This is a genomic window from Chryseobacterium rhizosphaerae (assembly GCF_003385455.1).
Lineage (GTDB): Bacteria > Bacteroidota > Bacteroidia > Flavobacteriales > Weeksellaceae > Chryseobacterium > Chryseobacterium rhizosphaerae.
Map to the genome: position 1 here is coordinate 230,687 of NZ_QNUF01000003.1, position 57,671 is coordinate 288,357.

At 35.2% G+C, this 57,671-nt stretch carries 55 protein-coding genes (1 of these 55 cut by a window edge); 13 read left to right on the top strand and 42 right to left on the bottom strand.

Annotated features, from left to right (window positions below; translation table 11 throughout):
• From feoB to DRF57_RS04055, 4 genes are all read right to left on the bottom strand, one after another.
• Window positions 1–1,057, bottom strand: partial view of a ferrous iron transport protein B gene (gene feoB, locus DRF57_RS04040; protein ID WP_047489850.1) — the 5' portion only. The gene continues 977 nt to the left of window position 1, outside the view; only the first 1,057 of its 2,034 coding nucleotides appear in the window; its start codon is at window positions 1,055–1,057; the stop codon falls past the left edge of the window.
• Window positions 1,057–1,311 (bottom strand): FeoA family protein, encoded by a 255-nt coding sequence (locus DRF57_RS04045; RefSeq protein ID WP_047489853.1) that lies wholly within the window; start codon window positions 1,309–1,311, stop codon window positions 1,057–1,059. Before DRF57_RS04045 ends, feoB begins: the two co-directional genes overlap by 1 nt.
• A gap of 208 nt (window positions 1,312–1,519) precedes the next feature.
• Window positions 1,520–1,708, bottom strand: coding sequence for a hypothetical protein (locus DRF57_RS04050; protein ID WP_115917009.1), 189 nt, complete (start codon window positions 1,706–1,708; stop codon window positions 1,520–1,522).
• Between the two features lie 250 nt (window positions 1,709–1,958).
• Window positions 1,959–2,882: a GLPGLI family protein gene (locus tag DRF57_RS04055; protein ID WP_047489858.1), complete on the bottom strand. Its 924-nt coding sequence runs from the start codon at window positions 2,880–2,882 to the stop codon at window positions 1,959–1,961.
• Window positions 2,883–3,065: 183 nt separating this feature from the next.
• On the opposite strand from DRF57_RS04055, the gene DRF57_RS04060 reads away from it, so the two are divergent.
• On the top strand, window positions 3,066–3,563 hold the full coding sequence (locus tag DRF57_RS04060; RefSeq protein ID WP_047489861.1) for a DinB family protein: 498 nt from the start codon (window positions 3,066–3,068) through the stop codon (window positions 3,561–3,563).
• Window positions 3,564–3,614: 51 nt separating this feature from the next.
• Here the strand turns inward: DRF57_RS04060 and DRF57_RS04065 are convergent, their stop codons facing one another.
• The gene (locus DRF57_RS04065; RefSeq protein ID WP_047489864.1) at window positions 3,615–6,326 is read right to left on the bottom strand and encodes a TonB-dependent receptor; all 2,712 of its coding nucleotides are present in this window, start codon (window positions 6,324–6,326) and stop codon (window positions 3,615–3,617) included.
• Between the two features lie 641 nt (window positions 6,327–6,967).
• Here DRF57_RS04065 and DRF57_RS04070 point away from each other — a divergent pair.
• Window positions 6,968–7,849 (top strand): cupin-like domain-containing protein, encoded by an 882-nt coding sequence (locus DRF57_RS04070; protein ID WP_047489868.1) that lies wholly within the window; start codon window positions 6,968–6,970, stop codon window positions 7,847–7,849.
• Window positions 7,850–7,906: 57 nt separating this feature from the next.
• Here the strand turns inward: DRF57_RS04070 and DRF57_RS04075 are convergent, their stop codons facing one another.
• The 18 genes from DRF57_RS04075 to DRF57_RS04160 all read right to left on the bottom strand — a co-directional run bounded on the left by DRF57_RS04075 (window position 7,907) and on the right by DRF57_RS04160 (window position 21,623).
• Window positions 7,907–9,631 carry a M14 family metallopeptidase gene (locus tag DRF57_RS04075; RefSeq protein WP_115917080.1) on the bottom strand — a complete coding sequence of 575 codons (1,725 nt, stop codon included), beginning with the start codon at window positions 9,629–9,631 and terminating at the stop codon, window positions 7,907–7,909.
• Between the two features lie 164 nt (window positions 9,632–9,795).
• Window positions 9,796–10,527 (bottom strand): metallophosphoesterase, encoded by a 732-nt coding sequence (locus tag DRF57_RS04080; protein ID WP_115917011.1) that lies wholly within the window; start codon window positions 10,525–10,527, stop codon window positions 9,796–9,798.
• Between the two features lie 2 nt (window positions 10,528–10,529).
• Window positions 10,530–11,072: an RNA 2'-phosphotransferase gene (locus DRF57_RS04085; protein WP_115917013.1), complete on the bottom strand. Its 543-nt coding sequence runs from the start codon at window positions 11,070–11,072 to the stop codon at window positions 10,530–10,532.
• A gap of 17 nt (window positions 11,073–11,089) precedes the next feature.
• Window positions 11,090–11,569 carry a hypothetical protein gene (locus DRF57_RS04090; RefSeq protein ID WP_115917015.1) on the bottom strand — a complete coding sequence of 160 codons (480 nt, stop codon included), beginning with the start codon at window positions 11,567–11,569 and terminating at the stop codon, window positions 11,090–11,092.
• Complete coding sequence (locus DRF57_RS04095) at window positions 11,566–12,513, bottom strand: ADP-ribosylglycohydrolase family protein (protein WP_115917017.1); 948 nt, start codon at window positions 12,511–12,513, stop codon at window positions 11,566–11,568. Before DRF57_RS04095 ends, DRF57_RS04090 begins: the two co-directional genes overlap by 4 nt.
• The gene (locus DRF57_RS04100) at window positions 12,513–13,199 is read right to left on the bottom strand and encodes an SIR2 family NAD-dependent protein deacylase (protein ID WP_115917019.1); all 687 of its coding nucleotides are present in this window, start codon (window positions 13,197–13,199) and stop codon (window positions 12,513–12,515) included. Before DRF57_RS04100 ends, DRF57_RS04095 begins: the two co-directional genes overlap by 1 nt.
• 231 nt (window positions 13,200–13,430) lie before the next feature.
• On the bottom strand, window positions 13,431–14,123 hold the full coding sequence (locus tag DRF57_RS04105) for a DUF2971 domain-containing protein (protein ID WP_115917021.1): 693 nt from the start codon (window positions 14,121–14,123) through the stop codon (window positions 13,431–13,433).
• Window positions 14,124–14,310: 187 nt separating this feature from the next.
• Window positions 14,311–14,508: a hypothetical protein gene (locus DRF57_RS04110; RefSeq protein ID WP_115917023.1), complete on the bottom strand. Its 198-nt coding sequence runs from the start codon at window positions 14,506–14,508 to the stop codon at window positions 14,311–14,313.
• A 118-nt stretch (window positions 14,509–14,626) separates the two neighbouring features.
• On the bottom strand, window positions 14,627–15,442 hold the full coding sequence (locus DRF57_RS04115) for a TIGR02452 family protein (protein WP_115917025.1): 816 nt from the start codon (window positions 15,440–15,442) through the stop codon (window positions 14,627–14,629).
• 36 nt (window positions 15,443–15,478) lie between these two features.
• The gene (locus tag DRF57_RS04120) at window positions 15,479–15,907 is read right to left on the bottom strand and encodes an ADP-ribosylation/crystallin J1 (RefSeq protein WP_115917082.1); all 429 of its coding nucleotides are present in this window, start codon (window positions 15,905–15,907) and stop codon (window positions 15,479–15,481) included.
• 10 nt (window positions 15,908–15,917) lie between these two features.
• Entirely contained in the window at window positions 15,918–16,511 is a 594-nt protein-coding gene (locus DRF57_RS04125) for a DUF4291 domain-containing protein (RefSeq protein WP_115917027.1), read from the bottom strand.
• Window positions 16,512–16,517: 6 nt separating this feature from the next.
• Window positions 16,518–16,994 carry a macro domain-containing protein gene (locus DRF57_RS04130; protein ID WP_115917084.1) on the bottom strand — a complete coding sequence of 159 codons (477 nt, stop codon included), beginning with the start codon at window positions 16,992–16,994 and terminating at the stop codon, window positions 16,518–16,520.
• Window positions 16,995–17,077: 83 nt separating this feature from the next.
• Window positions 17,078–18,148: an adenylosuccinate synthetase gene (locus tag DRF57_RS04135; protein WP_115917029.1), complete on the bottom strand. Its 1,071-nt coding sequence runs from the start codon at window positions 18,146–18,148 to the stop codon at window positions 17,078–17,080.
• A 44-nt stretch (window positions 18,149–18,192) separates the two neighbouring features.
• Window positions 18,193–19,047, bottom strand: coding sequence for a hypothetical protein (locus DRF57_RS04140; RefSeq protein ID WP_115917031.1), 855 nt, complete (start codon window positions 19,045–19,047; stop codon window positions 18,193–18,195).
• Window positions 19,048–19,049: 2 nt separating this feature from the next.
• Window positions 19,050–19,385: a hypothetical protein gene (locus DRF57_RS04145; RefSeq protein ID WP_047489898.1), complete on the bottom strand. Its 336-nt coding sequence runs from the start codon at window positions 19,383–19,385 to the stop codon at window positions 19,050–19,052.
• A gap of 73 nt (window positions 19,386–19,458) precedes the next feature.
• Window positions 19,459–20,004, bottom strand: a complete 546-nt coding sequence (locus tag DRF57_RS04150; protein WP_115917032.1) for a prolyl hydroxylase family protein — start codon at window positions 20,002–20,004, stop codon at window positions 19,459–19,461.
• 31 nt (window positions 20,005–20,035) lie between these two features.
• Window positions 20,036–20,578: an NADAR family protein gene (locus DRF57_RS04155; protein WP_115917034.1), complete on the bottom strand. Its 543-nt coding sequence runs from the start codon at window positions 20,576–20,578 to the stop codon at window positions 20,036–20,038.
• 349 nt (window positions 20,579–20,927) lie between these two features.
• The gene (locus DRF57_RS04160; RefSeq protein WP_115917036.1) at window positions 20,928–21,623 is read right to left on the bottom strand and encodes an NUDIX hydrolase; all 696 of its coding nucleotides are present in this window, start codon (window positions 21,621–21,623) and stop codon (window positions 20,928–20,930) included.
• Between the two features lie 119 nt (window positions 21,624–21,742).
• On the opposite strand from DRF57_RS04160, the gene DRF57_RS04165 reads away from it, so the two are divergent.
• Entirely contained in the window at window positions 21,743–22,387 is a 645-nt protein-coding gene (locus DRF57_RS04165) for a DUF1579 domain-containing protein (RefSeq protein WP_115917038.1), read from the top strand.
• Window positions 22,388–22,437: 50 nt separating this feature from the next.
• On the opposite strand, the gene lepA is transcribed toward DRF57_RS04165, so the two are convergent.
• From lepA to DRF57_RS04185, 4 genes are all read right to left on the bottom strand, one after another.
• Complete coding sequence (gene lepA / locus DRF57_RS04170) at window positions 22,438–24,234, bottom strand: translation elongation factor 4 (RefSeq protein WP_047489911.1); 1,797 nt, start codon at window positions 24,232–24,234, stop codon at window positions 22,438–22,440.
• A 337-nt stretch (window positions 24,235–24,571) separates the two neighbouring features.
• On the bottom strand, window positions 24,572–25,078 hold the full coding sequence (locus DRF57_RS04175; RefSeq protein ID WP_047489914.1) for a hypothetical protein: 507 nt from the start codon (window positions 25,076–25,078) through the stop codon (window positions 24,572–24,574).
• 5 nt (window positions 25,079–25,083) lie between these two features.
• Window positions 25,084–25,620, bottom strand: coding sequence for a hypothetical protein (locus tag DRF57_RS04180; RefSeq protein ID WP_115917040.1), 537 nt, complete (start codon window positions 25,618–25,620; stop codon window positions 25,084–25,086).
• A gap of 17 nt (window positions 25,621–25,637) precedes the next feature.
• A complete protein-coding gene (locus DRF57_RS04185) occupies window positions 25,638–26,189 on the bottom strand; it encodes an RNA polymerase sigma factor (protein ID WP_047489920.1) in 552 nt (183 codons plus the stop codon).
• 201 nt (window positions 26,190–26,390) lie between these two features.
• Between DRF57_RS04185 and DRF57_RS04190 the strand changes: the two genes are divergently transcribed.
• The 4 genes from DRF57_RS04190 to porW all read left to right on the top strand — a co-directional run bounded on the left by DRF57_RS04190 (window position 26,391) and on the right by porW (window position 30,881).
• A complete protein-coding gene (locus DRF57_RS04190; RefSeq protein WP_115917042.1) occupies window positions 26,391–27,140 on the top strand; it encodes a Rossmann-like and DUF2520 domain-containing protein in 750 nt (249 codons plus the stop codon).
• Window positions 27,130–27,648, top strand: coding sequence for a KdsC family phosphatase (locus DRF57_RS04195; protein ID WP_047489927.1), 519 nt, complete (start codon window positions 27,130–27,132; stop codon window positions 27,646–27,648). Before DRF57_RS04190 ends, DRF57_RS04195 begins: the two co-directional genes overlap by 11 nt.
• 9 nt (window positions 27,649–27,657) lie before the next feature.
• Entirely contained in the window at window positions 27,658–28,212 is a 555-nt protein-coding gene (locus tag DRF57_RS04200; RefSeq protein WP_115917044.1) for a Maf family protein, read from the top strand.
• A gap of 86 nt (window positions 28,213–28,298) precedes the next feature.
• On the top strand, window positions 28,299–30,881 hold the full coding sequence (gene porW, locus DRF57_RS04205) for a type IX secretion system periplasmic lipoprotein PorW/SprE (RefSeq protein ID WP_115917046.1): 2,583 nt from the start codon (window positions 28,299–28,301) through the stop codon (window positions 30,879–30,881).
• A gap of 52 nt (window positions 30,882–30,933) precedes the next feature.
• Here porW and tsaB read toward each other — a convergent pair whose 3' ends face one another.
• From tsaB to rpiB, 8 genes are all read right to left on the bottom strand, one after another.
• The gene (gene tsaB / locus DRF57_RS04210; RefSeq protein ID WP_084086883.1) at window positions 30,934–31,626 is read right to left on the bottom strand and encodes a tRNA (adenosine(37)-N6)-threonylcarbamoyltransferase complex dimerization subunit type 1 TsaB; all 693 of its coding nucleotides are present in this window, start codon (window positions 31,624–31,626) and stop codon (window positions 30,934–30,936) included.
• A gap of 69 nt (window positions 31,627–31,695) precedes the next feature.
• The gene (locus DRF57_RS04215) at window positions 31,696–32,445 is read right to left on the bottom strand and encodes an SDR family NAD(P)-dependent oxidoreductase (RefSeq protein WP_115917048.1); all 750 of its coding nucleotides are present in this window, start codon (window positions 32,443–32,445) and stop codon (window positions 31,696–31,698) included.
• Between the two features lie 101 nt (window positions 32,446–32,546).
• Window positions 32,547–32,918, bottom strand: a complete 372-nt coding sequence (locus DRF57_RS04220) for a YraN family protein (RefSeq protein ID WP_047489942.1) — start codon at window positions 32,916–32,918, stop codon at window positions 32,547–32,549.
• 26 nt (window positions 32,919–32,944) lie between these two features.
• On the bottom strand, window positions 32,945–33,874 hold the full coding sequence (locus tag DRF57_RS04225; protein WP_115917050.1) for a S66 peptidase family protein: 930 nt from the start codon (window positions 33,872–33,874) through the stop codon (window positions 32,945–32,947).
• Complete coding sequence (locus tag DRF57_RS04230; RefSeq protein ID WP_047489946.1) at window positions 33,871–34,557, bottom strand: LysE family translocator; 687 nt, start codon at window positions 34,555–34,557, stop codon at window positions 33,871–33,873. The genes DRF57_RS04225 and DRF57_RS04230 overlap by 4 nt, the downstream gene beginning before the upstream one ends.
• A gap of 13 nt (window positions 34,558–34,570) precedes the next feature.
• Window positions 34,571–35,752, bottom strand: coding sequence for a T9SS type A sorting domain-containing protein (locus DRF57_RS04235; RefSeq protein ID WP_123863276.1), 1,182 nt, complete (start codon window positions 35,750–35,752; stop codon window positions 34,571–34,573).
• A gap of 25 nt (window positions 35,753–35,777) precedes the next feature.
• Window positions 35,778–37,931 (bottom strand): ribonuclease R, encoded by a 2,154-nt coding sequence (gene rnr / locus DRF57_RS04240; RefSeq protein ID WP_115917054.1) that lies wholly within the window; start codon window positions 37,929–37,931, stop codon window positions 35,778–35,780.
• Window positions 37,932–38,267: 336 nt separating this feature from the next.
• A complete protein-coding gene (gene rpiB / locus DRF57_RS04245; protein ID WP_047489952.1) occupies window positions 38,268–38,702 on the bottom strand; it encodes a ribose 5-phosphate isomerase B in 435 nt (144 codons plus the stop codon).
• Between the two features lie 554 nt (window positions 38,703–39,256).
• Here rpiB and DRF57_RS04250 point away from each other — a divergent pair.
• Window positions 39,257–40,447, top strand: a complete 1,191-nt coding sequence (locus DRF57_RS04250; protein WP_115917056.1) for a phosphoglycerate kinase — start codon at window positions 39,257–39,259, stop codon at window positions 40,445–40,447.
• 602 nt (window positions 40,448–41,049) lie between these two features.
• On the top strand, window positions 41,050–42,948 hold the full coding sequence (locus DRF57_RS04255; RefSeq protein ID WP_123863277.1) for a glycoside hydrolase family protein: 1,899 nt from the start codon (window positions 41,050–41,052) through the stop codon (window positions 42,946–42,948).
• 283 nt (window positions 42,949–43,231) lie between these two features.
• Here the strand turns inward: DRF57_RS04255 and DRF57_RS04260 are convergent, their stop codons facing one another.
• From DRF57_RS04260 to DRF57_RS04285, 6 genes are all read right to left on the bottom strand, one after another.
• On the bottom strand, window positions 43,232–44,053 hold the full coding sequence (locus tag DRF57_RS04260; RefSeq protein ID WP_115917060.1) for a class I SAM-dependent methyltransferase: 822 nt from the start codon (window positions 44,051–44,053) through the stop codon (window positions 43,232–43,234).
• 115 nt (window positions 44,054–44,168) lie between these two features.
• Window positions 44,169–46,031 (bottom strand): tRNA uridine-5-carboxymethylaminomethyl(34) synthesis enzyme MnmG, encoded by a 1,863-nt coding sequence (gene mnmG, locus DRF57_RS04265; protein WP_047489963.1) that lies wholly within the window; start codon window positions 46,029–46,031, stop codon window positions 44,169–44,171.
• Window positions 46,032–46,178: 147 nt separating this feature from the next.
• On the bottom strand, window positions 46,179–46,598 hold the full coding sequence (ybeY, locus tag DRF57_RS04270; protein WP_047489968.1) for an rRNA maturation RNase YbeY: 420 nt from the start codon (window positions 46,596–46,598) through the stop codon (window positions 46,179–46,181).
• Between the two features lie 4 nt (window positions 46,599–46,602).
• Window positions 46,603–48,759, bottom strand: a complete 2,157-nt coding sequence (locus tag DRF57_RS04275; protein WP_047489971.1) for a patatin-like phospholipase family protein — start codon at window positions 48,757–48,759, stop codon at window positions 46,603–46,605.
• A 2-nt stretch (window positions 48,760–48,761) separates the two neighbouring features.
• Complete coding sequence (locus DRF57_RS04280) at window positions 48,762–51,209, bottom strand: bifunctional UDP-N-acetylmuramoyl-tripeptide:D-alanyl-D-alanine ligase/alanine racemase (RefSeq protein ID WP_115917062.1); 2,448 nt, start codon at window positions 51,207–51,209, stop codon at window positions 48,762–48,764.
• Window positions 51,210–51,267: 58 nt separating this feature from the next.
• Window positions 51,268–51,867 (bottom strand): thymidine kinase, encoded by a 600-nt coding sequence (locus DRF57_RS04285; RefSeq protein WP_047489976.1) that lies wholly within the window; start codon window positions 51,865–51,867, stop codon window positions 51,268–51,270.
• Window positions 51,868–51,928: 61 nt separating this feature from the next.
• Here DRF57_RS04285 and DRF57_RS04290 point away from each other — a divergent pair, with 61 nt between their 5' ends.
• The 4 genes from DRF57_RS04290 to fabG all read left to right on the top strand — a co-directional run bounded on the left by DRF57_RS04290 (window position 51,929) and on the right by fabG (window position 56,514).
• The gene (locus DRF57_RS04290; RefSeq protein ID WP_115917064.1) at window positions 51,929–53,410 is read left to right on the top strand and encodes a hypothetical protein; all 1,482 of its coding nucleotides are present in this window, start codon (window positions 51,929–51,931) and stop codon (window positions 53,408–53,410) included.
• Window positions 53,411–53,412: 2 nt separating this feature from the next.
• Window positions 53,413–54,087, top strand: coding sequence for a 16S rRNA (cytidine(1402)-2'-O)-methyltransferase (gene rsmI, locus DRF57_RS04295; protein ID WP_047489981.1), 675 nt, complete (start codon window positions 53,413–53,415; stop codon window positions 54,085–54,087).
• Window positions 54,088–55,599, top strand: a complete 1,512-nt coding sequence (locus DRF57_RS04300) for a WG repeat-containing protein (protein ID WP_123863278.1) — start codon at window positions 54,088–54,090, stop codon at window positions 55,597–55,599.
• 171 nt (window positions 55,600–55,770) lie between these two features.
• On the top strand, window positions 55,771–56,514 hold the full coding sequence (gene fabG / locus DRF57_RS04305; RefSeq protein WP_047489987.1) for a 3-oxoacyl-[acyl-carrier-protein] reductase: 744 nt from the start codon (window positions 55,771–55,773) through the stop codon (window positions 56,512–56,514).
• 79 nt (window positions 56,515–56,593) lie between these two features.
• On the opposite strand, the gene DRF57_RS04310 is transcribed toward fabG, so the two are convergent.
• Complete coding sequence (locus tag DRF57_RS04310; RefSeq protein ID WP_047489990.1) at window positions 56,594–57,634, bottom strand: GMP reductase; 1,041 nt, start codon at window positions 57,632–57,634, stop codon at window positions 56,594–56,596.
• Between the last annotated feature and the right edge of the window lie 37 nt (window positions 57,635–57,671).

A 57,671-nucleotide genomic window follows, 5' to 3' on the forward strand; every position in this document is an offset into this window, starting at 1 on the left:
AATACAGTAAAATCCCGATCTGTGGTGCAAATACTACAATCCCTCCTATTCCCGGAATAATTCCGTTTGAAATCAGTGAATTAACCGGCCCTTCCGGAAGGTGTTCTCCTGTAAAGGCTGCCAGCCATGAGAAAGTCTCCTCAATCCAGGTCATCGGATATTCCGCCAGGAAAAATACACTTTGGAAAATAACTAATAAAATGGCTAAGAAAACAACATAACCCCAAAATTTGTGAACCAAAACCTTATCCAGTTTTTCTGTCAACAATTCTTTGAACTGAGGTTTTTTAGAAATTACATTGTCTAATATTTTGTCTACATTCTGATATCTCCTAACTGTTTCCTGAACCTGTAATCTTTTAGGTACCAAACTTTTGGAATCCGCTTCATTCAGCTTATCCATTACAGATTCTATTCTTCCCAGGTCTGTGCCTAAAGAAAGGCTCATCCATGCCTTATATTCGTTATCAAAGCCCTTGTGTGAAGCCAGTTTACGGATAAAATCCCTATGCTCATTCGGTGTTTCAAATGATACCTTATCTGCTTTTATAAATTGGTTATTGTAAACCGCTTCTCTTACTTCATCAATACCAATCTGTTCTTTCGCATTCGTCTGAATAATGGTAATACCTAAAGCTTTGGAAAACTGCTGAATATCAATATTAATCCCTCTTCTTTCTGCCTGGTCAATCTGATTGACAATCAGAATCATGGGAATTCCAAGATCCTGAATCTGCTGAAACAAAAGAAGACCTCTTTTCAGGCTTAATGCTTCAAGAATATAAACAACTCCTGCATAGTTTTTCTGTTCATCGATAAGATATTTTGAGAAAATAGCTTCATCTTCAGAACTTGGATACACACTGTATGATCCAGGTAGATCTACTACCTCAACGTCCTCGTTTTTATAGGTATAATTTCCAGAATAACTGGCAACAGTTACTCCGGCATAGTTCCCGGTTTTCTGCTTTTTATTACAAAGCGTATTGAAAACCGTAGATTTTCCTACATTCGGGTTTCCGACTAAAAGTATTTGTTTTTTCTTGTTTGCCTGCATTAATTCAATTCTTCAACAATGATGTAATCTCCTTCTTCCTCACGAAGAGCAATCCGGCTTTTCTCTACTCCAAACTCTACATACATTGGCCCATTGAATGGAGCCTGATACAAAATCCTGAAAATGGTCTCCGGAAGAAGCCCCATTTCAATGATTTTATTGGGCATTTTCAGATGGTCATTATCATATCCCAATATCTTTCCCATTTTGTTTTTGGGAAATCCACTTAATTTATGTAATCCTTTCTCTTTCAAAGCCTGATTTTTTGTGCTGCAAATATACGTTATTTAAATTTAATCTAAATAACAGTAGGTATGAAAGAATCAACCCAGACACATTGCTGTATCTGGGTTGATTTAAATGTGATTTACACTAATTATAATTTCGAACACATTCTCCCATCATTGCTGCTCCCAATGGAGGATTATAGCTTCCAATATAGGAAGCCATAGCTATGCAACCTTACAAATTCATGGCTTCCTTGCTTATCTTTTTAATCCCTGTTATTTCAATTTTTTCTTCCTTAATATTTTTTTTAGCAATTAAAACAGGCTGTATATTCTTAGCATTTGTTTTTGTAATTGGCTCTTCTGTTTTTGCTAATAAGATTGTGGATGTTACTAATAACATCGTAAGAATAACTTTTTTCATAATAATTTTATAATTTGTTAACTAACTAAATTATAAAAACAAATATTCAATTCCAAGCATTGTGACTTATTATTATTAAAAATTGATTAATCATAATTTTTTGTCATTTTAGAGGAATTTTATTGATGTCATAACATTCAAAACTGTAAAATTTCACATTTTATCCAAAACAAAAAAATCAACCCAAATACATTACTGTATCTGGGTTGACTTGAATATAATTTAGTTGATATGAAGTCTGTTTTGATTTTTACTTTTCTACTTTTTCAACAGTTCCTACACTTAATTTAGCATAAGGAGGCTCGATAGGGTTATCATTAGCGTTATAAAAGTCTTTGTATTGTTTTTCCTGTTTTTTCATCATGTCTCCAATAGTCCCGTCCATACCCGGAATTGTTTTAGACATCATCTCCTGTGTAATCATAGGTCTTACAGAAGCAAAAGGATCTTTCTTAAAGTCATTGAATGTTTTTTCAAACTTTTCTCTTGGTAGATCTTTGACCTTTCCTCCTGAAGCTTGCATCAAATGTTCTATATAAGAAAACTCTGTATAATCTTTCACTTTTTTATTCCCTTGTAATACCCAAGAATAATTTTTCTCTGAATCTTCTATTTTTACTATAAGCCCTGGAAGCCCGTAAAATTTGTACGGTCCGTCCTGGAAAGGAATATCTGTTGTAAACCATGCCGTCCATTTTCTATCACCAAATTCTGTAGTGGCCTTTTGTGTATTGTATTCCCCAATTTTTTGTTTGTCACCAAGAATCTTCCAATTGAACTTTAAGTTTTCACTATAGCCAATATTTGTAGGCGTAAAACCATTTGCAATTTTGTCAACATACTGAATTCCCATACCTGGATACGTCTTATATATTCTTGCTGAAATCTTTGGTGTTTTAAGAGATTTTGAAAGGTCTTTCATGATACCGGCCTTTTGCATTGCTTCTATTTCTATTTTCATAATAGAATCTTGTGCAATAACAGTGTAATCCTGATAAACAGATCTGTTTTTATCTGTAATATCCAGAATAGTAATCACCTTATCCAGTTTTGCAGAATCTTTCTTAGGCTTAAATGTAAGCTCATAAAAGAAGCGGTTAGCCGTTTCTTTAGATTCCTGTGCACTTGCTACAGCAAAAAGAGCTATAAAGAATATAGAAAATAGCTTTTTCATTTTTAATCAAGTTTTATTAATTAGTAATAGGATCTACCTATTTGTTACAGTTTTTCTTCATTTTTATTTTCCTGTGGGTTAATTTTCCTGTGGCCGGAAGAGTAAAATATAAAATTTATGATTTTATTAAAACATTTCAAGTGGCAAAAGAGCTAACTTTAATGTTCTAAAAACCAAAATATTATGGACACTTTATCACAATTAAAATCCGAACTGGAGGGAGAATTCCAAACAACAAAAAAATTTATTGAACTCTTTCCTGAAGGAAAAAATGATTATGCTCCTCACGAAAAAAGTATGAAAATGATGCCCCTTGCCACTCATCTTGTGGAAGTTTTTGAATGGCCCAATACTATTTTGAACACTTCTGAACTGGATTTTGCCAAAGGAGGATACCAACCAACGGTTCTCTCTACCAAAGAGGATCTTTTAAAAAAACTTGACAACGACTATCAGTCCGGAAAAGCCGCTTTAGAAAAAGCCTCCGAAGACCAGCTGAATCCAAGCTGGACCATTAAAAATGATGGACATGAACTGGCAAGCTGGACTAAATATGGAGCAATCCGCCATGCGTTAAACCAAATTACCCATCACCGGGCACAATTGGGAGTCTATTACAGGCTGAATAACATTCCTCTTCCCGGAAGTTATGGCCCTTCTGCAGATCAGCAAAGCTTTTAATTTATCACTATATCTCAACAAAAAACCAATCCATGCGGATTGGTTTTTATTTTATTTAAAGTTGAATTTTACAGTAAACATTACCTGACTAGGGCGGAGCTGCATTGTTGTCTGTGTAATAGTAGCATCTCCTACATTGATCCTTTCAAATACTTTTCTGTCTCCAATATTCATCCACTTTAATTCGAAGTCTACTTTTTTCTTTGCCCAGCTAAATTGATAAGATACATCAAAGAAACCGTTATTTAACTTTGTTTGTCCCAGTTTTGAGTTAATCTGATCCCAGTAGAACCCTATGGTATGGTTTTCTATTGGATAGAAGAACACATTCAAATTATGGGTATATCCCTCAGTTTTTCCAAGATCATTCTGAATAATTCCGTTGGATTGTTTATTCCATGATTTGGTCATGTTGAAGTCTACACTCATCCAGGAAAAATAGGTGTTGTTCAATTTAAACCCTAACGTATTTCCATCATTTGTGGTGTTAATGTCCTGATCATTTCTTCTCGACTGAGATTTTGAATTTGTATTGTTATAGGTCAGGGAAGCATTTGTTTTAAACTTAGGAAAATATTTTCCAATTTCTGCATAGTAACTGTTGCTCGTTCTTTTGTTTTCACTTTCAATATACTCAATAACACTGAATCCTAGTTCATTTACAGCACTTGAGGCCAGTAAGTTATTTTTAGCATCACTTAATCTATATCCGACATTAAAGAAGATATTGTTTAGTGGGTTTCTATACTCTAATCTTGCACCTGCATTTTTTGTGGTCGTTTGAGGTATTGGATTTTTTGGATTCATCACATTAAATCCTCCAGGGCTTGTTAAAATATACCCTGCATAAGCAGTTTGGATGTCCCCAAAATTATTACTGATATTCCCACTCAAACTTGCTTTAAAAAATGAAGCAAAAGAATACTGAGCAAAGATATTAGGGGTAAATGTTGTTTTATTTAAAGATTTTGAAACATTTCTGAATGCATCTTCAGCTTTAATATTATTGAAGTTGACCGGGAAATTAGCAAATAAGCTCCAAGCTTCAGATTTATAGTTAACTCCTACTGATGCATTTGGATTAATTTTCGTGAATTTCAGATCGTTTTCATAAGCTAAACTGTTGAAATCAGGAGAGTTGTTAACTGTGCTCCCATCAAAGTTTGTCGTCAGTTTATCTGTTGAAAAATCAATTCCGATCTGTGGAGTAAACGTCCAGCCTTTTGTTGAAAAACTGATGTTTGCAGAATGTGATGTATCTAATGTCTTAATTTTAAAAGTCTGCAAAGCCGTACTTCCCGGAGTAAAATTAATCGTTGAGAAATCTGTACTTCCCGGCTCTTTGTAGGGGAACTGTAAATAGTTGGCAGGAGAAATTTCCAATGTCTGCCTGTCATTCTGGTAGTTAATAAAGGATTTAAAATTGATCATTTTTTCTTTCCACGGAATAATGGTACTCAAAGAGTTTTGAAAAGATGATGTTGGAGATTCTAAGGCTTCATTTCCAAGTCTGTAGCCTGTTTTATCATTTCTTTCAGCAACGGCTCTGTCTGCATTCCAAAACTGGGAAAAAGTTGTTGTATTTTTAAAGAATCCTTTCTTTGCATTTTTAGTAAATATCAATTCTCCTTTTACCTTATCAGTATAGAAATTGTTCAGGAACTTAGTATTGTATTTCGTTCCCTGCTGGATATCAGTAGTTGTACTATTGGACTCTCTTTCTACTGCATTATTGGTATAATTGGCATTGGCTTTTAATTCCCATTCTTTTTTCTTATCAATATTGGTAAGGTAATTAGCAGAAAGATAATGAACACTGTTCATCAAATATCTTTTTACCGGAAGATCGGGAACACTGGCATTTTCAACACTTAGCCAGTTATTTTGGGCAGCATTTATTCTTCGCCCTTCCCATCCGCTTCCAAAAGCGAGAATATTTCCTTCATTTTCTACCTGCTCACCCATATTGTTGGTTTTATAATTGACCACCCATTGGCTTTTCTGTCCGAAAAACATGGGAGTCAGCTTTACATTCCAAAGCCATGGATCTCCAAAACCTGTTCCCACTTCTCCTCTTCCGGTCATGGTTACAGAATTTTTAAGCTTAATATTAATCGCTGCCTGATCTGAAGGTACTTTATCCTGAAGAATTTTAACCGGCTGGTGATTTTCGAGAACTTCTACTTTCTGTACAGCATCTTTGGGAAGTGAATTGTTGATCGTTCCATATCCCCCTTCCATCAAATCCTTTCCGTTGACATAAAATTTATTGATTGCATTCCCCTGATAAAGAATTGTTCCGTCTTTATTGACTTCAATTCCCGGGATTTTTTTCATTACATCGGCAAGGGTTCTATCGTTTTTACTATTAAAAGCCTTAAGGTCATAAGAAATTGTATCCCCTCTGGCGGTGATCATTTTGGTCTTCAGCTGCACTTCTTTAATTTCTGTAGCCTCCGACTGCATTTTAAAATTCAGGTTCTGATCAGCATTACTGATTTGTTTTGTAACCGGTTTTTGGTTAAACGCTTTCACCTTAAGATCCACATTAGCTTCCGGAGAGGTGAATGTTACTTTATATTCTCCTTTAGAATTGGTGATTCCGTACGCCAGAATAGCATCTTTGCCCGGTTCTTCAACCGTTACGCTTGCACTTGGTATGGCTACCCCATCATCATCAGTAATTTTTCCTGACACCGTTTTCTGCGCAAAAGTGAACACAGAAATAAAGATCATCAAAAATAAAGAAATATTTTTTTTCATATTTAGTATTTACTCCAATTAGTTAATAGTTGTTGACTTTCGTTACACTTTTCATAAAGATCATTTTTAAATCGAAAAGTTAAATCTATATCACTACAAATATAGTTATAATCTGACAAGATCAATATTTCCGCATTTAAATTCACGAAATATAAATATTGAAGTAAAAAACATTCTATTGTTACAATCACATTATCAGAAGGATAGAAAAGAGATAGTCAATTCTTATATTAACAACAATTCATCTATTTTATTTTTAAATTAATAAAATTATACACTTTTTTATATTTGAATATTAAAAGTAAAGTATAATTTTTATTATCAGAATTAAAACAATATAATGACAAAATTTAAAAGATTTTATTAACTTTTATCCCATTTTGTTTGTCAGATAAAAGCGATACATTAGATGTCAGAATGAATTCTTATTCATTTTATTTGTGTTTTTTTGCCCTGTAATTTATTTATAGGGCAATTTATTCATAGGTTTTGAACTGACCATAAAAAAGGCAATAAATGGCTTTTTATTATTTTTATTTAGTCTAAACAGTTGAGAATAATTTCAATCATAGATAAAAAATAAAACCAAACTCTTCTCATTATACTTTAATTTAATAATTTTGTAATATAAAATTTACATAATGGGAATAAATTTAAAGCCTATAGATATTGTAGATGACATTTCTCAGGAGAAATTCTACGAAAAATATCTAAAGCCAAGAAGGCCCGTTGTCATCAAAAATATGGCAAAAAAATGGCCGGCATACCAAAAATGGACGATGGAATATATGAAGGATGTTGTAGGAGATGTGGAGGTTCCGCTATATGACAGTTCAAAAGCAGATCCTTCTGCCCCCATCAATTCTTCTGCTGCAAAGATGAAATTTGGAGATTATATAGATCTTATTCAGAGGGAGCCTACTGATCTTAGAATTTTCCTTTTTGATCCGATAAAATTTGCCCCGAATCTTCTTGAAGATTATATTTCACCTAAAGAATTAATGGGTGGGTTTTTAGATAAATACCCGAACATGTTTTTTGGAGGTAAGGGTTCCGAAACTTTCCTTCATTTTGATATCGATATGGCGCATATCTTCCATACTCACTTTAATGGAAGAAAACATATTCTACTATTCGATTATAAATGGAGAGAAAGGTTATACCAAATTCCGTATGCCACATATGCCCTGGAAGATTATGATATTGAAAATCCGGACTTCAACAAATTTCCGGCACTGGATGGTGTAGAAGGTATTGAATGCTTTCTTGAGCATGGAGATACCCTCTTTATGCCTACAGGATGGTGGCACTGGATGAAATATCTGGACGGAAGTTTCTCTATTTCATTAAGAGCATGGGATAAATCATGGGCTGTAAAAGCGCATTCTTTATGGAATCTTACGGTACAGCGTAAATTTGATGATATCATGAAGTCCAATTTCAAAAAAGAATATATGGACTGGAAAGAAAAATTAGCCGTTAAAAGAGCAGAACTGGCCTTACAAAGAGGTCTTCCAAAATAAAAAAAAGACGTTTCGATCAGAAACGTCTTTTTAGTTTATTCATTCATTATCAAATCATTACAAGACTCTAAATATAGGATACTGTCTGAATGTTTTTTCTTCAAAATAAGGAGAGTGTCTATAGACCCAGTCCAGCTGCATTTGACCATCTTCTGAAAGCTTTTTATCTGAAACTTTTGCTTTGTCAAAGGCCTCTTTCAACTTTTTATCTTTCTTCAACAGGTCTGCAGCCGTATCTTCAAATATATAGGCTGAATAGTATTCTTTCTGAGCTAAGATTCCATCAAAGAAATTCCAGTTAAAAAATGAGTCTAACGCCTCAGGTTCAAGCGTTTCAATAATATATTTCACACCAGGCTGGTGAGTAGAAACCAAATAATCCCCTTTAGAAAAAGTATATTGTTTTTCTAAAGGCTCTACAGTAGTTTCATAATGCAGATAATGTCCTTCGTAAGGGTTTTTAACCGTTTTAAAATCTTTAATCTTATAAGACTCTACTGCAATAGCACTGTCTTTCTGAAGCGGCTTCATCTGAATCCCGTTTCGTTTAAATTCTTCAATAACTCTATACTGAGCCTGTGGAATCACATAGTATGTAGGAATGGTAATATATCCTGTAGGAACCGCTGTATTAAAAAGCTTGATATTCTTTGTAAACGGTTTGTTTCTATCGTAATACAGCCTTGGTTTTCCTGAGATTTCGCTGGGTTTATATTTTCCCTCATATCCTTTAAAATCCATGGTGGAAAATTTTGTAGAGTCTATTTTCCAACGGATTCCATACTGTTTCCCAGGCTGGTATTGCTTAAGGTTTTCTATACGAAGCTGTTTTATTTTCTGATAGTCTTTATCCAGATTTTGCAGATTCACCAACATATACTTGTAAGTTGCGTCTACTCTTTTGTCATAAGGTTTCAGCATATGGGTTTCCGGAACAGTTCCCAAAGAATTGAATAAGGTTGTATAGCCCGTAGAATATCTCGGAGAATCTTCGAATGAAGCAAAACCAACCTCAGGAACATCTCCGTGAATATTGACGTAAGGAGTACTTTCGTAACCTAATTTCTTCATATCATCAAGATTTTTAGCCTGATAATCATTATAAAAATAAGCTCCCAACACGTTTCCTAAGCGTTCTTTAAAGGTTGAAATATAGGTGAAAGTATATTGATAATCGGCCCCATTACTTACATGGTTATCAATGAATACATCGGGTTTCAGCCATTGGTAAATTTCCTGAAAGCTTCTGGCATTTTTAGAATCAGCCTTAATAAAGTCTCTGTTTAAGTCATAGTTTCTGGCATTTCCTCTGAATCCGTATTGCTCCGGACCGTTCTGATTGGCTCTGGAATGGGAACCCCTGTTCAGCATTCCGCTGATATTATAGGCAGAAATGGCTGCAATGATAAAGTTCTGCGGTGTTTTGATCTTCTTGGTTGCCAGGTCTCTCATCAGCATCATGGTAGCATCTATACCATCCGGTTCTCCAGGATGAATTCCGTTGTTGACAAAGAGAATGGCTTTGTCTTTTCTCAGTTTTTCAAGATCTTTTTCAGGGAAAGGATTGTAGACCACGACATAAATGGACTTCCCATTGTCATCCTCTCCTTTTTTAAGGTATTGAATGGTATTAAAATTTTTGGACAAATCCTGATAATAAGTATTCATTTCATCATAGGTAACAGTTTGGTTACCATTTCCTTTTTCAAAAGGAGTCTGAAATGTTTTTTGAGCAAAAGCCAGAGATGAGCTTAGAACAAGCAGAAGGTATTTCAGTTTCATTGATATTTTATTTTCCGGATCTAAAATTAGGTAATATGATTGTGGCAGAAAAGCAAAATGGTAAAAAGACAAGATTATCTATGATGAAATAAAAAAGAAAACCTCATAGGTTTTGGAAATCTATGAGGTTGGGTTGTAGAGAACATCTTATTCATCTTTTAATTTTATGCGTTTCTTCCTTTTTCATAAGGATATAAAAGTGGAAGCGGATCACTTTGCCAGCATTCTTTAGTATCAATATCCATGACAGATAAAGCACCTGTAAAAGCGGCCCCGGTATCCATATTCCAGATATTTGCCTTATTTACCGGGGCTTTACTTCCAATATAAAGTGTCGGTGTATGCCCGATAAATATTTCATGATATAAAAGCAATCTTTTGGGATAAAACTCTGAGTTTTTTGCCAGTTTTTTATCCATTGCTACCGCAGTTTCCCAAAGGGTTCTGTCCCACCTGTAATTGCTGGAGTAGACCTCTTTTTCGGGTCCATGCATAGAAGAATATCCGGCATGAATAAACAGCCGGTTTTGACTATCCACATGGTAGTTTTTCATTTTCTGAAAGAAATCAAGATGGATTTCTTTATCCTGCTGAGAATAATCTGCATAGCTTTCTACTGTACTTTGCCCGCCATTGAAAAGCCATACATCAGGTCCGGTTCCTGCCAAGAGCCAGTCTTCAGTCCAGGCATCATGATTCCCTTTAATCAAAATACATTCCTGCTTTTCTGAAAGCCCCATTAAAAAACGGATTACCCCTGAAGATTCACTCCAGCCATCTACATAATCTCCCAGAAAGATAAGCTGATCATCGTCCGTGACCTCTGCCCTTTCAAAAACCTGCTGAAGTGCCTTAAGTCCTCCGTGAATATCTCCTATCACTAATGTTCTTCCCATCCTTATTTTGAAATGTATTTCGGGTTTACAAACTCTGTAAGCCATACTCCGTTGGCTGATTGATAGAAAGCAATTCCTTCTTCATACATTGTTCCGGTTCTGATGGTCAGAATTATGGGTTTTCCGTGTCTCATTCCAACCTTTGTAGCCGTTTCTTTATCAGCACTTAAGTGTACATGTTGACGGCTTCTTTTTTCTATTCCCTTATCCAAGATGGAGGAAATATTGGCTTCTGCAGTTCCATGATACAAAAAATCAGGTGGCTGTAAGGCTTCCAAGGCTAAATCTATATCAATAGAATGTCCCTGGCTGGCTCTGATCATGGTTTTATCTTCATTAAATGCAAATCTTTTTTTATTATTGGTTTCTACTACCTCATCTAATTCTTCTAAAGAAAAATGCACCCTCTTTTTAGCTGATTTTGTTCTCAGTTCTTCTACATCTGCCCATCCGTTTTCATCCAGCTTCAGGCCGATAGTTTCGGGTTGGTGCCTCAAAATAAGGCTTAAAAATTTACTTATTCTTTTTATTTCTATTTCGTTCATTGTTTTTTGTGTTTTAATTAAGCATTATAAAATTCCGGGGAAAAAGTCACTGTAAACCCTGTTGTTTTATGGATAGCATCTTCATATTGATCAAAATAATAGATCTCCGGTGATATTGAAAGGGTCACAAATGATTTTTCGTACAGGTAAATCCACAAACAAGATTCAGCCGGTCCTCTCCCTTTAAGCATATTTTGGATTTCTATTCCATTGATCTTATTCAAAGGAACTAGTAAGGTTCTATTTTGATCTGAAAAACCCAGCAGACTATTTTGATTGTCTATCCAAAGTAAGGTATTATCCTTTATCCTATTCTGTACTTCAACCGGAGTCTCAAATGCATAATCCGGAGAATAATGAACACGGCAATTTCCAACTTCCAAAGCTTTATTGATTTCAATTCTTCCATGATATTTCTTCAAAGGGAAGTTCACAATATCATTATCAGGATCATATTTGGAAAACATTTCGGTAAGGGCTTTTAGGAAAGATTTCATTGGTTTACAAAGTATTTATTGTTTAACTTTTCACATAGTTTTTCAATATCATCTTTTCTCACCAGGTCATCAATCCATTCCTGAGGAATATTTTCAAAACCATAATAGATTCCTGCCAATCCCCCTGTAATGGCTCCTGTTGTATCTGTATCTTCTCCCAGATTTACCGCTTTCAATACAGCTTCTGAATAGCTTTCCGAGTTTAAAAAACACCATAAAGAGGCTTCCAGACTATGGAGAACATAACCACTTCCCCTTATTTCATCTTCTGGGTAGTCTGAAATATCATTTTTTAAAACCCTATGAAAAAGCTCAACTTCACTTAAGCTAAACCATTGTTTTTCTGCATATTCCGAAGACACTTCTTGCATATACGTGTATGCTTCCGTTTTATTTTTTCCTTTTATTAATTGAATCGTAAAAATCACATAAATAAAACAAGCAAAAACAGAACGGAAATGCCCATGAGTAATAGTAGAGACTTCCTTTACTGTTTGATAAATATTTTCTAGATTTTCTTCATCTTTTAAATAAAAAGCCAGAGGAAGAATTCTCATCAAAGAACCATTCCCATTATCTTCTTCAAAAATATTTCCTGAAAATCTGGCACTCTCCCCTTTAATTAGTCTTGCAATCGCTTCCCGCGTAGTCCCTCCAATATCAAAAAGTCTTCCATGAGCTGTCCAGTGACCATATTTATTCCATTGTACAAAGCTTTGTCCGATCTTTTCCAGATCATATTCTTTTGTAAGTACCTCAGCAAGGCAGAGTGTTAGAGAGCTATCATCACTCCAGGTTCCTTTAGGTTGATTATGTGAGCCAAATTCCTGCATTTCTGTAACTGGAAACCTTTTCAGATAATCTCTATCTTTAAACTCTACAGGAACTCCAAGGGCATCACCGATGCATACTCCCATTATTCCAGCTTTTACTTTATTTTCCATCAGGCAAGATTTACCAGTTTATCAAATAAAAGTTTCATCCCCTGTGTTGCCGTTTCTTTCATTACCACAGCTCTCTGCCCATAACCGAAACCTGTTTCATTAGGATTGATTACGATTAAAAGGCAGTCATCTTTAATCTCATGGATCAGCCCGGCTGCAGGATATACCTGTAAAGAAGTTCCAATCACCACTAAAATATCTGAATCTTTTACGACTTCTCTCGCTGTTTGATACAACGGAACATCTTCTCCGAACCAAACGATAAACGGCCTCAATTGGGCACCATCTTCGGCTTTATCTCCAAGGTTGATATCGTCTTTTTGTTCATAAATCAGGCTTTTATTATTACAGGAACATGATTTGAACAATTCTCCATGGATGTGAAGAATATTTGTAGAGCCTGCTCTTTCATGCAGATCATCAATATTCTGGGTAATAATCTGAACATCAAAATGTTTTTCCAGTTCTGCTACTAATTTGTGGGCTTCATTAGGTTCTACTTCGTGAAGCTGACGTCTTCTCTGGTTGTAAAATTCCAATACTAAAGCTCTGTCTTTTCTCCATCCTTCCGGACTGGCCACATCGGTTACATTATGATTTTCCCAGAGACCGTCTCCGTCTCTGAAGGTTTGAATTCCGCTTTCGGCACTGATTCCTGCACCGCTTAATATGGTTAATTTTTTCATTGGTTTTAAATTGTGTTTTGTACACTGTATTTTTTGGCCACGAATGCACGAATATAATTGATTTTAAAGAGGAGGATTTAAAAGCTTTTTATAAATTTCTTCATTCTCTTCATCAAAACAGACAAAAATAACTTTCTCTATGATAGATATCTGATTGAATCTTTGTAATATCTCCTTTTATGATCTCAATTTTCATATTTTCCACTACTCTTATCAGATATTTTAAACTCCTTACTCCTCATCATAATAATTCCAATAATCAAAATCTAATGAATTTGTTCCATTCAATTTTGCATCATAAAAAGCTATTTTTGTCTGTTTCGATTCAAAGATTTTATAAATTCTATTCTTAACATTTTCAGGAGTATTTATTCCAAAATAAATAGCTGTTAGTGTTTCAATTGGGTAATGCCTAATTCTTTCCTCGGGCTGTTGTTGTTTCTCAAAATTAATTTCAATTGCTCTCCACTCATTTTCATATTCCCAGTTCCTAGTTTTACATGAAAATAGGGATTTTAATTCAAAAGCATATTTATGAGTCCAAGATTTAGATAATCCAAGTAAATCACAATCATATTCATTTTCAAAAACAGGAGCAAAATTGTAAAAATTAATATAAGGTTGCTCTTCTTGATAACTAACTTTGTCTAATTTCTCCCAATATATGTACGATTTTATCTCTCCTTCTGAAAGTCTATTCTTATATTTTTCTCTATCTATTTTTCTATTACCAATAAACTCGTAAGGAAATGACATTGGATTATCTAGACTGAATTCTAAGCAGATTCCCATATGTTTAGTCGAGTAATGTGACCACATTAGAAAATTATTATTTGTTTCTGAAAAACAAGAAACATAGCTACTTTTTAAAAATTTTTTAGTCAATCTATCAATTTCCGCTTTAAAATTTGTTGAATTGAACATAAGCTCTTTAGACAGTATATCTTCAAAAATATTTATTATATCATTACACCATACATTGCTTTGTTTTTGTTTATGTAGTGATAATTTATCAAAAACTAAATTGATGATTCTTTTTCTTTCTTCTTCATTATTATAAAGAACATACCACTTCGTATCTAATAATGGAATGTTATTTATTTCAGAGTATTTAATAAATTTGAGTTTTAAAAATGAAATATATCAAATATTCAATTGCTTCAATATCTTCAGTTGAAAAGTCTATTCTTAAAAAAAGATCTAAAGGATCATTTAATTCATCATATGATGCAAAATATATTTCCTGATAAAGTAGCTCTTTGAATAAAAAATCAGAAAGAGGTCTATATTTATATATTTTATCAACCATTTTTAATTTTTCTAAAATTTAATTTATATAATTCTTTTAAATACAGAAGATTCAAACAGTTGTAGATGGTAATTCAACAAGTTATAATCTTTCTCTTATACTTAATTCCTTCTAATTTTCATTGTATTTCTTCAAATGGCTTCAGCATTTCTTCTTTCTTTGTAAGCACTGCAAAAACCACTCTTTTAAATTTGTTCTTATATTTTCCCTGGAGGTACTTTTTGAACAGACCGGCAATTTCTTTCGGATCGTTTTTGAATACTCCACAGCCCCAGGCTCCTAAAATAAGGGTTTCATTTCCCTGATGTAAGGCTAATGACAGCATTTTATCTGTTCTTATGTCCATAGCACCTAATATCTCTTTTTCTCTTTCCGGTTCCTGACGTTTTACTACGCCTGCATTAACTGCCGGAGACGTTATAAAATTACACAGAACAGGTTTAGGTAAGAGTTCTTCTTTATCTTTTCTAAATACTGGAACCTTTGGACTGTAAATCATTGTATCAGTATAAAAACACGATTCCATTGCTCTGTGAACGGTGTAATAATCCCAAGCCTGAAGCAGGCTTTCATACAGACCTGAAGTTCTTGCCAGGCTTTCTTCCTGAGCTTCCGCTCCGTTGATAAATCCTCCACCTGGATTTTTGGCTGATGCAAAGTTCAGACACATGATCTTTTCCTGATCTACTTCTGTGGCTAATTCTAAAATAGCTTTTAGTGAACTGCAACGCCAAGTTTCAAATTGAGTATCAAAATGAACTTCAGGCATTGGAGCAACTGCAAGCTCGGACAGTTGTTCCGGAGTGAAAAGAGCGGTTTCTTTTTTACTGATTTCCAACTCTTTTGCTATATCTATTCTTTCGTTTTCTGTGTTTATATAATATTTCCTGGCCAGGATATCCAATGTATCTTTTGCCATTCCTTTATTCGTCATGATTGTTTTCTCTTTGGCCACGAATGCATGAATTATTTATGGATTCGTGGTGGTTATTTTTAAAGCATTCACCAGACTTTCAATTTCTGTATTTGTTGATCCCTTAAAGTCGTTTCCTACAAATACTTTGATCACTTCTATGTTTCCCACAATGGCTTGATTGAATGCTTCCAGCTCTTCTGACGGAACCCACAATTCATTATGGTTTCTGGCACCTACATTCTGTGCCGGATATTGATTGGCAGCTTCCTCTGAAACATCAAAACGGGTTACAAAACCAAGATAGTTTCCAAACTCATCTCTGGTATTCCATTTCTCAGCAATTTCTGAAGCATAGTTTTCATCCAGTACCGGATAAAAGATGGGCTGCCATTCCAGTCTGGGTGGAAATTTTTTGTATCCATTCTCCATAATCAATACCATTTCCTTCTCTCCTACCGGTCTGTACAATCTTGTTGTTTTCATGTTTTTAATATTAATTTTCTGATCCAATCCTATGAGCCATCTCATGGGATAACGGATATATTTTTTCTATGGGCAATAGTTTCTTTGCTTTATTAAATTCTCCTTGCTTGGTAAAAGTCAAAATCTTTTTTACCAGGGGTGAATAATCTTCTATTTTTACGATCCAGTCTTCATTAAATTCTTCTATCAGATAGCGACTGATTCCAACCTGAATGGAACGATATTCCAATTTGTTTCCTTTAATATTTCTTTCAGGATCCCATTGTACGTACACTTTGGCATTTTCAAACTCTTCTTCCCAAATTTTGGGATTGGGATAGACTCTTTTTTCAGGAGAGGTTAAAATAGCCAGTTTCAAGGCTTTTTCCCAAGCTTCCCGCTTAATATGTATCGCAAGAGTACATTCCTGATTGGATTTCTGTCCGTAATTGCTTCGTTCCATCATCCAAAGAAAAGAAGGCTTAATCCATGTCATCCTGCTGAATGAAAAAGGAGCGCTAAACTTCTGATTCTCTACTGCAGCTTTTGCAATGGCTTTATTGTAAGCCTGATACACAACAATAGTATCACGGGTATAATCTGCTCTTATTTCAAATTCTTTCATCACTTATTAATCAAAATCATATATATACACCTCGACATTTTTATTCAGTAATGTTCTCTCAATGATGGGTTCTATCTCTTCCCATTTTCCGCCAGCCAGCCCACACCCAATTCTCGGCATATGAATGCTTGCATTGAGTTCTAAGGCTTCTTTGGATAATGTATCCAGGCATTTTTCAATGGCTTCATATCGTACGGGAATTCCATTACTTCCGGTTTTTATTCCTTTTTGACCGATCATATTGGCAACATACATGTATTTTTCAACCTGTACCGTCTGAATCTCTCCTAAAGCAAAATTATTTTCACTTCTGAAACGGTGCCAATTCCTGTATTCTTTTTCCGGTGCTTCCCATCTTTTGGAAACTGCCAGTACAAAGCCTTTTCCCCAGCCCCCGATATCATTACAGATATGGGCTATTATTTTTATCCCTTTTGCCTGTGGAACCGTAGCATCTCCTTTTAAATAGCGTATCGTTTTCATTGTTTTTTTTTCCAAAATTCTTTAATTACCTCCTCATGCAATTCCTACTTTAAATATAAAATTAAAACCTCTGTCTGCAGAAATTAAAACAGTCTTTTAAAATCTTTTGAATAAGGGGAATAAGATCCGAAAACAGTATCAAACTTCATTTCCAGTTTATCAAATTTAAACTCCTCATCAATCTGATCCAAACAGGTTATCACTAAATTCTTTTTTGTTGAATTGACATACGCTCCATCCAACTTTAAGGCATAATTCAATAATTTATAGTCTAAATCACCAAATCTTAGGTCTTTCTGATACTCATTAAAGGTACAGGTTTCCTCTTCATTGTTTTTCAGCATCATCTCTTTTTCATTGCTCATCCAGCCATTTCCGTGTCGTGTAGCATAGCTTCTGGTCACATAAAACATTTCAATATCTTCAATATCAAGCTTTTTACAGATATCATACGCATTTTTTGAAGTCGTATGAGCATAGGTTACGTTTGGAAAAACACCATGGTCCATATCTAATAAAACACCCTGACTACCCTCAAAAATGAGATTTTCAAATGAATTCAGATAGCTATAGTCATCTATTTTCCAATTGATTTGTTCAATAGCTTCTAAAAAAGGTTTCATCTGTTCATCCATTTGATCCTCATCCATAAAACCATAGTAATAAGCAATTCCCTTCAATTTTTCAATCAACATTTCTCTTGGAGCAATAAGATCAATCGCAAACAGTTTGTATGGACTTTCATTTCTTTTCATCGTTGCCCCTACACCTTTTCCACAGGTTCCATGTTCCAGATTTTTTGAATTGTTCCTGTTTTGCCAGACATCAAAAGGCGTGGTTACCTTGGCTAAAGGATGAATATGAAGCTCTGTATTTCCGTTTTTTGCTTTTAATTCTTCTCTTTCATTGAATAGAAATTGAGGATGAATCGTGCAATGTTCCGTAAAATAAGAGGGTAATCCACGAAGGGCTCCACTTGCAAAGCTGGAATGAACATGTTTTCTATCCTCCATCATTACTGTATGAGCGGCCTGTTGGCCTCCTGAAAATCTGATCACCACAGACTCGGGGTTTTGTTGAGCCAGAAAATCTGTAGTGATTCCTTTTCCTTCATCTCCGAAACCTAATCCTATTACTATTTGCGCCTTTTTCATGTCTAGCGTTTTTAAAATTATTGGCCTTCCGGCAAATGGGTGTTCTAAAGCATCTGTATGTTGTCTAATCCTTCAGGGTTTGATGTTCCAAAGGTTTTATCTTTATATTTTTCACAGATAATCCTTTTGATCACCTCCGGAATTTCTCTGTGGTCTTCTATGGATATACAATTCTGACCTAACAGTTCTTTCCAGCCTCTGTCTGCTCTTATAGCCTGATCAGAATGTAAAACACTGATGTGGTATACTTCGTATCGTTTTTTAGCTTCTTCCAACAGTTCATTATGAGTATAGGTTTGTTGTCCTGAACCCATAATTTCTCTGATGGCTGATGCCGGAAGTACTTTCAGACAAGGTTCGTCACCTACAGTAAACAATAATCCTTTCTGATTTCTTTTTTCAAAGGCATCTGTTCTGGTATGGAATGCGGCAAAATACCATGCTAAAAGATAGCTTTCACCAGCATTTCCGCCACCTCCGGATTCAATATAAGTACGGGTAAGCCACATATCCAGTTCTTCATCTCCTGACTCAAACTGCCCTACCTGAAGCGGATAACTATCACATTCATGATCTCCTATCCCAAGGAAAAGCAATGCCGGATCCGGAACTCCGCTTTGGATAATTCCACCCATCAGTTTAGGTAGGCCTTCTCTGATGAGCTCATGAGGAATATGTCCCATACTTCCCGTTACATCCAATCCCAGGATAATTGGAACTGAATTAGGGTGCACTTCAGAATCTCTGGATTCCCTGAAAGAAATTCCGTTAGGAATCATTGAGGGATGTGCCTGTCTTTTGGCATTCTGTGTGAAGATTTCACTTGCAGATTTTGTTTTATAACCTGCTTTGCTTGCTCTGTCGTAACGAGCGTCTATATCGTATCTTGTACTTCCCATGACTAAAATGTTTTTCCGAATAAATATTCAAATCTCTTCTGACTCACTTCTAACTGAATATTTAGATTTCTGATTGTTAATGATAATTCCATGTCTTTCTGAACGAATGCTTCGGGATTAAAATCCGCAAAAGTCAAACTGTTTCTGTCCAAAGGACTGATATCAATAAGTCCTTCCTGTTCCCGCTCGAGTCTTTTTATTTTCAACTCGATGTCTTCTACCTTGCGCCTGTAGATCAATTCTGAATCTTCTCCGATCGTTCGCGCACGGTCTTCTCTGATCTGATCATTATTTCTCTGTAATGATTCGATAAATCTTGGTTTTAATTCATCTTCCATATCTGATCATTTTTTTGTGTTATTATTACGCTAATTAAAAAGAGCATAGTTATGCATCAATCCTGCATTCATTTTAACAGGAATACATTACATCAGTTCTTAAAACATATTTTAATCCGCTAATCAAGGTTTTTCCTTCATGTCTTAAAGGATGGTAAAAGATTAAGGCGGTGCCTTTCTTAGGAGCTACTGTGAAAAGGTTTTCAAATTCTGTTTCTCCCCCTTCAAAATCATCATTCAGATAAATTAAAAAGGTATAGAAACTCTTTTCTTTTTCATTTCTGATATAACTTCCGTCGCGGTGCATTTTAAATTGCTGGCCGGGAGAATACTTATAAACCCTGAACATTTCATTAAAATTCAAAAGTTTGCAGTTTTCATGCTCCTGTGGAAGAAATTCAGCTGCTTTTTTAAAAAGATCTTCAGCCAGATTGTTATCAAAAATCATCAGCCTGTCATTATTTCTGATCCCTTTGCTCATCAGTTGACGTCCTCCAACATTGATCTTGGCTTCTTCAAAATCTTTTCCTTGTGATAAGGCAATGTATTGGTCACACTCGGCTTCCGTAAGAAAGTCTTCAATTAAAAATATCTGCGGATGTAGGTCTGTTTTTTCCATGATTACTATTTTGTGACTGGTTCTTGTGTTTTTACCCTCTTAATTCATCCCGTACTTCCATCAAGGCAAATCCTAAAAGGTTTTCTCCGTTCCATAATAAAGGATTTTCTGCTCTTGAATCTGTTTCCAGCATCCCGATTCCCCAAATGGTATCATAAGGACTGGCTTCTACAAGGATCTTATTGTTCGTTGATAAAAGAAAGTCTTTATATTTCTGGTTCTGTGAAAATTTTAAAAGATTTCCCTGTTTTACAATCTCATATTTATATTCATCCCAAAGCTTCGGATCAAAATTCTTTACTTTTCTTCCCAGACTTTTAACCTGATTAGGAGTGGATGCCTGCAATATTTTTTCCAAGGTTTCGGGATCATTGAATAATCTTGCTTTACCAGCCATCATATAATGTTCTGCTGTGTTATAAACAATCCCGTTTTCTTCAAACTTTCCTGTAAACCATTGGCTAAAGCATGACTTGGTGATTTCATCTTTAACCGTGTGCCCCCAGAAAAATAAAAACTTTATCCTTTCTTTTTTCTGAAATCTGTCTTTAGTATTTTGTCTGGTGTATTTCATGATTGCGTTATTATTACACAAATGTAAGCGAATCCTGATTTATCTACCAAATTTATTTGTGTCATTTTTACACTAATAAATGTAAACAACTGATTATCAGATCTAAAATTTTAATTAATAAAAGACTAACACCACAAATATTTTGACAAAAATGGTACGAGTCTATTAGGTTTTGGCTAAAGCCAATTGAATTTTTGATCATAAAAAAACGGGCTAAAGCCCGTTTCTATTGAATATCTCTTCTGAATATTTTTCTTAGATAAAATATTTAACCATACTTTTCAATAATGCATTACTTGAAAATTGGTAATTATTCGTGTAAGATTTTGTGTCATTTGTGCTTAAAAATCTATTTGATTTCAAAATAAAACCCTTCTTCCTCCAGTTCTTTATACTTTTCCTGATTAAAAGTAAATAGTTTTCCAGGTCTTCCGCTTCCTTCTTTTTTAACGTTATTGGTTTCATTAAGTAAACCGTAGCTCATGATTTTTTTTCTGAAATTTCTGCGGTCAATTTCCTGTCCCACAATAGTTTTGTAAAGGTTTTCAAGGTCTGAGAAAGGAAATTCTTCATTGAGAAGATTAAAGCCAATTGGCTGATACTGGATTTTGGTACGAAGCCTTTTTAAGGCAATATCAATAATATTTTTGTGATCGAAGGCTACAGTTGGAAGTGCATTGACACTGAACCATTGTGCATCATCTGCATCAGAGTCCGCAAACAGTTCATGATAAGAAGGGTTCACAAGCCCTAAATAAGCCACAGAAACCACTCTGTTTCTCGGATCACGGCCAATGTTACCAAATGTATAGAGTTGTTCCAAAAAATCGGGCTTTATGCCTGCCTCTTCGTGAAGTTCCCTTTTTACTGCATCATCCAGATTTTCATCATCCAATACAAGGCCTCCGGGAAGAGCCCAGCCACCTTTAAAGGGTTCTATATTTCTTTTGATTAAAAGAATCTGCAGGTCTTTTTTATCAAAATAACCAAAGATAACGGCATCTACAGCCACTTTTATGTCCTGTAATTTTTTGGGAGATTCCATAAATTAATTTGCGTTACGAATACACAAATATACAATTTATCATAACAATAAAAAAATTACATATAATAAAAGTTCATACCTTTAAGTTATTATTATAACCAACTTAAAATTAAATATTTATGAAAAATTTACTAACCATTCTTTCCATGGCTTTTTTACTGACAGCCTGCGAGAAAGGAAAAACAACCGCAGCCGATACTACTGAAAAAACTGATTCTGCCACTGCAAAATCTGAATGGAAGCCCGTAGATTCAGCCACTGCAACGAAAGCATGGATGGAATTTGCCACTCCGGGCGACATGCATAAAATGCTGGCCAAATTTGATGGAAACTGGACTGGTGCTACCAGCATGTGGATGGATGACAGTGGAAAAGCAGCAACCAGCACTTCTGAATGCACCAATAAAATGATCTTTGAAGGACGCTATCAGGTAAGCAACTATAAAGGAAACTTTATGGGAATGCCCTTTGAAGGCATGAGCATTATGGGCTATGATAACGCCAAGAAAAAGTTTGTAAGCACATGGATAGACAATATGGGAACGGGATTAATGCATGCCGAGGGAGATTGGAATGCAGCTAAAAAATCTATTGATTTTAAGGGTAAAATGACAGATCCAAGCCGACCGGGAAAAGAATGTGAAGTAAGAGAAGTCTATACGTTTACGGATGATAATAACCATACCTTGGAAATGTATGGACCTAATCCTAAAACAGGAAAGGAAATGAAAACAATGGAAATAAAATTCACACGTAAAAAATAAATAAAAAACCGCTTCTTAATTGAAGCGGTTTTTGTTTTATAATGAATGAATTAATCATTAAGCTTTAATACAGCCATGAACGCAGACTGTGGCACTTCTACCCTTCCGATCTGCTTCATTTTTTTCTTACCTTCTTTCTGCTTTTCCAAAAGTTTTCTCTTTCTGGAAATATCCCCTCCATAACATTTCGCGGTAACGTCTTTTCTTAATGCCTTGATTGTTTCTCTGGCAATAACTTTCGCTCCCAATGCTGCCTGAACGGCAATATCAAACTGCTGTCTCGGAATCAGTTCACGAAGTTTTTCACACATCTTTTTACCAATATAATAGGCATTACTCTCGTGGATCAGTGAAGAAAGAGCATCTACCATATCTCCATTGATCAGAATATCCATTTTAACCAGTTTGGAAGAACGCATACCTATTGGTGAATAATCAAATGAAGCATATCCTTTGGAAATAGATTTCAAACGGTCATAGAAGTCGAAAACAACTTCAGCCAAAGGCATATTGAATGTTAATTCTACCCTGTCTGCCGTTAAATAACTTTGGTTAACAATCTCTCCTCTTTTTTCAATACAAAGCGTCATAACGGCCCCTACGAAATCGGATTTAGTAATAATGGAAGCTTTTATATAAGGCTCTTCAACTCTATCCAAAAGATTGGGATCAATCATTTCAGATGGATTGTTGATTAAAATTGCAGTTTCAGGTTCTCTTTTAGAATATCCATGGTATGAAACATTGGGTACCGTAGTAATAACGTTCATATCAAATTCTCTGTCAAGACGTTCCTGTACAATTTCCATGTGAAGCATTCCTAAGAATCCGCAACGGAAACCAAAACCAAGTGCTGCAGAACTTTCAGGTTCAAAAACCAAAGAGGCATCATTTAGTCTTAATTTTTCCAATGAGAATCTTAGTTCCTCAAAATCTTCAGATTCAATAGGATAAATTCCGGCAAAAACCATTGGCTTTACTTCCTCAAAACCATCGATGGCAGCTTCTGCAGGATTCACAAAGGAGGTAATGGTATCACCCACTTTAACTTCTCTTGCATCTTTAATCCCGGAAATAATATATCCTACATCACCACATTCAATAGTCTTTTTCGGAACTTGTTTTAGTTTCAAAGTTCCTACTTCATCAGCACCATATTCTTTTCCTGTAGCAAAAAATTTAATCTTTTCGTTTTTAGAAATACTTCCGTTCACCACTTTGAAATAAGCCTCAATTCCTCTGAACGGGTTGTAAACAGAGTCAAAGATCAATGCCTGTAGTGGAGCTTTGGGGTCGCCAACCGGCGCAGGAATTCTATTCACAATCTGCTCAAGCAAATCATGAACCCCTTCTCCCGTTTTCCCTGAAACTCTAAGAACATCTTCATATTTGCACCCTAAAAGTCCCATAATTTCGTCGGTAACTTCTTCTGGGTTTGCAGATGGAAGATCTATTTTATTAAGAATTGGAATAATCTCCAAGTCATTTTCCAATGCTAAATATAAATTACTGATCGTTTGTGCCTGAATACTCTGGGCAGCATCCACAATAAGAAGAGCTCCTTCACAGGCAGCAATAGAACGGGAAACTTCATAAGAGAAGTCTACGTGTCCCGGTGTATCAATCAGGTTTAGAATATATTTTTCTCCTTTATACTCATAATCCATCTGGATCGCGTGAGACTTAATCGTAATCCCACGTTCTTTCTCCAAATCCATATCATCCAGCGTCTGAGACTGTAGTTCTCTTTGGGTAACGGTATTCGTATACTCCAAAAGACGGTCTGCCAAGGTACTTTTACCATGGTCGATATGAGCGATTATGCAAAAATTTCGTATGTTTTTCATTTAAGAATCTTGTAATTTGCAAAGATAAAAAAAAGACAGAGATTATTGTATTTCATAATCTTATTGTATCAATTTATTTAAATTTCATCAGGAATGTTGTATTCCCGGGCCAAAGAATCCCATTATACAGGTACAAAATCGTTACGTTGTAGTTTCAATAACAAATAATGACTCTTAAGGATATAAATAAACCGCCTTGGCATTACGATTCAAAAAGATATTCGTCATTATAAAACCAACAGATCTTTTAGCACTGGAGAATTTAACTGATTCAAAATTAAACGGCTCTCACAAAAAAAGATTTGTAAGAGCCGTCCAACATTAAAAAAATAAACTATTATGGGGTCTGTTTAGGTCCGGAATTATTATTTCCGTGAGGTTTTCTTTCATTCATTTTATCTCTCATCATACCCTCAGACTGAAACAGCTTTAAGACTTTTTGACAGGGAATTACCTGCTGCATTTTATCTGCATATTTTTTTCTGTTATCCAATAGCTTCTGCCCTATCTCAAAGCTTTGCTGAAGTTTAACTTTGGCTTCTTCATCTGATAATGTTTCAGGATTGAAGCCAGGATCGAACTGTCCCTTTATCTGTTTCTGACTTTCCAGATACTCATTATAAAGCTGAGTAAATTCTGCTTTATCATCCTGATCAATGTTCAGATTATCCATGATCATGTTGTTCCTAAACTTCTTAAGCAGTTCTTTTCTTTCTTCAGGAGAAAGATTGTTGATGACTTCTTTCCGTTGTTTTGGATCCATCTTTTTCCAGTCATAATCCGTCCTTTGAGCATTCAAGCCGAAACCATAAATAATAAAAAACGTCAATATTATCTTTTTCATCTTTATTAATTATATAAGTCCAAATAAACGTCTTGCGTCGAGTTACTAGCCAATTCTGCAATTTCAGAATTAGAAAACGAATCCAGGTAATCATTCATTTTGGCTTCGTCTTTTTTGGGTGTGGCTTTCACTGACTTTGGTGACGCTTCTGTTTTTTCTTTTTCGTTTTTAAAAGCATAGTCAACATTACTTCCCTGATTTACAACTGTTTGATTATTATTATCAGCAGAAGTTAAATCAGCTTTCAATGTTTCATAAGCAAGTTCGCCCTCTGTTTTGGGTTCTCCTTTATTGGCCGCATAGGCAGTATCTGAAGTTAACCCTTTTTCAGCAGAGTCATTATCAGAATTTAAAACATAAGTCATTCCAAAAATCAATGCTACTGATGCGGCGGCGGCGTACATCCAGTTTAATTTAAAGACAGGAGCTTTTTTGCTTGTCTTAATATCATTCATAACATTCTCCTGAATGTTTGCAAACAAATGATCAGGGACTTTGTAAATATTTTTACGTTCTAATTTTTCTATGTCGAACTCTTTCATTTCTGTTTTTTCAAAAATTATCTTTCGTAATTTTCTTTAATAAATTCTTCTATTTTCTGCTTGGCATAATGATAATTTGTTTTTAAAGTCCCTACAGACATATCTACAATTTTAGATATTTCTTCGTAGGGCAAATCATCATAATACCGCATCATAAATACCAGTTTTTGCTTTTCGGGCAAACTTTGTATAGCGTTCTGTAACAGTATTTGTATTTCTTCGGCACTTCCTTCGGTATTGTCAGCGACAAGATTCTGCATATGATATTCTGCATCTTCATCAGTCTTTTTCATTTTATTCATTTTGTTGACCTGCTGTAATGCTTCGTTGGTAGCAATTCTGTAAAGCCAGGTATACAACTGGCTGTCATTTTTGAACTGATGAAAATTCTGATAAGCTTTAATAAAAGTTTCCTGCAAAGTATCCTGAGCAAGATCTCCATCCACGATAATTCTTCGAATGTGCCAATACAATCTGCTTTGATAAGCATCCATCAAGGCACGAACACCTTTTTCCTGGGTCCGTGGATTCTGCATCAACGAAATAATTTCCGCGTCCTTAATCTTCATAAGATGCTTTCACTGTTTTGGATTACAAAAGTAACTGAAAGTTAAATTACTTCTTCAATTTTCACCTTAAAAATCAAAATAATATGAAATTTTCTGGTACTAAGCGTTAGACTACAGGCAATAAGTATGCCTATCCTTACCTTCCAGTTTCCCCTACCCTCTTTCTTTTCAGTACTCGGCTTAAAATCTTATATTTGTTATATGCAAATTGTAATTATCGGTTCCGGAAATGTTGCCTATCACATGGCAAAGGCTTTCAGTCTGAAAGGGATTCCTTTGGCCCAGATTTTTGGCAGGAACGAAAATGAGCTAAAGAAAATAGCTGAAGAACTGAATCTACCTTATTCTACAGAACGGCTGAAAGATGCAGATCTGTATATAATCTGTGTAAGTGATCATTCTGTAGAAGAAGTTTCTAAGATGATCACCAAGAAGAACTGCCTGGTGGCTCATACTTCAGGGTCACTTCCCAAAGAAATTCTTTCAGGAGAATACCGAAAGGCCAGTTTTTATCCGTTGCAGACTTTTTCAAAATCGAAAGATCTGGAATATGAAAAGATCCCGTTTTTTATAGAAACTGAAAATAAGGAGGATCAAAAACTTCTTTCTGATCTTGCTTCTGTGGTCTCCAAAAATGTAATGGAAAGCACCCATGAAAAAAGAAAATATATTCACCTGACAGCAGTTTTTGCCTGTAATTTTGTGAATCATCTTTTTTCAAGAGCAAAAGAAATTTCAGATTCTCAGGAGATTCCTTTTGATTATTTCTTGCCTTTAATTGATGAAACGGTACAAAAAATCTATGAGATAGAGCCTAAAATGGCACAGACTGGTCCTGCAGTAAGAAATGATGTAAGAATTTTACAGCTGCACGAACAGTTATTAAAAGACGAGAGTCTTGAAATTTATAAAACAATGAATCATTCTATTCAAAAAATGTATGAGTTATAAAGAGAAATTAAAAGATATAAAAGCATTTGTATTTGATGTTGACGGTGTTTTTACGGATGGCAGTGTTTTTCTTCTTCCCGGAGGAAATATGTGCAGGGTAATGAATGTACTGGACGGTTATGCAGTCGTTAAGGCTTTAAAAAATAATTATTTGATTGGAGTAATCACCGGAGGAAACGATGAGATGGTAAAACATAGAATCAATTATCTTGGAATCCAGGATTACTATCCGAAATCCCATAATAAAATTGAGGATTTTGAGGATTTTAAAAAGAAATACAATCTTAAAAATGAGGAAATCCTGACTATGGGAGATGATCTTCCGGATATCCATATCATGGAAAGCTCTGCAATAGCAGCATGCCCTGAAAATGCAGTTCCGGAAGTAAAAGGAATTTCCAGTTATATTTCTCCAAAAAAAGGAGGGAGCGGTGCTGTGCGTGACGTCATAGAGCAGGTTATGAAAGTTCAGGGGAACTGGCATGATGATAATACTCAATCTGTATAATTCGTATTCATGAAATTACTTTTAGCATCACAATCCCCAAGAAGAAAGGAACTTCTTTCCAGTCTTGGTTTTGAATTTGAAGTGGTAAAAACAGATTGTGAAGAAATTCTGCCAGACCATATCAAAATAGAGGAAGCGGCCGCTTATTTATCTCAGTTAAAAGCAGACACCTTCAGAAGCCTTATCGATGACGAAGTTTTACTCACATCCGATACGGTTGTGGCTATTGATGATCAGATTCTTGGCAAACCGGCCGATGAAGCTGACGCCCGGAAGATGCTTCGTCAGCTTTCCGGAAAAACACATCAGGTTTATACCGGAATCACGGTAAAAACAGCTGATCGATCTATTACCGAGACCGATGTAGCCGATGTAACGTTTGATGAGATTACCGATGAGGAAATAGGCTATTATATTCAGGGGTACAAACCTTTCGATAAAGCGGGCAGCTATGGTATCCAGGAATGGCTGGGTATGGCTAAGATTACAAGCATGACGGGAAGCTTTTATACTATTATGGGGCTTCCTACCCATTTGGTTTACAAAATTTTGAGAGAAATATAAATATTATTCATTATAAAATTTTATTATTTTTACAAAATCATCAAACTGCTTATAATAAAAAGCAGATTAGCTAGTTATATTGAATAATGAAAAAGAATATATTGTTCCTTTTAGTAATGTGTATCGTTGCTTCATGTGCTACCAAAACAAAAAAGCCAGAGCAGCGGTCTAAGCTATTGAAAGGTTTTTCCACATATTATAACACCCTTTTTAATGCTAAGGATGCATTAAACAGTGAGTTTACCACCAGAGACAAGGGACATAAAGATAATTTTTATGCTCCTTATATCCCTATTCTCACCTATGAAGAACAACCTTTAGGAAGTGATCTTGGACAGTCTGCAGCTTTTGCAGAGAATTCCATGAAAATGGCTGAAGTAGCCAACCCAAAGACATCGGGAAGAAATGGCACCGGTATCCCGAATATCCCGGGAATGCAGGGAAATATGCCTGGAAACGCCCAGGATAATCAGGATGACGGCCAGAATAAAGGGGCTACCACTTTAGAGATCGCTGAAGCTAAAGCACTGAAGGCTATCAATAAATATTCGGTGATCAGAAACGGGGAAGAGAAGAATAAACAGATTTTTGAAGCCTATATGATCCTGGCACAATCCAGAATTTATCAAAACAAACCTTTGGAAGCTCTGGATGCCCTGAATTATGTTTTCACCCGTATGAAAGATGATAAAAGGATTCCATTGGCAAGAATTTATCAGGGGTTAGCTTATGACAACATCAAAGATTATCACAGAGCCCATGAAACTTTTGCCAAGCTGAAAGGGGAGAAGATCAATAAAACATATGCAAAACTTCTGAGTATTTATTATGCTGAGTCTCTGTTGGATTCCGGTAAGAAAGAGGAGGCTGCAAAAGAGCTGGATGAAGCATTTGAACTGAATGGTAACAGGAAGCTTAAGAGCAGGATTGCTTATCTCAGAGGGCAGGTACAGGAAAATCTCGGACAAAATGAAAAGGCAAGAGACAGCTATGCTGCAGCCTACAAATATGCCAATGATTTTGAATTTGAAGTAAAATCCCAGATTGCTATTGCCAAGACTTTTAATGGAAAAGGAGACTACAATGGCGCAAAAAATTACCTGGAAAGCATCAGTAAAAAAGGGACTTACGCTTCCAGAAAGAATGAATTTTATTATGCTTTAGGTCTGATGGCCAATAAGGCAGGAAAAAAAGACGAAGCCCAGCAGTTTTTCAGAAAATCTTTATTTGAAAAGGTTTCCGATCCTCAAATCAGAGGTTTGGCGTATTATGAAATAGGGAAGAGCTATCTGGAAAAGAATGACTATATCGGTGCCGGAAGTTACTATGATTCAGCACTTGTGGTAATGACTTATGAGCCTTCCAAGGTTTTGCTGAAAGATCAGTCTGAATACATTAAAAAAATCTCGAAAAACTATTATCTGATTAAAAAAAATGATAGTATTCTTTCGTTAGCAAGGATGGATGAGGGGCAGAAAACAGACTTTTTCTCCAAGTATATCGCTAAGCTAAAGGCTAAAGAAGAAAAAGAAGAGCAGGAGAGAAGACGTGCGGAAAGAAACAAAGGTTTTGATACCGGAGATTATAATGCCAATTCTATTTTTGCCAATAATACCAATGCTTTTGAAGACTTTGGGGTTACTACAAAAGGTTTTTATTTTAGTAATACCGGAACAGTAAGTAAAGGAACATCATCCTTTAAACAGGTTTGGGGAGACAGAGCTCTTGCTGATAACTGGCGTTTTTCAAAAAAGATGGTTTCTATTGAAGACATGAAGAATGAAGCTTTAGGAGTGACAGCCGCCCCTAACCCCAGACGTTTTGAACCGGCTTATTATATTGAGCAGATCCCAACAGACCAGGGTAAACTATCCCAGCTGAAAAAGGATAGGGATACAGCCTCTTTAGGCCTTGGAATCATGTATCAGAATTATTTTACCAATACGCCTTTAGCTACAAAAACGCTGTATGACCTTGTAGATGTAAAACCTGAAGAGAAGGTAATGCTTCAGGCACTGTATGAGATTTTTGCCATGAACTACGAGAAAAATCCTCAGATATCAGACAGGGCCAAACAGATTCTTTTAAAGGACTATCCTTATACTTCATACGCTGAATTTGCAAGAAATCCTAAAAATAATTCATTTGTAAAATCTACGGAAGATGTTGAAAATGAATATAAAAAGGCCTATGCTTTATTTGAATCGGAGAAGTTTGATGACAGTAAGAACATTATTGACCAGACGATCCAAAAGTTTCCAAAAGATGCTTTAGTTCCTAAACTGTATTTACTCAATGCCTTTAATGCAGGAAAATCCAGTGGAAAAGAGGTTATGATCCTGCAGCTTGAGCAGATTGCACTGAATTATTCTAAAACTCCGGAAGGAGTGAGGGCTAAAGAAATGCTGAATTATCTGAAAAGTGATCTTAGCTTCCAGGCCACTGACAATAAAGGGAATTCTGTTCCTAAGCAGCCAGAAGTGCCTGTACAGCCTAATGCCAATTCATCTGTACCTGTACAGGAAGGCTTACAAAAAGCCGGCCTCAATAACAATAATTTAGAGGGCTTAGAAACTCCAAAAAAGCCTGGAAGTAACAGCCAGCAAGAAAAAAAGAAAAGAGCAACACAGCAGCCCACGGAATCAACCATTCCTAAAAGGCCTCAATAAAATAAAAAAGCGAAGATTAAATCTTCGCTTTTTTTTTATGTAATTGCTTTTTTTACTGGTCATTAGAATCTGAAGATTTCTTTTTCTTTACTCCATGGAAATCTTTCAAATAAAAAGGTTCAAAATAAGCGGTATCTTCAAAGTCTTTATTGTTTATTTTCTCTAATGTTCTTTTGATAAGAAACTGTGCAGAAGGGTAGACATCGTCTTTAAAGTCAGCCTGGGGAAGATTCAGAATCTCTTTCGCCTTCTTGGCTCCGTCACCTACAAATATCACTTTTTTATCTTTAAACTCTTCAAAAGAGGTTTCATCTAAAATCTTTGCTTCTGTAGTACTGACTTCAATTCCCGTCAGACCGTCATAAACCGCCGTATAAACCTCCATTCTCCTTGCGTCGATCAATGGCACTACAAAATCATAGTTATGCCCTAAAAAAGGCTCTATCATGCTTTCCATAGAATTAACGGCAATCATTGGAATATTCAGTCCATAGCTGAATCCTTTTGCAGAAGCTGCTCCAATTCTTAATCCCGTATAAGAACCCGGCCCTTTACCTAGTGACACGGCCTCAATATCTTTCAGTGAAATTCCTGCTCCTTCCAATGCCCACTCTACAAATGTGTGCAGGCTTTCAGACTGTTTATAGTTTTCAGAAACTTCTTCGGAAAGACATAATAGTTTTTCATTGTCTGAAATCGCTACAGAACAGTTTTTAGAAGAGGTTTCAAGATATAAAATTTTCATTTTCTTATTTTAAGCTAAACCGCAAAATTGCTTTTTAATATGCTGCAAATTTACTCCTTTATTTTGAGACTATTTTCTGTAGATGGTTCTTGGTTCTGCCTGAGCACTTGGATAAATGGTCATATCAGAAACACAAACATGTTTAGGTGCATTTACACAGTAAGCGATAGCATCTGCAATATCTTCTGCTTTTAAAGGTTCATATCCGGCGTATACGGTTGACGCTTTTTCACTGTCTCCTTTAAACCTCACTAAAGAAAAATCCGTTTCCACAGCTCCCGGCTGAATATTGGTCACTTTAATTCCAAACTCAGTAAGCTCCAGTCTCATTCCTTCAGAAATCACATCCACGGCCTTTTTGGTAGCACAGTAAACAACTCCATTGGCATACGTTTGCCTTGCTGCCACAGAACTTATATTGACAATATGACCTAAATTTTTAGTTTTCATGGTTGGAATGATCATTTTTGAAACATAGAGCAGTCCCTTTACGTTTCCGTCAATCATAGAATCCCAGTCATCAGTCTTGCCGGCAGAAAGAGGATCTAATCCATGTGCATTCCCAGCATTATTAATCAGAACATCAATATCTTTCCAATTTTCAGGAAGGGAATTAATGGCTGTCTCAACTTCTTCAAGGTTTCTCACGTCAAATATTAAACTAAATATTTCGGTAAATTCAGACAACTCCGTTTTTAAAGATTCTAATGCTTCATTTCTTCTACCGCAAATGATTATTCTATTGCCTTGTTTTGCCAGAAGTTCTGCTGTAGATTTACCTATACCAGAAGTAGCTCCGGTTATTAATATTGTCTTCATAGTCTTGAAATTTTAATGTAAAAATGTTTCCATATACGAGTCTCTTACTATTTGAATTTTTGATATTGACTGACTCCTTTATATGCTGAAACACGTATTGATCAGTTGGCATCCAATGCCTGAAAAGCATCGATTATATGGTCAATACTTAATTTTCTTTTTTCATCAGGAAGAACTGAAATAATATCAAATCTTACCTCATTCTTTTTATCTGTTTCCTCTAAATAATGGTTGGCTGCAGAGACAATCGACTTCATCTTCGTTTTGGTAACGGCTTCCTGAGGGAGGATAAATGCATCCGTAGATCTTGCTTTTACTTCTACAATAATGATTACATCTTCTTTTTCAGCAATAATATCAATCTCCGCTTTCTGAAAACGAAAGTTTCTGGCCAATATGGTATAGCCCTCTTTCCGAAGATAATCAGCTGCCAGGTCTTCTGCTATTTTACCAAAATCATTATGATGAGCCATAGTCTGAATTTGAGAATTAGTACGTCTTAGAACTCAATCTTTACTTTGGTCTCCACTTTTATTTTAGCATTTCCTCCAATTAAAAGAGGTCTGTTATCTTTAATGTGTCCATTTGGAAAACCAAAAACTACAGGGAATTTATACTTTGAAAGTCTTTCTGAAATCATTTGATAAGCAAATTCGTCAAAGCTTTCTTCATAGCTTTTATTGTCTTTTTCATCTCCCATATTGGTCATTCCTCCTACAATAAGCCCTTTGATTTTATGAAAAACCCCAGCTAATTCAAGACTCATAATCATTCGGTCTAAGGCATAAAAATTTTCTCCGATATCTTCAATGAATAGAATTTTGTCTTTAAATTCAAAAGAATAACGGGTTCCCAGAAGGGCATACACCAGGGCTAAATTTCCTCCTACAATTTCCCCTTCTATATTGCCTTTTTTATTTAATGCATGAGAATTCAGACTGTATTTTGGAGTTTTCCCCTTTAAGATATCAAAGATCATGTCATAGCTTTCTTCTGTTACTCCAAAGCTTGACGTTTTGATGGTCTGCCCATGAATGGAAACAAATCCTTTCTTCAGCAGATAACTTTGTATCACCGTGTTATCAGAATAGCCGATATACCATTTCGGATTTTTGGTGAAGTTTTTCAATTTCAGATGCCGGATCAGGTGCTGGCAGCCATAGCCTCCTCTGGAAGCCCAAATAGCACCCACTTCTTTATCATTTAAAGCCCAGTTGATATCCTGTATTCTTTCCTGCTCTGTTCCGGCATAATTATAACCATTTGAAAGCTTGGTATAAAGATGCTCTCCCAAAACAGGTTCAAATCCTTTATTTTTAATCATTTCTATTCCCTTTTCCAGCTGAGCTACATCTACAGCTCCAGCAGGGGAAATAACAGCTATTTTAGCCCCCTTTTTAAGAGGTTGTGGAAAGATATTTTTTTTCATTCTGTTTTTTGATATTTGACTTCTTTCTTTTCAGCTTCCTCTAATTGTCTTTCAAACTGATTAAACTTTTTAAAGCTCTGCAGGAAAATAAAGAAACTGAAAACTATAAGAATTACCCCAACCACTCTTCTGATTTTATTAGCCAGCTTCTGGGTAAGTTTATCGTGAAATTGCTTGGCAAGAAATATTTTAGCAAGATCAATAGAAAGATAGGTTGCCAGTACAATGCCTATATATAAAATAAAACTGCTGGTGTCGGGATATTGATTTCTTACAGAAATTACCGTTACCAGCCAGAAAAGGATGACTCCTACATTTAAGAGATTGAAGAAAAAACCATTAAAAAACGTTTTAAAATAATTTTGTCCGATAATTCTTTCTTCGCCGGGCATATGCATTTTGGTTTTGGTGACCAGCATCACAATTCCGTACACAAAAATAAGGATAGAAGTTATCCTGTAAAACCCGGGATGTTTATCAATTAAAGTGACAATATCCGAGCTGGCATAATATGCCGCAACAATGCACAATAAATCAGCACTGATTACTCCCAGATCCAAAGCCAAAGCATGTTTGGGGCCTCTGGAAAAGCTGGTTTCAATTAAGAGGAAAAATATAGGCCCTATAAAAACCAGACTCAGCATGAATCCTAGTATAACGGCAGATAGTACAAGTTCAAACATTTCTAAATTATTTCTAGTTTTTTATAAACTTTTGAACTCTAAATCCATTTTTACCTTCTAACTTAATAATATAAGCTCCTTCTTTAAGATTTCTGATATCAATCATAATTTTCGAATCTCTAGAATTGAAGGAATTTACTAGTTGTCCTGAAATATTATATATTCTAATAATTTCATCTTCATTATTTTTATTATCAATATAGACAAAGTTTCTACTTGGATTAGGATAAACAAATATCTTTTCGTTAGCTGTATTAACTTCATTTAGCCCAAGAGATGAATTAAATTTATAGTAAACACCTCCTGAATTTGCAATGTGAGAATAATATTCAGTGCCAGCCAAAACAAAATTATTTAATTTTTCAAAATTAAGAATTGTCGTCCAAGGCGTTATATTGTAAGAACTCCAATTCATTCCGTTATTTGTCGAAGACATTGCGCTTCCATAATAAAACCCAATTAATAACTCATTGTTTTTATTGGCAACAGTTAATGCATTACAAAAGCTATAATTTGGACTAATATTGGACCATGTTTGACCATAATCACTGGATTTATATATAAAATCACTACACCCTAATTTTACTAAAAACAAATCATTTCCTTGTACAGCTAATCCATTAACATTTAAACTACTCATCGTTTCCCAATTGTTGTTTAGAGTACTTTTATAAATTCCTGAAGGAAGAGCTACATAAAAGTTTCCATTAAGCCAATCCAAGCCTTTTATTTCTCCAAGTGGAAGATTATTATTTACATTTGTCCAATTAATTGAATCTAATGAAGATTTATAAATGCCTGCATTTGTTCCTATAACAATATCATCATTTTTAATAATTATTTTTTTGATAGATGGAAAAATTGGTGAGCTTGGAAAGCCATTATTTATCGGCAAAAAATTCTCTCCATTATCATCAGATCTATATATTCCATTATTTGTACCCAAATACACTTTTCCTGTTACTTTATCTACACAGACTTCAAAAATTTGGTGATTGTTTATTGATTTTAAAATCCAGTTCTGACCAAAATCATTAGTTTTATATAACTGTTCATCCGCTACTGCATAGATAATACCTAATGTCTCATTAGTAGATAGCTTACTAACTGTTTTGGATGCTAAACCGATGTTTACCCATTGTCCATAGATAACGACACTACAGAAAATAAAGAATAACTTAAAGATATTTGTCATTTTTTTATATAAAATTAACTTATTTTTAATTAACAATCTTAAAGTCCAATTGTTTTTGAATAAGGTTGGCTTTTACTACTTTGATCTGAACTTGGTCTCCCAACTGATATCTGTTTCCGTGTCTTACCCCATATACAGCATGTGTTTTTGCATCATATGAATAAGAATCATCCACAAGGTCTCTTAGTTTGATCAATCCTTCTGCACCATTTTCAGGTATTTCAACCCAAAAACCAAATTCTGCAACTCCTGAAATCACTCCTGTAAATGTTTCTCCAAGATGTTTTTCCATAAATTTCACCTGCATGAATTTGATGGAATCCCTTTCTGCATCAGCTGCCAGTCTTTCCATAGAACTGCAATGTTTTGCTTTATCTTCAAGCTGCGGTCTGTCTGGAGATTTTCCTCCATCCAGATAATGCTGAAGAAGACGGTGAGCAATCAAATCCGGATAACGACGGATAGGAGAGGTGAAGTGACTGTAATAATCAAAGCCCAGTCCGTAATGTCCAATAGGATCTGTAGAATATACCGCCTTACTCATACTTCTCATGGCCAGCGTTTCAATCATATTCTCTTCTCCTTTTCCTTTGACATCATGAAGTAATTTATTCAAGGATTCTGCTACTTTTTTGGTATTGGCAAGATTCATTGTATATCCGAAAGTAGACACAAAATCTCTCAATGCTTCCAGTTTTGCAGGATCCGGATCATCGTGGATCCTGTAAATAAATGTATTGTTGGTGATTTCTCCTTTTTTCGTCAATGAGACAAATTCAGATACTTTTTTATTAGCTAAAAGCATGAATTCTTCGATCAGGTGATTGGAATCCTTACTTATTTTAAAGTAAACCCCAATCGGTTCATTATTTTCATCCAGATTGAATCTCACTTCACTTCTGTCAAAAGTAATAGCTCCTTTTCTGATACGTTCATCACGCAAAATCTTGGCTAGTTTGTCCAGAGTATTTATCTCTTCGGCAAGATCGCCTTCTCCCGTTTCTATACGTTCCTGAGCTTCTTCATAGGTAAATCTTCTGTCTGAATGGATTACCGTTCTTCCAAACCACTGCTTTTGAATTTCTGCCTGATCGTTCAATTCAAAAACGGCTGAAAACGTATATTTATCTTCATTGGGACGAAGAGAACAAACATCATTACTCAATACTTCAGGTAGCATCGGAACAACTCTGTCTACTAAATACACCGAGGTTGCTCTTTTATAAGCTTCATCATCCAGAATCGTTCCCGGAACTACATAATGGGATACATCTGCAATATGAACTCCAATTTCCCAATTTCCATTTTCCAGTTTTCTGATAGATAAAGCATCATCAAAGTCTTTAGCATCTTTAGGGTCTATGGTAAATGTACAGATATCACGCATATCCCAGCGCTTCGAGGCCTCTTCATCCGTAATGCTTCTGTCGATCTTGTCTGCATCGGCTTCAACTTCCGGTGGAAATTCATAAGGAAGTCCATATTCTGCAAGGATAGAGTGGATCTCCGTCTCGTGTTCTCCCGGAGCCCCCAATACCTGAATGATTTCCCCCTCAGGATTTTTATCTCCAGGTTTCCATTCAGTCATTTTAACAATCACCTTATCTCCATCCTGGGCATCATTGAATTTTGTTTTCGGAATAAAAATATCTGTATTGATAGATTTTTTGTCACAGACTACAAAACCAAAATCTTTGTGGGCTACCTTCTGAAAAGTCCCTACAAACTCTGTTCTGTTTCTTTCCAGAACTTCCAATACAGAGCCTTCCAGTTTCTTTCCTTTATAATGGTAAGTTATAATAAGAACCTTATCACCCTGCAAAGCATCTTTCACATTTTTCGCATGAACGAAGATATCATCTTCCATTCCTTCTACACTTACATAGGCATTTCCACTTTGATTGAAATCGATAATTCCGGATAGGGTTCCCGCAATTTTCAAATTCACAATATATTTACCTTTTTCCACTTCCTTAATCTTTTCCGATCCCTGAAGTTTATGCAGTGCCTGGATAACAAGTTCGCGCTGTCTCGGATTCTTATAATCTATCCCGTCAGCAATCTGTTTATAGTTATAAATTTTTGATGCGTTAGCATTCATAAAACGAAGAATCAGTCTCCCGATTTCCATCATTTTCAAATCATTTTTATGACTTATATATTTTCTTTTTTTTGGCATTTTAATTTTCTTTTAATTGTTTCTGGCTTTAATTGAATTAAAACCTTTTTCTAAATTTTCCACTTATGCTTATATAAAGGTAACTTAATTTTACTATTCAATTTCTTTTAGTCAATCAACAGTAATTTCCTTTTTAAATCAGCTATAACGGGAATTTTAGTTTTGTATAAATTTAATACAAATATGGAGAAGAAAAGAGAAAACCTTTTGTTAAATATCTTTTTATAGATTAAAAAGGTTCCGAAGAATAATAGAATGTAATTCCTATTGAACACTGCAAATGTACGAATAAAAAATAAATAAGGCTTGTAAATGGATTTACAAGCCTCAGTATATTTAGCAAGCTGCAATTTTATCAACTCTATTTTGGTGTCTTCCACCTTCGAAATCTGTTGAAAGAAATTTCTCTACAATATCAATAGCCACTTCCTTGGATATAAACCTTGCCGGCATCGAAATCATATTAGCATCATTATGCTGTCTTGCCAGTGTTGCAATCTCGGGCATCCAGCAAAGTGCGCATCTTATCTTCTGATGTTTGTTCGCAGTGATCTGAACTCCATTTCCGCTTCCACAGATCAAAATTCCCAGTTCATTCTCTCCGTTTTCTACAGAGGTTGCAGCAGGGTGTACAAAGTCCGGATAATCCACACTGTTTGTGGAAAACGTGCCAAAATCTTGAACTTCAAAGCGTTCTGAGAGATAGTTCTTAACAATCTCCTTATATTCATAGCCTGCATGGTCCGCTGCAATAGCAATTTTTCTTTTCATAATACTTGTATTAAGCTTTATTAGATTCTATTTCCTTACAAAGGTAAGAATAATAACAAATAGTGTTAGTAAACCGGGGGTTAATTGTTAAAAGGTATGTTAATAAGTGTGGAAAACTTTTATCAACTTTCTATTTTTAAAGATGAATTTATTTCGTAATAGAAAACCTTTCCGGAAGTTTTAACCACAACTTTCAAATTGTTTTCTTCAGTTAATCCAAACTTTTTCCATAAAAAAATTACTAATAATCGGTATTTAGTAAAGTTATCAACATCTGTTAATAAGTGTGTGAATTAGCAGGTTTACAGCAATTTATAATGTGAGTTAAATATGAATTTAACAAAAGCTATTTGTTATAAACTTTTAGCCTAAAACTTATCCCCGAAACTAACAACACTCAACAACAACTACATTATTCTTTTCTTTATAAGAGAAAAAATTGTTGATTAGTGAGTGAATGGGGATGGGGAAAGTTTTTGAAAACTTTTATTTCAATGGATCTGTTGAAAAAGTTTAAAACCTTACATTTGTGAAACGAAAATTCAACGATATTTATGAAAACAATCAATGATTTCAATTTTAAAGATAAGAAGGCACTGGTAAGAGTGGATTTCAATGTTCCACAGGATGACCAGCTTCAGGTAACGGATAACACAAGAATTGTTGCGGTAAAACCGACAGTAGAGAAAATTCTTAACGATGGCGGATCTGTCATCTTGATCACACACCTTGGAAGACCAAAAGGAGAGGTGAAAGATGAGTTTTCTCTGAAACATATTATAGGTGAAATTTCCAACGTTCTTGGGCAGGAAGTTAAATTTGTTGATGAATCTATTGGTGAGAAAGCTGAGAAAGCTGCTTCAGAATTGAAACCTGGTGAGATCTTATTATTGGAAAATGTACGTTTTCATAATGAAGAAGAAAAAGGAGACGAAGGTTTTGCTGAGCAACTTTCCAAATTGGGTGATGCTTATGTAAACGATGCATTTGGAACGGCGCACAGAGCTCATGCTTCTACAGCTGTCATTGCAAAATTCTTTCCTTCGACTAAGTTCTTCGGTTTATTAATGGCTAACGAACTTAAAGCTATTGACAAAGTATTAAAAAGTGGAGAAAGACCGGTAACTGCTATTTTAGGAGGTTCTAAAGTTTCAACTAAAATCACCATTATAGAAAATATCCTTCCTGCAGTAGATAATTTGATTATTGGTGGAGGTATGGCCTTTACTTTTATTAAAGCGTTGGGAGGTAAAATCGGAAATTCTCTGGTAGAAGAAGACAAGCTTCCATTGGCATTAGAAATATTAGGTAAAGCTAAAGAACATAATGTAAAAGTATATCTTCCTTCTGATGCTATTATCGCTGAGAGTTTCAGTAATGATGCTGAAAGAAAAGAAGCTGATATTTATTCTATTCCTGAAGGATGGATGGGACTTGATGCGGGACACAAATCAAGAGATCAGTTTAATGATGTGCTTTTAAATTCCAGAACTATCCTATGGAACGGGCCTATTGGTGTTTTTGAAATGTCAAATTTTGCCGGAGGAACTGTTGCTCTTGGTGACAGTATTGCTGAAGCAACAAAATTAGGTGCTTTCTCTTTAGTGGGTGGAGGTGACAGTGTTGCTTTTGTTAAACAATTCGGATACGGTGAAAAAGTAAGTTATGTTTCTACAGGCGGGGGAGCAATGCTTGAAAGTCTTGAAGGACTTGAGCTTCCTGGTGTAGCTGCAATCAACAATTAATTTTTTAATTTTAAAATATAAAACCTGCTAATTCTATTAGCAGGTTTTTTTTGTGTCAGAATTTTTCACTCATCTATAATTTGAAATTTAATGCAATTTTTATGAGCAAGAAAAATTAAAATATCAATGTTTTTAACCTGTTTTAGTAACAATTGAGCCTATAAAAAAGCAGTAAGCTTGTTGTATTTTATTACGTTATTTCTATACATGAAGATTGATTTTTGTGATTATGTTAATACCTAATTGAATTGATTCGATACTAAATATATATTGAATATTGTTATAATTAGTGAATATAATAAAATCCATGGTCAATAAACTGCTGTCCGGTGCGTATATTTGTTTGAATATTCTGTTCAAAACCTGAATTTTTCTAAGTTTATTTTATTCTTATCAAAGCATTTTTGCAAGGGTTGATTAAGAGATATTACTTATAGTTATAATAAAAAGTTATAACTATAAATGGACATTTTGCTTTTATTTTCGATGCTTTTTGAAGCAAATTTTGTTTGTATTATCTTATTTTTTTCTGGTATTTTTTTTATTTGCGTCAAGTTTTGGCGTCAGCGGGAGATACATTTGTAGTACCAAATTAAAATATTATGATGTATACAAATGATTTTTTTGCAGTAGGAAATTCTGCTCCTAATGATAATCTTGTTCAGCTTATTGATAGCTTTACCGGGGAGAGTGTCACCTTTCAAAAAGTAAGCACATGGATTGATGAAACTTTCCTAATTCCGAATGATAGTAGAGTACTAGAAGATGAAATTATTTATCACTCGAGAGGAAATGAGTACTACGTAAATACTGTCGTTTTTTCTACTAAAAGGGTATATGTTACTAGTTTCGGAGCTAGGTCTTCCTATACAGCAGATCAAAGGCCGGCTATTCAAAAAGCCTTCGATATCAGTTCTAAGCTTGGATTGAAATTAATCTTTCCCAGTGGTCATTATCTTATTGATTCTCACACTGATGATCTGGCGTTAAGGACGGCACATGCTAATATTCTGGAACTTAGATCTTATCTTGATGTTGAATTTGAGGACTACAGTGTCATTAAGCTGAGTGAGTACTTTGACGATAAAGCCTTTGTTCTATTTTCAGGTCTCAATGATGTTGATCCTGAGCTTTTTAAGCCTATTTATAATATGAGTTTTAAGGGTCGGGGAGTCATTGATTTCAATGGTGAAATTTCTCAGTTAAGAACATCCTATAAACGTAGAATAGGCTTTGAAGGCGGGAATTGTACGAATGTGGATATAGATGGATTATACTGGACGAATGGGGATTTAACCAATTGTATTGGAGCAGGTTGGGCTGGAAACGGAAGTAAAGTTTCCATTCATAATTGTATTTTTGAAAATCTTGTGATGAGTAATGAAAAGGTGAATTATGATCATTCTACGATCTATGGAAATGTGAATTTTTTGTCGGTTCATGACAATGTCTTTATGGGAAATGAGGCAACGAGATTAGTAGGTTGTGCTTGTGAGATCCATGGAAGTAATTCTTCATTCTCCAACAACAAGGTTTACAATTATACGAGAATGAATTTTGTAGCTGGAATTCAAAAAGAAAAAGGAAATATCACCAATATTTCAATTTCTGATAATATCGCTGAGATCGTTAATGCAGGAGTGTATCTTTGGCCGGATAAGGGTTGTACTATTTCAAATGTATTTATTACTTCGAATAACTTGAAGCATATTCACGTTACAGGAAGAGAAATGCTGTATAACGGAGGGCAGTGTTTATTTATTATTCAAGGTAAAGGTGGTGATTGCCAGCGTATTACTGTTAAGAATAATGTATCACACATTCTTTATACCGAAGGGGATTATTCCAGGTATGCAGCGGGTATCTTAGCGAGAACTGAGTCTTTAGAGATTTCTGATAATCATTTTATTGGACATTCCCTGGGAATCCTGTTTGATAAGGATCGTGATGAATTGAATTCAGAACTCAATGAGTACTCCTTTATTACTATTGTAAATAATAATTTTACTTCATCATCTAAATTGGTTACAGTAGCAGCTAAAAAATTAAATTATTGTTTGATTGCCAATAATTCGACTGTTCTTGGAAGTAATGCGCTGACAAACTTGATTGATATTACCAGTACAATTATTCAATCAACTACTATCAGAGGTAACATTTATATTTCTAATCAACCTAAAGTTGAATTTACACCTTCATCTGTATTTTTGGCGGATCCATCTAATAAAGCTCAATATGTTTTGTCATCGGTAAAAACACCTTTGCCTGTTGTGAATGGAGGAGCATCAGTTTTAATTACCCCTGTGCTTTCCAGTAATCACAAGAGGGTAGGGGCGATGTATACTATTCAGCCGATGTATCCGGTTCCTGAACTTTTCTTCAATGCACATACTTTTGGAGCGGGTGTGATTTCAGATGTAAAATTTAAAGTGGACAACACAACAATTTTTGTTATTCAAGGAAATGCAAATTTTGTAAGTAATTTGATTGTTGATCTATAAAACTATAGACCGGTATTTTCCGGTCTTTTTTTTGAATGGAGTGGTAATTATTTTTTTTAGGTCATTAAAGAAAAAATTTGAATATTTCTGAAGGCGTGAAGCATTTTTAAAAAATCTTACGTGCAGGAAATTTTTCTATCTCTTTTTGAACGAAAAATTGAAAATCATCATATAAGATGATATTTGTATAAATTGAAAAACTCAGGAAATTTTCCTGAGTTTTTTATTTTTTAGGTAAAAAGGCTTAAAATTGACCCTCATAAATGGCTCAAAAATCGATTTTCTACTTTTTTTCGATAATGTATATCAAACTGGAAAATTCGTTCGAAAAAAGGGCTTTTACGTTCGAAATCGTTCCATAGAAGGTTGCTTTTAGCCAAAAAAGGGGTGATTTTTTGTATTTTTCGCTTAGCATGGAGATATAATATGAATCCAGGACAAGTGGTTTTATTTTTCTCATTTTCCAATCTGATTTCTTTGAAATTAAATTTTCCATTCCATTTTTAGAAAAATGATAGATATGTCTTGGTACATCATAAGCTGCCCAATATTCTTTATAATGTTTTGCATCGTAAGAAGTAGGGTTGGGAACGGCAATTATTAAAAGACCTTTTTCTTTTAATTTCCCGTGAAATATATTCAGCATTTCATCCTGGTTCTCTATATGCTCAAATACATGCCATAATGTAATTGCATCCAGGCTCTGATCTTCAATTTTATTGATATCGTCCAGAATTTTGGCTTTGGTTATTTTACTTTCCGCTGCTTTTCTTGCATCAGCATCAGGTTCAAAACCGAAAGTTTCAAAATCGTTTTCTATATACTTTACAAATTCTCCGGCACCGCATCCGTAGTCCAAAACTTTTGATCCTTTTTTGATTCTATCGATCAGGATATTTTTTTTATACTGAATGTTAAAAGACTGAAGAAATTTATATAATTTTTCTTTCAGACTTCCGGAATCCTGATGATGGGAAATATAATCTTCGCTTTCATAGTATTTGGAAATATGGGATGGGATAGGGGTGGTTTTAAATACTCCTTTGGTTTGTGTTTCTTTAATTTCAAATATTTCCTGTGAAAGAAAATGATCTTTTATTTTCATTGAAGTCGTTATCTTTATATTTAAAAATTAAGATATCTAAAAGCTGAAATACGCTCTTAAATACCTTAATTTTAGCTTTAATTTTTTAAATGTTTCACGTGAAACATTTATTTTTTTAACGTCCTAAATATACCAGTAAAACGTTTATATCGGATGGAGAGACTCCGCTTATTCTTCCAGCTTGCGCTATAGTCTTAGGGCGGACGTTAGTCATCTTCTGTTTGGCTTCTGTAGAAAGGCTGGATAGCTTTGAATAATCAAAATCTTCAGGGATTTTAATGTTTTCCAGTCGGTTTAGCTTGGCTACATTCTCCTTTTCTTTTTCTATATACCCTCTGTATTTGATATTAATCTCCGCCTGCTCTCTTACTTCGTCACTATATTGAGAAGAGAACTCCTTGATGGCTTCAATTTCATCAAGTTTATGCAGAGTCATATTCGGTCTGGTAAGGATCTGAGCTGCTCTGTAAGCCTGATCTACAGGATTACTTTCTATAGATTCCAGAATAGGATTAATCATTCCTGGTTTTAAAGAAGTTTCTCGTAAAAACTCTTCAAGTGACTGACTATCAGATATTTTAGCTTCTACTTTCTTTAATCTTTCCTCTTTTGCCAATCCTAATTGATACGCTTTTTCTGTCAATCTGATATCTGCATTGTCCTGTCTCAAAAGAAGTCTGTACTCGGCACGTGAAGTAAACATTCTGTAAGGTTCTTCAGTTCCTTTTGTGATCAGATCATCTATTAGTACTCCAATATAAGCTTCATCTCTGTTAAGGATGAATTCATCTTTTTCGTGAACTTTATTGTGTGCATTAATACCTGCCATCAGCCCTTGGCCTGCTGCCTCTTCATATCCTGTAGTACCATTGATTTGTCCTGCGAAATATAAATTATCAATTAATTTTGTTTCTAAGGTATGTTTCAATTGGGTAGGAGGGAAGTAATCATATTCTATAGCATAGCCGGGACGGAATACTTTTACGTTTTCAAATCCTGGAATATGTTTCATCGCTTTTATCTGTACGTCTTCAGGAAGGGAAGAGCTGAATCCATTTACGTAGATCTCTACTGTTCTCCATCCTTCAGGTTCTACGAAGAGCTGATGTCTGTTTCTTTCTGCAAAACGGTTGATTTTATCTTCGATACTTGGACAGTATCTTGGACCTAAACTTTGAATCGTACCATTGAACATTGGACTCCTGTCAAAACCTTCACGCAAAATATCGTGTACCGTTTCATTAGTATATACAATATGACAGCTCAATTGTTTCGTTAATTTTGGAGTATCGAGATAGCTGAATTTTTGAGGATTTTCATCTCCTTTCTGTTCTTCCATTTTAGAATAATCCAAACTTCTTCCATCTACTCTTGGTGGAGTACCGGTCTTCATTCTTCCTGCTTCAAATCCTAAAGAAACGAGTTGTTCGGTAATACCAAATGCTCTCGGTTCTCCCATTCTTCCTCCGCCTAATTGTTTATCACCAACGTGAATTAATCCGTTAAGAAATGTTCCGTTTGTTAAGACTACAGATTTTCCTTTTACTTCTATTCCTAAAGAAGTAATCACTCCTGTTACTTTATTGTTTTCTACAATAAGCTGTTTTACCATATCCTGAAAGAAATCAAGATTGGGAGTATTCTCTAATGCTAATCGCCATTCTTCTGCGAAAAGCATTCTGTCATTTTGGGTTCTTGGAGACCACATTGCAGGACCTTTTGAAAGATTAAGCATTTTGAATTGAATGGCAGATTTATCTGCTATAATTCCGGAGTATCCCCCCATTGCATCAATCTCTCTTACGATCTGTCCTTTTGCGATTCCACCCATTGCCGGGTTGCAACTCATCTGTCCGATGGTCTGCATATTCATAGTAACGAGTAGGGTCTTTGAACCCAGGTTCGCGGCTGCGGCTGCGGCTTCACAACCTGCGTGTCCGGCACCTACTACTATTACATCATATATTTCTGAAATCATTTTTATCTCGCTTATTTTAAGCTTTACACTTTGTTCTTACTAGCAATGTTTCACGTGAAACATTTTTGGAGAATGCACTCTAGGTAAATGTATATTACAGCTAGAATAGAGCACTTTAGATATATAGCTTTAAGTAATTCTTTAATTTTAATTCTTTAAATCGTTATATCTGGATAAGTACAGATCTTCCATTCTCCGCATCTCTTTTTCCTCGTCCTCAGTCTTATCCTTATACCCTGAAAGATGAAGAATACCATGGGCAAGAACCCTTCTTAATTCTTCTTCATAATCTCGGGATAGGGTAGAGGAGTTGTCGGAAATGCGTTGCAAAGATACGAAAATCTCTCCGCTTATTGTTTTCCCTTTTACATAATCAAAAGTGATAATATCTGTATAATAATCATGCTGTAAATAGTCCTGATTGATCTTGAGAAGATATTCGTCATCACAAAAAATGTAATTGATTTCTCCCTGTTTTTTTCCTTCTGAAAGAATAATATCTTCCAGCCATTGTTTGTAATCCGTACTTACACTTTCCGGTAAGTTTTCGTAAAAGAATTGTATCATTGTTTTAAAACCAGTGTCCTAAAATAACACTGAATATGCCTTTTTGATTATTTTTAAGTGAGTGGCTAAAGTTTACTTTAATCTGGCCGAAAGGAGATTTATATCCTGCCGTTATTCCCAGTGAGCTAAAATTCACTTTAACTGCATCTTCAAATTTGATATCATTAGAAAGATTGGCAAAGCTGAAATTTCCACTGATAAAATAGTTTTTGTTGAACTTAAACTGGATATCATTAGATGCTAAAATGACATTGTTGGTATGAAGCTGTGCAAAGTAAAACCCTCCAAAACTTTTGAAATTGATGATATTCTGTTCAAAAATTCCGCCAAGTCTGTACTGATAATATTGGGGAAGATGTTCTCCAATGGTAAGTCCTCCAAAAAGATTAAGACGATAAGTAAACTGTTTTCCTAACGGAATATTAATTCTTAAATCTGCTTTTATCTGGATAATTCTCTTTTCAACTTCGGATTTTAACAGATCTACGACCTTTCCTTCGGCTGCGAAATAGACCCCTTTTGTAGGGAATTCTTTGTCATCCTGGGTATCGGTCTTTAAAAACACATAAGGGTTCAAAAAACGGCTGTAACGCCTGTTCTCGCCGTTAAGTTCAGCTTTGAAGTAATCATGGCTTATACCGCCTCCAATGGCAAATTTATCTTTCCATATCGATTGGATATAGGCTTCATTTCTGATCCATTCCCATTTATCTACAATATTATTGTCGGTGTTTTTAAGATCAAAACTCATTCCCGAAGAATAAATACCAAATCCGGGAATATATCCGTTATCAATAAAATAATTGAGATAATATCTGAGCTTATCCCCAACAACCACATCTACTGAAAGGTTGGAATTTTTAAATAAAAGTCTCTTTGCTGAATAATTTAAAAGAAGTCCTGTTTTGAAAATTTCATCATAATGGAGTCCGAATTTTACGAAATGCCGTGCATCATCTTCGGTAACATATAGCTTGAGATAATTGGCATTATTCTGCTGAATGATATCATAGTTGATAAATCTGTAGTTGTTAGTAGCCACAAGTTTATCAATCATCCGGTTGATATTCCCGTATGTTTGTAAAGAGGGGAGACGCAGTCCCAGTTTCCCTAAAACATAGTTTTTACCATATATTTTACCTCCTTCTATGGCCAGGCTATCTATTTTATAGACATTGGAATATATTGGGTTTACACGTTGTCTTAGGCGGTCAAAAGAACGTTTGGGTAATTGATCCAGCACATTGACATATTTCATTCCCTCTACATAGCCGCTATCAAGAATCTTTTTTTTCTCATCATAGCTGGTAGCAGTCATTCCTTTTAAGTCCGGCTTGATGTTTATATCGGTATATTTATATTGCTTTCTTGTATCTCTTTTTATTCCGAAGTCGATCACCTGGTTGAGAATCGAAATAATATTGTTTAAATCTTCTCTTTTTGAAAGATCCTGGTTAAGGTCCACTCCAATGACGATGTCGATCCCTTTGTCCTTTAAAGGCTTTGAAGGATAATTGACAGTCATAGCTCCATCAATATAAATACTGTCACCTATCTTTACAGGATCCATTAAAGAAGGAAATGCTGAACTTGCCATAATAGACTGTACAAGGTCTCCTTTTTCAAAGATCTGCATATTTCCACTTTCCAGATTGGTGGCTACACAAAAGAAGGGGATAGGGAGTTTAGAAAAATCATCGATGTTCGAAACATTTTTGAAAAGCTCTTTAAGGAGATAGACGTTCCTTTGACCTGTACTTATAGAAGAAGGAAGTGTGATTTTTCCATTTTTTAATGGAATAGATAGTAGATATTTGTCAACAGATTTATTGAAAAATGTAGATTCCTGTCGGGATTTAGGATCCATAATCAGAGAATAGAAATCAGTATCCATGACAATTTTTTCTATTTCCTTTCCGGAATATCCGGCAGCATAAAGACCTCCGACAATAGCTCCCATACTCGTTCCGCCAATGTAATCTACTTTGACTCCCAGTGAATCTAAAACTTTAAGTACTCCAACATGTGAAAAACCTTTGGCACCACCACCGGCCAGCGATAGTCCTATTCTTGGGTTTTTGGGAATTACCAAATCCTTTTTTACTTGTGACTGGATTAAAAGTAATTGGAATACGAAGAGAATGATCAGGAGTTTTCTCATAGTTAATCTTTAATATAAATCCGTTTCACCCGAGGGGAAATGGAGGTTAATACTTCATAGGTAATAGTTTTGCAGTAGGCTGCGAATTCTTTTAAGCTAGGGTAAGCATTGAAAATAGTGACAGTATCTCCTTCCTTTACATTAGGAATATTGTCTACGTTGAGCATCATCATATCCATACAGATATTTCCAACAATAGGGGCAAGAGTTTTATGAACTCCCAATTTTCCGATTTGATTTCCTATTAATCTGGGAATACCGTCAGCATATCCTACCGGAATAGTAGCAATACGGGTCTGATGATCTGTTTTGTATTTTCTGCTGTAGCCTACAGATTCACCGTTTTCTACCAATGATATCTGTGAAATCACCGTTTTAAAACTTACCACAGACTGCAGTTGTTTTTGTATTTCACTACTTGGTGACTCCCCCAGCATTCCAATTCCAATTCTTACCATATTATACTGATAGTTGGTATAGCTTGTTATACCGGACGAATTTAGAATATGACGGATAGGGGTGTAGCCTAGCTTTTCTATTAAATAGCTTGAATTTTTTTCAAAAGTTTCTAGCTGATTCAGGGTAAATTCTTTTTCTTCCGGTACATCAGAAGAAGATAAATGGCTGAACATACTTTGAACTTTAAGATTTTTGTGGTCTAAGGTTTCGCTTAGCTGATCCAGTTCAAAATCTTTAAATCCCAAACGGTGCATTCCTGTTTCCAGTTTGATATGAATGGGATATTTCTGATCATACCCGGACTTCTGAACCGCTTCATAGAAAAGATCCAAAACCCTGAAACTGTAAATCTCAGGTTCCAGATTATAATCTATAATAGTCTGATAGCTGTGCTGTTCAGGATTCATAACCACGATGGGAGTGGTTATTCCTTTTTTTCGGAGCTCCGCACCTTCATCGGCAAAGGCTACTCCTAAATAATCAATATGGTGGTGCTGTAAAAATTCTGAAATTTCATAGCTTCCCAGGCCATAAGCATTGGCTTTTACCATGGCCATCATTTTAGTTCCCGGCTTCAGCAGAGATTTATGATAATTGATATTATGAAGAATTGCGTTCAGGTTAATTTCTAAAACGGTATCATGCTTTCTCAGTTCAAGGATATCTTTAAGCCTTTCAATTTCAAATTTTCTGGCTCCTTTTAAAAGGATAATCTGATTTTCTAATTCTGTAAGGTGTTTACTTTCAATAAGTTCTTTAGTGTCTATGAAAGTATATGTTTTAGACTTAAATAATTCACTGAACTTTGATATTTCATCGCCGATTAAGAATACAGAATCGAAATGCTGCTCATTAACCAGTTCTGAAACTTCTTCATACAATTCCTGTGAATTGGTATTAACCCCTACAATATCTGTCAGAACCAAAGATTTCTTAGGCTTATTGTATTCTTTTAAAAACTGCAGAGCAGTCTTCAGGGAATCCAGATCCAGATTGAAAGAATCATTGATCACGATATTGCCTTTAATTCCTTCGATGGCTTCAAGCCTCATTTCAACGGCCTTTAAAGTGTTGATTTTTTCGACGATCTTTTGATTTTCGATATGGAGTTCCTTTAGGACCGTGATAAGCGCCAGAGCATTGGTTAACGTGGCTTCGTCTCTTTGATGGGCCGGAAAACTGATTTCTTGCCCAAAATATTCAACGACGATGTTCTCACCTTTCGAAATATTATTTTTAATGAAGACCTGGTTTTCTTTTTTTAATCCGTAAGAGATTAATTTTTTATCTGAGTACAGGTCTTTTATTTTTTTGCTTACTAAAGAATGGTCACCATTATAAATGATCACCTGAGAATCTTTAAAAAGTTTGATCTTTTCATCAATCAGTTCTTCTTCCGAAGAAAAGTTGGCAGCATGTGCTGTTCCTATATGGGTTAACAATCCGATTTGAGGATGAAAAATATTTTCTAAATTTTCCATTTCGTCCGGTTGGGAAATTCCCACTTCAAAAATCCCTAGTGTATGGGAAGTATTGATTTGAAGAAGAGAAAGAGGAAGGCCAATTTGCGAATTAAAACTTTTAGGGCTTTTTACCGTTGGAAATTCATTCCACAGGCATTGGTAAAGCCATTCTTTTAAAATAGTTTTTCCGTTACTTCCCGTAATTCCGATGGATTGTAAATGGGAATGTTCGAAATGATATTTTGCCAGCTTTTGAAGAAAATCCACAGAATTCTCAACAATAATCCAGGTTATGTTTTCAAACTGCGGATACTGATGTTCAGAAATAATTACCTGGATCCCCCTGTCTATCGCAGATTCAATAAATTTTTCACCGGAGTTTTTATGGGTATTTATAGCAATAAAAGCAGTATTCTTTGTAGAATATATAATTCTGCTGTCAAAAGCTATATTTTTGATCATTAAATCTCCATCTCCAATAACCTGTGCATTGGTGATTGCTGCAATTTGTTGTACTGTATAGTTCATTGGTACCCTTTCTGCTTATTTATGTAAAGGCAAATTTGTTTATTTTAAAACCTGCCTGTCAGTTTTTTAGATTATTTTTCTTTGCAAGCACTTCATCCATAAAAACACGGCGGCTTACTGCTTCATAGCTTTCTGTTTCACCCAATTCCACCAGATTATTTCCCTGAGAAATTCTCATGGAATAATTGGCAAGATTACCTGTTCTCTTACAAATAGCATGCACTTTTGTTACATACTCTGCAGTAGCCATCAAATTGGGCATAGGACCAAAGGGACGCCCCAGGAAGTCCATATCCAACCCTGCAATAACTACTCTTATGCCACTATTGGCAAGCTGATTGGCAATCTCTACAATGCTTTCATCAAAAAACTGAGCTTCATCTATTCCTACCACATCACAGTTGGAAGCCAACAAAAGAATTTCATTGGGATTTTCTACTGCTGTACTTCGTATTTTATTCTGATTATGGGATACTACATCATCTTCAGAATACCGGACATCCAGTTTCGGTTTAAAAATTTCTACATTCTGTCCCGCCATTTCTGCTCTCCGTAATCTTCGGATTAATTCCTCAGTTTTACCGGAAAACATAGAGCCACAGATAACTTCCATCCAACCGCTTTGTTTGGAATGATTAATTGTATTTTCTAAAAACATTTGTTAAATTAGCCGTATATTTTTAACATCAAAAGTAAGCAATTTTAATAAGAATCTTATTATGCAGAATATCCAAGATTTAAAGGAAAAAATTTTTTTTGAATCCAAGAATATCATTGATAATCTGGACAAAATAAATAACGTAGACGAATTACTTTCCAAGCAAGATCTTGTAGATGAGCTTGCTAACAGGATTTCTTTTTTGAAATTAGTAGAAAAAAATATAGAATATTTCATTACTGAAGATCCTGTTCACCATTTCGAAAATAAGCATCATTCTTTTGCTTCCGGAGATCTGGAATCTCATGATTCCGGGAATGAAGTAACAGAAGAAGAAGCTATTTTTAATAATGAACTGAATGAGATTGATGAAAATGAAAATGATAGCTTTGCAGCTGCAATTGATGAAGAAGCATTGTTCAATAATCAGTTGAATGAAATCATGGAAAATGAATTCCATGAAAATATCATCAGCTTTGTTGATGAAAGCTATGAATACAAAAAAACAGAAACCTATCAGCAGGATAACTCTCAGCATGGAGTAACCGAGGAAGAAGCTGTTTTTAACAATCAACTGAACGAAATTGACGAGAACGAAATTTCGGGAAGTGAAGCAGCTGTGTTAAGTTTTATAGATGAAGAAAAAGTACTTGCTGATGCTATCCCGGACTATGATGAAGATATTGATGATAGTGTCTTTAATGAAAATATTACAGAAGAAGAAGTACGGTTTAATAATGAGCTGAATGAAATAGAAAGTTCTGAAGAAGAGGATGCTCAACAGGAAGAAAAGCCTAGGGATGAAGTATTTGTGGAGGAATCCAGAGTACCTACAGAAAGAATCCCAAGTATTTTTGATACCGAAACACTGGAAGATGAAATATTGATTGAAGAAACTGAGGAAGAGTTTATTGCGCCAACGACTTCAATAGAGCAGGGAGAAATGGCTACCGAAACTTCGAATGTAGAAAATATCCTTAGTGAGATAAAAAACGAAACTCCTGAAGAAGAAAAAGAAGAACGGGTGCTTGCAGAAGTATATGACAGAAGAAAAATTGTTGAAATAGATAAACCTGTTCCGGAAGAAACAGAAAAACATCCTTCTGATGAAAGTTTTGAAAATTTGGATGCATATCATCAGGAGAAAAAAATAAAATTAGCCAATATCAAAGGACTAAAAGCAGTTCAGTCTCTTTTTGACGATGATCCTTTGGAAAGAGAAATTCCCAAGGAAAATCAGGCTCCGGTAGTGAAGGAGGAAACAGGAAGCATTTTGAAATCCAATATTCCTACCAACTTTATGGAAGCTGACAAGCAAAAACCCGAATTCAAACTGGATTTGAATGACAGGATTGCTTTTTCAAAGATGCTGTTTGATGGAAGTCAGGCGGATCTTAATGAAACGGTAGCGCAGCTCAACCAGTTTAGAAGCATTGAAGAAGCAAAGGAATATCTGAGTGATCTTTATTATGCCAGAAAATGGAGTAAAGTGGATGAATATGCTCAGAGGCTTTGGATATTGGTGGAAAATAAATTCTTATAATTTTGAGCGGAATCTTATATTTTGTTCCTACGCCTGTAGGAAATTTGGAAGATATGACTTTCAGAGCAGTAAATGTTTTGAAAGAAGTTGATTATATTTTATGTGAAGATACCAGGACTTCTGGTGTTCTTTTAAAACATTTTGAGATCTCAAAACCTTTGAAATCTTATCATTTGCATAATGAGCATCAGGCAACTGAAAAAGTGATTGCCGACCTTAAAAGCGGTCAGAATATCGCCATTATTACAGATGCGGGAACTCCGGGAATTTCAGATCCCGGTTATTTACTGGCAAAAGCCGGAGCAGATAATGGTTTAGAAATGATCTGTCTGCCGGGAGCTACGGCTCTTATTCCTGCTTTGGTGGTTTCGGGACTTCCCAATAATGAATTTCTATTTGCAGGATTTTTACCCCAGAAAAAAGGAAGGCAAACAAAGCTGAAGCAGCTGGCTGAAGAAAAGAAAACTATTGTCCTGTATGAGAGTCCTCACAAGATCAATACTACTTTGGAACAGATCAAAGAATTCTTTGGAGAAGAGACCAAAGCAAGCTTAAGCCGGGAGATTTCTAAAAAATTTGAAGAAACTAAAAGGGGGACTATCAATGAATTAATTGAATTTTCCAAGAGTAAAACTTTAAAGGGGGAGATCGTTCTTATCGTCAATAATTCTATTTAATTGAAAAAATTAGTTTTCGTATTGTGCTCCACTATTTGTGCAGCACAGTCTCATCAGTACACTAAAGTTCTTTTATCAAAAAAGATTGGGAAAGAAGTCAGCTCCTATACAGAAGGATATGGAACGGTATATGATGCTGCTACCCGAAAACAGGGAATTGTAGATTCATTGGGGAGAATTACATTTGAATCTCCTTACAGAGGTAGTATTTATCATATTTTCAAAAACAGATTTGTGCTTAGGTCTGAAGAAGGAAGCAAAGCTAGATCAGGAATCATTGATGAAAAAGGAAATGAGCTGATTTCTTTGGATGAACAGGAGTTTAATACGCCGTGGTTCAGCAAAGAGCGGATTATTTCTTCCAGGCAAGATAAAGAGGCTGTTTATGATTATAATGGGAAACAGATTATTCCTTATTCTGATAAAATAAGATTTGTTGCCAAGAACAGGTTCTTTGTTTTACAAAATAAAAAATGGCTGCTTTACGATTTTAATGGCAGGCAGGTCACTGAAAGGGAATTCAGAGAAGATTATCATTTTGAAGAGGATAAAGCTTTGATTGTTAATGAAGAAGGGCAGAGTGAAATTATTGGGTTAAATGGAAATACACTCCATCGGTTTTCAAAGAATATAGCAGATATTAATGCATATCCTTATCTTATTACAAAGAACAAAAACACAGGAAAATATGGGTTAATCGATCTCGATGAAAATACCATGGCTGAAGAGATTTTCTCTGATATTACTCCTGAATATTTTGGCAAAAAAGAATATATCTATCTTAAAAAAAGCAATAAAACAACTGTTTTTTATAAAAAAGACCAGAAGCTTTATCCCAGCAGTTTCAGGTATCTGACTCCTTTGTTTGACCGTCTTTTCAATGTGTACAGTGATCAATCAAAGAAATCAGGAATAGTTGATGTAGAAGGCAATGTAATTATCCCTCAGGAATACGATTTTATCAAAAGCTTTGTCATCTCAGGAAAAGACTTTATTTATCTTAAGAAAGAAAATGAAGAAAAGCTGTTGGACAAAGATCTTAAGAATATGCTACATGATGGTGATCAGATCCTTGGTTTTTATCCTAATAGTTTAATGATCAGAAATCAGGATAAGTATTACCGGTTTTCATTGGGAAATCGCTCGTTGACAGAGTTACAGGGTATTACCATGATCAAAAGACTGGATACAGATTATTTTAATCTCCTTAATCAATATTCAAAACCGGTGGTATGCAAAAATAAAGATAATCTGTTTGGTATTTTAGACGAAGCAGGAAAAGAAATTGTTCCTTTTGTATATGAAGACATCGTAGTATTTGAAAACTATGAAAATGAAATTGTAGTAAAGAAAGATGGCAGATATGGTGTTCTGAATTTCCAAAATGAGCCTCTGAAAGAGATTATTTATGATGCGTATTTTTGGGAAAAAGAAGTATTGAGGCTGGATAAAAATAAAAAATCCGACTTTATTTATTTTACAAGGTTCAGAAATGCGGCCTCTCAACTTTAATAAAAAAGTGAAAATTGATAAAAAAAATCAGTAATTTAATGATTTGAATGCGTTGCATGACAATTTATAATATCTTTGCAAACCGTTTAATTCTGGAAAAGAATTATAGATCGAAAATGAGTCAGCATTCATAAGCTGAATGAGTTATAAAGAAAATAATTGTCAATAAATATGAAACTATTAGAAGGAAAAGTAGCACTAATTACCGGAGCTACAAGAGGAATCGGGAAAGGGATTGCTGAAGTATTTGCACAGCATGGTGCAAAAATAGCATTTACTTATGCCGGCTCTGTAGACAAAGCTAAAGAATTAGAAGCATCTTTAAGTTCTGTAACCCAAATTAAAGGATATCAGTCTGATGCATCGGATTATGATGCTGCTCAGCAATTGGTAGATGATGTAATGAAGGAGTTTGGGCAAATTGATATTTTGATAAACAATGCAGGGATTACAAAAGATAACCTGCTATTGAGAATGTCTAAAGAAGATTGGGATCAGGTATTGAGAGTAAATTTAGATTCAGTTTTCAACCTTACAAAAGCGGTAATCAAGCCGATGATGAAGGCCAGATCAGGATCTATTATTAATATGACTTCTGTAGTCGGAATTAAAGGACATGCAGGACAGGCAAACTACGCGGCTTCTAAAGCCGGTGTAATTGGATTCACCAAATCTGTTGCCCTGGAACTGGGATCCAGAAATATCAGATGTAATGCTATTGCTCCAGGATTCATTGAAACGGAAATGACAGCTGTTTTAGATGAGAAAATAGTTCAGGAGTGGAGAGAGGGTATCCCTATGAAAAGAGGAGGACAGCCTGCAGATGTTGCTAATGCCTGTGTATTTTTAGGAAGCGAAATGGCTTCTTATATATCAGGACAGACATTGAACGTTGACGGAGGAATGTTAACTTAAAAATATAAAAGGCTGTACATTCCGTACAGCCTTTTTTTATTCTTATCGCTGCTCATTCAGCAGATTAAAATAATCAATATTAGTCTTTAAAGATTTGATTTTCCTGTTCCTGAACTCTAATAAAAGTAGTTCTTTTGGAAAGCTGTTTAAGCTTGGAAGCTCCTACATAAGTGCAGGTAGATCTTACCCCGCCTAAAATATCTTTCACGGTTTCTGATACAGGACCTTTGTAAGCAACTTTTACGGTCTTTCCCTCAGAAGCACGATATTCTGCTACGCCTCCGGAATGTTTATCCATAGCTGTTTTTGAGCTCATCCCATAAAACAAACGGAATTTTTTACCATTTTCCTCTACCATTTCACCTCCGCTTTCATCATGTCCGGCAAACATTCCTCCCAGCATCACAAAATCCGCTCCACCCCCAAATGCTTTGGCTACGTCTCCGGGAACCTTACAGCCTCCGTCTGCTATAATGTGGCCTCCTAAACCATGAGCAGCATCTGCACACTCAATGACCGCTGAAAGTTGAGGATATCCTACCCCTGTTTTCACCCGGGTGGTACAAACTGATCCGGGGCCTATTCCTACTTTAATGATATCTGCTCCTACCAAAAGAAGCTCTTCTACCATCTCTCCGGTTACTACATTTCCAGCTATAATAATTTTATCCGGAAAATTCGCCCTTGCTTTCTTCACAAATCCAACGAAATGTTCCGAATAACCATTGGCTACATCAATGCAGAGAAACTCGATTTTTGGATGCTTTTCAAGGATCTGTCTGATTTTTTCTTCATCAGCTTTTCCCGTACCGGTACTTAAAGCGATATACTGATAAATACTTTCGGGCTGGCTTTGAAGAAATTCACTCCATTCTTCCACAGTATAGTGTTTATGGATAGCTGTAATTATTTTTTCTTTTGCCAGTTCCACAGCCATTTCAAAAGTACCAACCGTATCCATATTAGCTGCAATAACAGGGACCCCGCTCCATTTCTTTTGAGAATGTCTGAAAATAAATTCTCTTTCCAGATCAACTTCTGACCGGGATTTTAGAGTAGAACGTTTGGGACGGAACATTACATCCTTGAATCCCAGTTTTATTTCATATTCTATACGCATTTTATAATTATTTGTCAGAATAAAGGTAGTAAATAAT

Excerpts from the sequence above, each read along its gene's own strand:
- DRF57_RS04050 (WP_115917009.1), bottom strand. The coding sequence starts at position 1,708 with ATGAAAAAAGTTATTCTTACGATGTTATTAGTAACATCCACAATCTTA.
- DRF57_RS04055 (WP_047489858.1), bottom strand. The coding sequence starts at position 2,882 with ATGAAAAAGCTATTTTCTATATTCTTTATAGCTCTTTTTGCTGTAGCA.
- DRF57_RS04060 (WP_047489861.1), top strand. The coding sequence starts at position 3,066 with ATGGACACTTTATCACAATTAAAATCCGAACTGGAGGGAGAATTCCAA.
- DRF57_RS04065 (WP_047489864.1), bottom strand. The coding sequence starts at position 6,326 with ATGAAAAAAAATATTTCTTTATTTTTGATGATCTTTATTTCTGTGTTC.
- DRF57_RS04070 (WP_047489868.1), top strand. The coding sequence starts at position 6,968 with ATGGGAATAAATTTAAAGCCTATAGATATTGTAGATGACATTTCTCAG.
- DRF57_RS04075 (WP_115917080.1), bottom strand. The coding sequence starts at position 9,631 with ATGAAACTGAAATACCTTCTGCTTGTTCTAAGCTCATCTCTGGCTTTT.
- DRF57_RS04080 (WP_115917011.1), bottom strand. The coding sequence starts at position 10,527 with ATGGGAAGAACATTAGTGATAGGAGATATTCACGGAGGACTTAAGGCA.
- DRF57_RS04085 (WP_115917013.1), bottom strand. The coding sequence starts at position 11,072 with ATGAACGAAATAGAAATAAAAAGAATAAGTAAATTTTTAAGCCTTATT.
- DRF57_RS04090 (WP_115917015.1), bottom strand. The coding sequence starts at position 11,569 with ATGAAATCTTTCCTAAAAGCCCTTACCGAAATGTTTTCCAAATATGAT.
- DRF57_RS04095 (WP_115917017.1), bottom strand. The coding sequence starts at position 12,513 with ATGGAAAATAAAGTAAAAGCTGGAATAATGGGAGTATGCATCGGTGAT.
- DRF57_RS04100 (WP_115917019.1), bottom strand. The coding sequence starts at position 13,199 with ATGAAAAAATTAACCATATTAAGCGGTGCAGGAATCAGTGCCGAAAGC.
- DRF57_RS04105 (WP_115917021.1), bottom strand. The coding sequence starts at position 14,123 with ATGTTCAATTCAACAAATTTTAAAGCGGAAATTGATAGATTGACTAAA.
- DRF57_RS04110 (WP_115917023.1), bottom strand. The coding sequence starts at position 14,508 with ATGGTTGATAAAATATATAAATATAGACCTCTTTCTGATTTTTTATTC.
- DRF57_RS04115 (WP_115917025.1), bottom strand. The coding sequence starts at position 15,442 with ATGACGAATAAAGGAATGGCAAAAGATACATTGGATATCCTGGCCAGG.
- DRF57_RS04120 (WP_115917082.1), bottom strand. The coding sequence starts at position 15,907 with ATGAAAACAACAAGATTGTACAGACCGGTAGGAGAGAAGGAAATGGTA.
- DRF57_RS04125 (WP_115917027.1), bottom strand. The coding sequence starts at position 16,511 with ATGAAAGAATTTGAAATAAGAGCAGATTATACCCGTGATACTATTGTT.
- DRF57_RS04130 (WP_115917084.1), bottom strand. The coding sequence starts at position 16,994 with ATGAAAACGATACGCTATTTAAAAGGAGATGCTACGGTTCCACAGGCA.
- DRF57_RS04135 (WP_115917029.1), bottom strand. The coding sequence starts at position 18,148 with ATGAAAAAGGCGCAAATAGTAATAGGATTAGGTTTCGGAGATGAAGGA.
- DRF57_RS04140 (WP_115917031.1), bottom strand. The coding sequence starts at position 19,047 with ATGGGAAGTACAAGATACGATATAGACGCTCGTTACGACAGAGCAAGC.
- DRF57_RS04145 (WP_047489898.1), bottom strand. The coding sequence starts at position 19,385 with ATGGAAGATGAATTAAAACCAAGATTTATCGAATCATTACAGAGAAAT.
- DRF57_RS04150 (WP_115917032.1), bottom strand. The coding sequence starts at position 20,004 with ATGGAAAAAACAGACCTACATCCGCAGATATTTTTAATTGAAGACTTT.
- DRF57_RS04155 (WP_115917034.1), bottom strand. The coding sequence starts at position 20,578 with ATGAAATACACCAGACAAAATACTAAAGACAGATTTCAGAAAAAAGAA.
- DRF57_RS04160 (WP_115917036.1), bottom strand. The coding sequence starts at position 21,623 with ATGGAATCTCCCAAAAAATTACAGGACATAAAAGTGGCTGTAGATGCC.
- DRF57_RS04165 (WP_115917038.1), top strand. The coding sequence starts at position 21,743 with ATGAAAAATTTACTAACCATTCTTTCCATGGCTTTTTTACTGACAGCC.
- lepA (WP_047489911.1), bottom strand. The coding sequence starts at position 24,234 with ATGAAAAACATACGAAATTTTTGCATAATCGCTCATATCGACCATGGT.
- DRF57_RS04175 (WP_047489914.1), bottom strand. The coding sequence starts at position 25,078 with ATGAAAAAGATAATATTGACGTTTTTTATTATTTATGGTTTCGGCTTG.
- DRF57_RS04180 (WP_115917040.1), bottom strand. The coding sequence starts at position 25,620 with ATGAAAGAGTTCGACATAGAAAAATTAGAACGTAAAAATATTTACAAA.
- DRF57_RS04185 (WP_047489920.1), bottom strand. The coding sequence starts at position 26,189 with ATGAAGATTAAGGACGCGGAAATTATTTCGTTGATGCAGAATCCACGG.
- DRF57_RS04190 (WP_115917042.1), top strand. The coding sequence starts at position 26,391 with ATGCAAATTGTAATTATCGGTTCCGGAAATGTTGCCTATCACATGGCA.
- DRF57_RS04195 (WP_047489927.1), top strand. The coding sequence starts at position 27,130 with ATGAGTTATAAAGAGAAATTAAAAGATATAAAAGCATTTGTATTTGAT.
- DRF57_RS04200 (WP_115917044.1), top strand. The coding sequence starts at position 27,658 with ATGAAATTACTTTTAGCATCACAATCCCCAAGAAGAAAGGAACTTCTT.
- porW (WP_115917046.1), top strand. The coding sequence starts at position 28,299 with ATGAAAAAGAATATATTGTTCCTTTTAGTAATGTGTATCGTTGCTTCA.
- tsaB (WP_084086883.1), bottom strand. The coding sequence starts at position 31,626 with ATGAAAATTTTATATCTTGAAACCTCTTCTAAAAACTGTTCTGTAGCG.
- DRF57_RS04215 (WP_115917048.1), bottom strand. The coding sequence starts at position 32,445 with ATGAAGACAATATTAATAACCGGAGCTACTTCTGGTATAGGTAAATCT.
- DRF57_RS04220 (WP_047489942.1), bottom strand. The coding sequence starts at position 32,918 with ATGGCTCATCATAATGATTTTGGTAAAATAGCAGAAGACCTGGCAGCT.
- DRF57_RS04225 (WP_115917050.1), bottom strand. The coding sequence starts at position 33,874 with ATGAAAAAAAATATCTTTCCACAACCTCTTAAAAAGGGGGCTAAAATA.
- DRF57_RS04230 (WP_047489946.1), bottom strand. The coding sequence starts at position 34,557 with ATGTTTGAACTTGTACTATCTGCCGTTATACTAGGATTCATGCTGAGT.
- DRF57_RS04235 (WP_123863276.1), bottom strand. The coding sequence starts at position 35,752 with ATGACAAATATCTTTAAGTTATTCTTTATTTTCTGTAGTGTCGTTATC.
- rnr (WP_115917054.1), bottom strand. The coding sequence starts at position 37,931 with ATGCCAAAAAAAAGAAAATATATAAGTCATAAAAATGATTTGAAAATG.
- rpiB (WP_047489952.1), bottom strand. The coding sequence starts at position 38,702 with ATGAAAAGAAAAATTGCTATTGCAGCGGACCATGCAGGCTATGAATAT.
- DRF57_RS04250 (WP_115917056.1), top strand. The coding sequence starts at position 39,257 with ATGAAAACAATCAATGATTTCAATTTTAAAGATAAGAAGGCACTGGTA.
- DRF57_RS04255 (WP_123863277.1), top strand. The coding sequence starts at position 41,050 with ATGATGTATACAAATGATTTTTTTGCAGTAGGAAATTCTGCTCCTAAT.
- DRF57_RS04260 (WP_115917060.1), bottom strand. The coding sequence starts at position 44,053 with ATGAAAATAAAAGATCATTTTCTTTCACAGGAAATATTTGAAATTAAA.
- mnmG (WP_047489963.1), bottom strand. The coding sequence starts at position 46,031 with ATGATTTCAGAAATATATGATGTAATAGTAGTAGGTGCCGGACACGCA.
- ybeY (WP_047489968.1), bottom strand. The coding sequence starts at position 46,598 with ATGATACAATTCTTTTACGAAAACTTACCGGAAAGTGTAAGTACGGAT.
- DRF57_RS04275 (WP_047489971.1), bottom strand. The coding sequence starts at position 48,759 with ATGAGAAAACTCCTGATCATTCTCTTCGTATTCCAATTACTTTTAATC.
- DRF57_RS04280 (WP_115917062.1), bottom strand. The coding sequence starts at position 51,209 with ATGAACTATACAGTACAACAAATTGCAGCAATCACCAATGCACAGGTT.
- DRF57_RS04285 (WP_047489976.1), bottom strand. The coding sequence starts at position 51,867 with ATGTTTTTAGAAAATACAATTAATCATTCCAAACAAAGCGGTTGGATG.
- DRF57_RS04290 (WP_115917064.1), top strand. The coding sequence starts at position 51,929 with ATGCAGAATATCCAAGATTTAAAGGAAAAAATTTTTTTTGAATCCAAG.
- fabG (WP_047489987.1), top strand. The coding sequence starts at position 55,771 with ATGAAACTATTAGAAGGAAAAGTAGCACTAATTACCGGAGCTACAAGA.
- DRF57_RS04310 (WP_047489990.1), bottom strand. The coding sequence starts at position 57,634 with ATGCGTATAGAATATGAAATAAAACTGGGATTCAAGGATGTAATGTTC.